The 42,720-nt window shown below is 41.5% G+C and carries 45 protein-coding genes; 24 read left to right on the top strand and 21 right to left on the bottom strand.

Annotated features, from left to right (window positions below; translation table 11 throughout):
• The 4 genes from H6F41_RS19390 to H6F41_RS13175 all read right to left on the bottom strand — a co-directional run.
• Nucleotides 1–195, bottom strand: a 195-nt coding sequence (locus H6F41_RS19390; RefSeq protein ID WP_206754052.1) for an IS1 family transposase, incomplete at its 3' end; no start/stop codon positions are given.
• 403 nt (nt 196–598) lie between these two features.
• Nucleotides 599–1,702, bottom strand: coding sequence for a glycosyltransferase (locus tag H6F41_RS13165; protein ID WP_190403934.1), 1,104 nt, complete (start codon nt 1,700–1,702; stop codon nt 599–601).
• Nucleotides 1,703–1,725: 23 nt separating this feature from the next.
• Complete coding sequence (locus H6F41_RS13170; protein ID WP_190403935.1) at nt 1,726–3,150, bottom strand: O-antigen ligase domain-containing protein; 1,425 nt, start codon at nt 3,148–3,150, stop codon at nt 1,726–1,728.
• Between the two features lie 42 nt (nt 3,151–3,192).
• On the bottom strand, nt 3,193–4,824 hold the full coding sequence (locus tag H6F41_RS13175) for a SagB/ThcOx family dehydrogenase (RefSeq protein WP_190403936.1): 1,632 nt from the start codon (nt 4,822–4,824) through the stop codon (nt 3,193–3,195).
• 206 nt (nt 4,825–5,030) lie between these two features.
• Here H6F41_RS13175 and rpmF point away from each other — a divergent pair, with 206 nt between their 5' ends.
• The gene (rpmF, locus tag H6F41_RS13180; protein WP_190403937.1) at nt 5,031–5,210 is read left to right on the top strand and encodes a 50S ribosomal protein L32; all 180 of its coding nucleotides are present in this window, start codon (nt 5,031–5,033) and stop codon (nt 5,208–5,210) included.
• A gap of 48 nt (nt 5,211–5,258) precedes the next feature.
• Here rpmF and H6F41_RS13185 read toward each other — a convergent pair whose 3' ends face one another.
• The gene (locus H6F41_RS13185; RefSeq protein WP_190403938.1) at nt 5,259–5,678 is read right to left on the bottom strand and encodes a bacteriohemerythrin; all 420 of its coding nucleotides are present in this window, start codon (nt 5,676–5,678) and stop codon (nt 5,259–5,261) included.
• Between the two features lie 128 nt (nt 5,679–5,806).
• Between H6F41_RS13185 and H6F41_RS13190 the strand changes: the two genes are divergently transcribed.
• The 8 genes from H6F41_RS13190 (at nt 5,807) to H6F41_RS13225 (ending at nt 16,583) form a co-directional block, all read left to right on the top strand.
• The gene (locus H6F41_RS13190) at nt 5,807–7,459 is read left to right on the top strand and encodes a dipeptide ABC transporter ATP-binding protein (protein ID WP_190403939.1); all 1,653 of its coding nucleotides are present in this window, start codon (nt 5,807–5,809) and stop codon (nt 7,457–7,459) included.
• Nucleotides 7,460–7,500: 41 nt separating this feature from the next.
• On the top strand, nt 7,501–8,844 hold the full coding sequence (locus H6F41_RS13195) for a pyridoxal phosphate-dependent decarboxylase family protein (protein WP_190403940.1): 1,344 nt from the start codon (nt 7,501–7,503) through the stop codon (nt 8,842–8,844).
• Nucleotides 8,845–9,045: 201 nt separating this feature from the next.
• Nucleotides 9,046–10,497: a DUF3375 domain-containing protein gene (locus H6F41_RS13200; RefSeq protein ID WP_190403941.1), complete on the top strand. Its 1,452-nt coding sequence runs from the start codon at nt 9,046–9,048 to the stop codon at nt 10,495–10,497.
• Nucleotides 10,498–10,510: 13 nt separating this feature from the next.
• A complete protein-coding gene (locus H6F41_RS13205; protein ID WP_190403942.1) occupies nt 10,511–11,077 on the top strand; it encodes a DUF4194 domain-containing protein in 567 nt (188 codons plus the stop codon).
• On the top strand, nt 11,067–14,420 hold the full coding sequence (locus tag H6F41_RS13210; protein ID WP_190403943.1) for an ATP-binding protein: 3,354 nt from the start codon (nt 11,067–11,069) through the stop codon (nt 14,418–14,420). Before H6F41_RS13205 ends, H6F41_RS13210 begins: the two co-directional genes overlap by 11 nt.
• A complete protein-coding gene (locus H6F41_RS13215) occupies nt 14,413–15,582 on the top strand; it encodes a DUF3322 domain-containing protein (protein WP_190403944.1) in 1,170 nt (389 codons plus the stop codon). Before H6F41_RS13210 ends, H6F41_RS13215 begins: the two co-directional genes overlap by 8 nt.
• 71 nt (nt 15,583–15,653) lie before the next feature.
• On the top strand, nt 15,654–16,106 hold the full coding sequence (gene nrdR / locus H6F41_RS13220) for a transcriptional regulator NrdR (protein WP_190403945.1): 453 nt from the start codon (nt 15,654–15,656) through the stop codon (nt 16,104–16,106).
• 168 nt (nt 16,107–16,274) lie between these two features.
• The gene (locus tag H6F41_RS13225; protein ID WP_040689531.1) at nt 16,275–16,583 is read left to right on the top strand and encodes a DUF3155 domain-containing protein; all 309 of its coding nucleotides are present in this window, start codon (nt 16,275–16,277) and stop codon (nt 16,581–16,583) included.
• A 377-nt stretch (nt 16,584–16,960) separates the two neighbouring features.
• Here the strand turns inward: H6F41_RS13225 and H6F41_RS13230 are convergent, their stop codons facing one another.
• Both H6F41_RS13230 and H6F41_RS13235 read right to left on the bottom strand, forming a co-directional pair.
• Entirely contained in the window at nt 16,961–17,155 is a 195-nt protein-coding gene (locus H6F41_RS13230; RefSeq protein WP_190403946.1) for a hypothetical protein, read from the bottom strand.
• A gap of 244 nt (nt 17,156–17,399) precedes the next feature.
• Nucleotides 17,400–17,822, bottom strand: a complete 423-nt coding sequence (locus H6F41_RS13235; RefSeq protein WP_190403971.1) for a tetratricopeptide repeat protein — start codon at nt 17,820–17,822, stop codon at nt 17,400–17,402.
• Between the two features lie 94 nt (nt 17,823–17,916).
• Between H6F41_RS13235 and H6F41_RS13240 the strand changes: the two genes are divergently transcribed.
• Nucleotides 17,917–18,702: a WecB/TagA/CpsF family glycosyltransferase gene (locus tag H6F41_RS13240; RefSeq protein ID WP_190403947.1), complete on the top strand. Its 786-nt coding sequence runs from the start codon at nt 17,917–17,919 to the stop codon at nt 18,700–18,702.
• Between the two features lie 39 nt (nt 18,703–18,741).
• Nucleotides 18,742–20,202 carry a sugar transferase gene (locus H6F41_RS13245; protein ID WP_190403948.1) on the top strand — a complete coding sequence of 487 codons (1,461 nt, stop codon included), beginning with the start codon at nt 18,742–18,744 and terminating at the stop codon, nt 20,200–20,202.
• A 50-nt stretch (nt 20,203–20,252) separates the two neighbouring features.
• On the opposite strand, the gene uvrB is transcribed toward H6F41_RS13245, so the two are convergent.
• The 5 genes from uvrB to H6F41_RS13270 all read right to left on the bottom strand — a co-directional run bounded on the left by uvrB (nt 20,253) and on the right by H6F41_RS13270 (nt 26,698).
• Entirely contained in the window at nt 20,253–22,253 is a 2,001-nt protein-coding gene (uvrB, locus tag H6F41_RS13250; protein WP_190403949.1) for an excinuclease ABC subunit UvrB, read from the bottom strand.
• Nucleotides 22,254–22,360: 107 nt separating this feature from the next.
• On the bottom strand, nt 22,361–23,989 hold the full coding sequence (locus tag H6F41_RS13255; RefSeq protein ID WP_190403950.1) for a DUF1565 domain-containing protein: 1,629 nt from the start codon (nt 23,987–23,989) through the stop codon (nt 22,361–22,363).
• 35 nt (nt 23,990–24,024) lie between these two features.
• Nucleotides 24,025–24,873, bottom strand: a complete 849-nt coding sequence (locus tag H6F41_RS13260) for a carbohydrate ABC transporter permease (RefSeq protein ID WP_190403951.1) — start codon at nt 24,871–24,873, stop codon at nt 24,025–24,027.
• 31 nt (nt 24,874–24,904) lie between these two features.
• Complete coding sequence (gene blaOXA, locus H6F41_RS13265) at nt 24,905–25,774, bottom strand: class D beta-lactamase (RefSeq protein WP_242023041.1); 870 nt, start codon at nt 25,772–25,774, stop codon at nt 24,905–24,907.
• Between the two features lie 21 nt (nt 25,775–25,795).
• Complete coding sequence (locus H6F41_RS13270; RefSeq protein WP_190403952.1) at nt 25,796–26,698, bottom strand: carbohydrate ABC transporter permease; 903 nt, start codon at nt 26,696–26,698, stop codon at nt 25,796–25,798.
• Nucleotides 26,699–26,856: 158 nt separating this feature from the next.
• Here H6F41_RS13270 and H6F41_RS13275 point away from each other — a divergent pair, with 158 nt between their 5' ends.
• The gene (locus H6F41_RS13275; protein ID WP_190403953.1) at nt 26,857–27,915 is read left to right on the top strand and encodes a pentapeptide repeat-containing protein; all 1,059 of its coding nucleotides are present in this window, start codon (nt 26,857–26,859) and stop codon (nt 27,913–27,915) included.
• A gap of 90 nt (nt 27,916–28,005) precedes the next feature.
• The gene (locus H6F41_RS13280) at nt 28,006–28,263 is read left to right on the top strand and encodes a hypothetical protein (protein WP_190403954.1); all 258 of its coding nucleotides are present in this window, start codon (nt 28,006–28,008) and stop codon (nt 28,261–28,263) included.
• 1 nt (nt 28,264) lies between these two features.
• On the opposite strand, the gene H6F41_RS13285 is transcribed toward H6F41_RS13280, so the two are convergent.
• The 7 genes from H6F41_RS13285 to H6F41_RS13315 all read right to left on the bottom strand — a co-directional run bounded on the left by H6F41_RS13285 (nt 28,265) and on the right by H6F41_RS13315 (nt 33,553).
• On the bottom strand, nt 28,265–29,212 hold the full coding sequence (locus tag H6F41_RS13285; RefSeq protein WP_190403955.1) for a class I SAM-dependent methyltransferase: 948 nt from the start codon (nt 29,210–29,212) through the stop codon (nt 28,265–28,267).
• A 35-nt stretch (nt 29,213–29,247) separates the two neighbouring features.
• Nucleotides 29,248–29,793 carry a WcaF family extracellular polysaccharide biosynthesis acetyltransferase gene (locus tag H6F41_RS13290; protein ID WP_190403956.1) on the bottom strand — a complete coding sequence of 182 codons (546 nt, stop codon included), beginning with the start codon at nt 29,791–29,793 and terminating at the stop codon, nt 29,248–29,250.
• A 34-nt stretch (nt 29,794–29,827) separates the two neighbouring features.
• The gene (locus H6F41_RS13295; RefSeq protein WP_190403957.1) at nt 29,828–30,223 is read right to left on the bottom strand and encodes a nucleotidyltransferase substrate binding protein; all 396 of its coding nucleotides are present in this window, start codon (nt 30,221–30,223) and stop codon (nt 29,828–29,830) included.
• Between the two features lie 86 nt (nt 30,224–30,309).
• Complete coding sequence (gene vapB / locus H6F41_RS13300) at nt 30,310–30,582, bottom strand: type II toxin-antitoxin system VapB family antitoxin (protein WP_190403958.1); 273 nt, start codon at nt 30,580–30,582, stop codon at nt 30,310–30,312.
• Nucleotides 30,583–30,599: 17 nt separating this feature from the next.
• Nucleotides 30,600–30,782 carry a hypothetical protein gene (locus H6F41_RS19025; protein WP_242023042.1) on the bottom strand — a complete coding sequence of 61 codons (183 nt, stop codon included), beginning with the start codon at nt 30,780–30,782 and terminating at the stop codon, nt 30,600–30,602.
• A 163-nt stretch (nt 30,783–30,945) separates the two neighbouring features.
• A complete protein-coding gene (locus H6F41_RS13310; RefSeq protein ID WP_190403959.1) occupies nt 30,946–31,173 on the bottom strand; it encodes a toxin-antitoxin system, antitoxin component, Xre family protein in 228 nt (75 codons plus the stop codon).
• Between the two features lie 235 nt (nt 31,174–31,408).
• Nucleotides 31,409–33,553, bottom strand: coding sequence for a DEAD/DEAH box helicase (locus H6F41_RS13315; RefSeq protein ID WP_322095919.1), 2,145 nt, complete (start codon nt 33,551–33,553; stop codon nt 31,409–31,411).
• 149 nt (nt 33,554–33,702) lie between these two features.
• On the opposite strand from H6F41_RS13315, the gene H6F41_RS13320 reads away from it, so the two are divergent.
• The 6 genes from H6F41_RS13320 to argJ all read left to right on the top strand — a co-directional run bounded on the left by H6F41_RS13320 (nt 33,703) and on the right by argJ (nt 36,988).
• The gene (locus tag H6F41_RS13320) at nt 33,703–33,834 is read left to right on the top strand and encodes a DUF3110 domain-containing protein (RefSeq protein ID WP_190403961.1); all 132 of its coding nucleotides are present in this window, start codon (nt 33,703–33,705) and stop codon (nt 33,832–33,834) included.
• A gap of 63 nt (nt 33,835–33,897) precedes the next feature.
• Entirely contained in the window at nt 33,898–34,173 is a 276-nt protein-coding gene (locus H6F41_RS13325; protein WP_190403962.1) for a hypothetical protein, read from the top strand.
• Nucleotides 34,166–34,582: a type II toxin-antitoxin system VapC family toxin gene (locus H6F41_RS13330; RefSeq protein ID WP_190403963.1), complete on the top strand. Its 417-nt coding sequence runs from the start codon at nt 34,166–34,168 to the stop codon at nt 34,580–34,582. The genes H6F41_RS13325 and H6F41_RS13330 overlap by 8 nt, the downstream gene beginning before the upstream one ends.
• A 255-nt stretch (nt 34,583–34,837) precedes the next feature.
• Entirely contained in the window at nt 34,838–35,215 is a 378-nt protein-coding gene (locus H6F41_RS13335) for a DUF3110 domain-containing protein (protein ID WP_190403964.1), read from the top strand.
• 25 nt (nt 35,216–35,240) lie between these two features.
• On the top strand, nt 35,241–35,717 hold the full coding sequence (locus tag H6F41_RS13340; RefSeq protein ID WP_190403965.1) for an acyl-CoA thioesterase: 477 nt from the start codon (nt 35,241–35,243) through the stop codon (nt 35,715–35,717).
• Nucleotides 35,718–35,776: 59 nt separating this feature from the next.
• Nucleotides 35,777–36,988 carry a bifunctional ornithine acetyltransferase/N-acetylglutamate synthase gene (gene argJ, locus H6F41_RS13345; RefSeq protein ID WP_190403966.1) on the top strand — a complete coding sequence of 404 codons (1,212 nt, stop codon included), beginning with the start codon at nt 35,777–35,779 and terminating at the stop codon, nt 36,986–36,988.
• Between the two features lie 132 nt (nt 36,989–37,120).
• Here the strand turns inward: argJ and H6F41_RS13350 are convergent, their stop codons facing one another.
• Nucleotides 37,121–38,143 (bottom strand): hypothetical protein, encoded by a 1,023-nt coding sequence (locus H6F41_RS13350; protein WP_190403967.1) that lies wholly within the window; start codon nt 38,141–38,143, stop codon nt 37,121–37,123.
• A 203-nt stretch (nt 38,144–38,346) separates the two neighbouring features.
• On the opposite strand from H6F41_RS13350, the gene H6F41_RS13355 reads away from it, so the two are divergent.
• The 5 genes from H6F41_RS13355 to H6F41_RS13375 all read left to right on the top strand — a co-directional run bounded on the left by H6F41_RS13355 (nt 38,347) and on the right by H6F41_RS13375 (nt 42,270).
• Nucleotides 38,347–38,973 (top strand): CDP-alcohol phosphatidyltransferase family protein, encoded by a 627-nt coding sequence (locus tag H6F41_RS13355; RefSeq protein WP_190403968.1) that lies wholly within the window; start codon nt 38,347–38,349, stop codon nt 38,971–38,973.
• Nucleotides 38,974–38,976: 3 nt separating this feature from the next.
• Entirely contained in the window at nt 38,977–39,951 is a 975-nt protein-coding gene (locus H6F41_RS13360; protein ID WP_199288772.1) for a phosphatidate cytidylyltransferase, read from the top strand.
• On the top strand, nt 39,948–40,577 hold the full coding sequence (locus tag H6F41_RS13365; RefSeq protein WP_190403969.1) for a lysophospholipid acyltransferase family protein: 630 nt from the start codon (nt 39,948–39,950) through the stop codon (nt 40,575–40,577). The genes H6F41_RS13360 and H6F41_RS13365 overlap by 4 nt, the downstream gene beginning before the upstream one ends.
• Nucleotides 40,555–41,493, top strand: a complete 939-nt coding sequence (locus H6F41_RS13370) for a class I SAM-dependent methyltransferase family protein (RefSeq protein ID WP_242023043.1) — start codon at nt 40,555–40,557, stop codon at nt 41,491–41,493. The genes H6F41_RS13365 and H6F41_RS13370 overlap by 23 nt, the downstream gene beginning before the upstream one ends.
• Nucleotides 41,494–41,835: 342 nt before the next feature.
• Nucleotides 41,836–42,270 (top strand): MHYT domain-containing protein, encoded by a 435-nt coding sequence (locus H6F41_RS13375; RefSeq protein WP_190403970.1) that lies wholly within the window; start codon nt 41,836–41,838, stop codon nt 42,268–42,270.
• A gap of 4 nt (nt 42,271–42,274) precedes the next feature.
• Here H6F41_RS13375 and H6F41_RS13380 read toward each other — a convergent pair.
• The coding region (locus H6F41_RS13380) for an IS630 family transposase (RefSeq protein ID WP_190401942.1) at nt 42,275–42,720 on the bottom strand (446 nt) is incomplete at its 5' end.

The raw sequence follows: 42,720 nt of genomic DNA on the forward strand, positions 1-42,720 counted from the left end.
GCCATTGACTGCCATTTCTGCTACTTGTTGTTTTACTTCTGGACGATACCCTTGATAGGTGTAATCAAGAATAAATGTCTTTCGCATACATTCCGTATTTAAGCAAATGTATCGTTTTTTACCTGTGACGCTTTGTCCGTGTCTGTGGATATCCACACCTCCGCATGTGGGACATTCCACTGCTTCAAATACCATCTTTTTTTCCTACTTATTCTTGCCCATGCTACTATATCTTCCAACAAATGTGACACATTACCGTTTACTTTCCCGCACAATACCAATATTGTCGAAAACAGTGTTATCAGAAACTTCTGTTGGGGTTTACTCAGTAGACTGGGTAGTATGATATTTATGCTATTCATTTTTGGTGCTGGTGTTCAATAACCGCACCTTATACGATGAATGGCTTTTTTTCTCTATTTCCTAATTCTGTCCGCACTATTGAAAAAGAGGATTTAACAATTATTTGCAAATCTGTAAATCGCTGAAAGCCAGTAGAATAGTCCCATAATCAGAATTGCTAGCTACTTGGCGGACTTTTGGAAAATTTCTCAAATACAAACTAAAGTAGAACAGTGGTTTTTTACAAGCTTTATCTTCACAATATCAGTTGCTCACACATAGAAACCACTCTTTTTCCCAAAAGATCATAATCAAAATTATCTGTTGCTACTTGCCTAGCTTTATCTGCAACTTCTAGTCTCTGCGGTTCTTGCAAAAGCAGCTGTAAATGCTTTGCAAGTCGTCTAGGATGCTCTGGATCTCTAACTCCTTGATATGGCAACAAACAGCCTAAATTCGGCAATACTTTTTTTGCTTCACCAACATCAGTGGCAATTACATATCGACCATGGGCGAGATAGAGGGGCAATTTTCCTGTTGTGCGAACCATTCCCACAATATCATTAGATTGAGTAGATATACAGACATCGATCGCACAAATATAAGTAGATAAATTTTCATAGGAAATACGACCTACAAATTTAATTCGATCGCTCACACCCAATTTTCTTGCGCGTTCCTCCAAAATAACTTTGCCGTTACCATCACCAATTAGTAAGGCAGCAATCGGCTCATCTTTAAGCATCACCATAGCCTCGACAATATCCCATCCGTAGCACATTTGATGGCGCTCTGACCATTCCATTGAGCCGACTAATCCAACAATTAAAAAATCTTTCAGCCCTAAACTTTGCTTAAATTCTCTAGGGTCAACTATTTTCGCTCGATTAACTTCTACACCGTCAGGAATAAACTCTACATGCTTAAATCCTTGATGAGATAGAAATTCTTGATGAAAGCTTCCCCTAACTACAAATCGATCTGCATTATGCAATGCAAGATTTTCAACGCCATTAATTAAGGCTAATTGACCCTTACTATAATTCCCACTTGACTTAGCTAATTCGTAGGCAACGTCTCCAGAGTCAATGACTAGTCTGCATCCTAGGATTTTTTTTGAAGCAAATCCTGACAACACACCTGTGTAAGCTACATCAATCACGTATATAATATGTGGACGGAAATTTAAAGCGTTTTGAATAAAAGAAAATATACCTTGCCACTTTCGCGTAGGTCGATAGCAAAAATGAATTTTCCACTGATCATCAAACCGATCTGCGAAAAGTTGAGCACGGATACCAGCAGCACTACTTTCAGAGCCATTAACTAAAAACAGTAATCGTCTAGGCGATGTAATCATATTCTTCTATGTTTGATTAATAGTTAAATGTTATCTGTTAAATTTTTAAGATTATTTTCCGTGATTTGATAGTATTTTTTGCCAGATAGGGCAAGACCGATAAACCCCCACAGTAACATTCCTTGTGAACCTCTCATTGTTGGGCCTGCTAGTAAGAAAAAAAGTGACTTAATAACTATTGCGTGAACAACTGGTAAAAAAATATCATCGTTTCTGGGCTTAAATGAAAAAATTGAAAATATACAACCTCCCATTCCCATAACATAGGGAACAGAACCAATCCATCCCAGTTCAATCATTAAAACTAGAAAAGCACTGTCTGTATCAAAACCTCCAATTCCTCTACCAACAACACTACTAATTGCATCATCAAATAAAATGGTAAAGGCTACTTGTCTTTCTCTAGCACTATTATCTTGCGATAGATTCGATAAGGTTTCTAACCTTGTTCCAATTGTCGTAGACAATGGCTGAATTGTACTCAGGGGAACGATTATTATCGATAATACTATGATTGTTGCAATCATTCCAAATTTTAGTTTCGTGGGCAAGGTTTTAAAGAGATAAATCACACCTAAAAACCAGCCAATCCATGCTGTTCTTACGATACTTAAGAGGAACGATAGAGTGCCAAATACTGCGGATGGTAAAACTAAAACACTACGGCAACTTAGTAGGATTATTAAAGCCGTTGCCATAAAATCACCAAATGGACCAGGTGAATTTAAGGTGCTCCATACACGAATACCTAAAGGTTCTGGTATACCAGAACTAGAAGTCATGCCTGAAGAAGTTAACCAAAAGCGATCCCATTCAGGAGCAACAAGAAACTGGTAAACGCCATATACGCCCATTACTAACGCTCCCCATAAAAATACCTGCATAAAATTGCGTCTATAGTCGGGATAACGATGCCAATTAGCACACAAATGATAACCAAATAGCAATGGACATATCCATTCTAGCAATCTAACTGAAGCAGCTAAAAAATCGCCTTGAATAATTCCTATTAAGTAGCCATAAAAAATACTTGCTAGGGATAAAATAAAGGGCAATGTCCCATTTTCTCTAACTTTAGGTAAGTTGAAATATAGTGTGTGCATACACACTATATTTGCCAAAAAAGGAGATAGTAGTATTGGGCTGGGGTCAGTAAAAGAACCTGCATTTAAATCAGCAACTCGCCTAACAAATGAGGCCAAGAAGAAAAGCCACCATACAAAACCTATATAGAATATGGGATGTCGGAAATATAGAAACCAGCTAACAACAAAAGAACCTAAAGGGAAAATAACTGTTAATCCCTTAGCACCAACTCCTCCAGTACTTAGTAAGACTAAAGTCACAAAAGAAAATATCACAATTACAAACCATGCTTCAGTAATCTGTGATGGTTGAAATCTCTTATTAGATGCTAGTAATTGTTGAATATCTTCTCTAGAATTCATGAATTGTTGCCATTTCTCTGTAGATTTAGTTAACTCACCACTTTAGCGCGATCGTCCTAAAGTGGTGATGTATAGAACTGCTTCATCGTTGGGAATGCCGAGAACTTCGTTGACGAGATCATCAAAGAAGCCTGCAATGCCACTTACGCCGACACCTAAGCCGATCGCAGCGAGGTTTAGTCTTTGTCCTAAATGACCTGCATCCATGTGTAAGTAACGATAGACGCGATCGCCATATTTTGCGATCGCATTTTTGAGGTCGGCGGTATGGAAAATTACGGCTCCTGCATCTCGCCCAAGCTCTTGACCGAGACAAAGATAATGTAGTTCTTCGCGAAAGTTTTTAAAGCGAATTTGGCGTAGTTCTTGGGATTTGGGCGCATAGTAGTAGCAACCTTCCTCTAAGTCATGTACTCCTGTCACGGCAACAAAGGTTTCGATCAAGCTAAGATCGAAATAATCGGGATTACCATCAATACCTTGATCGGCATAGTGTTGGGGTTGATAGGTAAAGTCGAGAATTGCTTTAAGTTCGGCAAGTTCTAATTTGTCTCCTGTATATTCACGGGTTGAGCGTCGTTGCAAGATTGTATTTTCTAGCATCTCTAGATCGTCACCCCAGTGAATACTTCCTGTTTTCGTGCTAACTCTTGTACAGAAAGGAAAGTTGTATTTATCTAAATCTTGGTTAGGTGTTAACTCGCTGCCTTGCTCAGAAATTTTTGATTCTTTCGGCTCCAGTAATGTTTGTTTGCTAGGTTCTAAGCCGATTTTTTTAGTGATTTGTGTTGATTGATGTAAATAACCCAATAGTTCACCATCGGGGAGTTTGGGGTAATTATTCACGATTTGGGATGGTAGAGCCGTCATCATTCCTCTAAAAAGATTAGGTGAATGACGCTGGAGCGGTTGTCTTGATTCTTGACCTCTGCCAATACTTTCTTCGTCCTGTAGGTCAAGAATTGGGACAACGGCGATTGTACCTTCAACTTGTTGGTCTAAAAATAGCAGTTCATTGATCGTTGCATCGGCAAAGCCACCAATCAATGAGGCTTGATAGTCCTCGATGGCACTGGCTAGCTCGATATTGCCTAGCAAATGTCCTGTATCCAAAAAGATGCGGCGATAGGCGCGATCTTGATAGCGCCATGCTGAACGGTGAAATACAGCCGTGATCGCGATCGCAAATCGGGTATTTTGCAAAGCTGGATGATTGAAACAAGCCTTTTGCAAGCCAGCCCAAACGTTATTATCTTGCCAAAAGTGAACCAAACTATGGGATCGGACTTGGTAGTTGTAGATCCCTGCGGATAGGAGCGGAGTTCCTGCGGAAATCAAATATATTTCGGCAGGGTATAAGCCGCCTGCTGAGGGAGCAGCCCGCAAATAAAATGCCTCACCTGTGACGGTGGGTACTCTTGCGGTTAAGCCATAACTACAAAATAGTAGCCGCGATAGTCTGCGCCAACGACTAGCTAATAGCCCATCACGATCTGACTGAATTTCTTCAGTTAGATAGGGTTTGAGATCATAGACAGTGCCGATTTTATAATCTTTATAGGGAGATGGTTGAGCGCTCCAGTCTAATCCCTGACTCTTACTTGCGAGGGTGGCAGGAGAATACTTAGTGCGTTCGTGATAATGTTCGGCGAAGGAAGATCGGTCTGCGGACATGGCTTTGCAAATAGGCGGCTAAACTAATGTTAAACCAATAAAAGCAGAGCAATTCATGAGTTAATTTGCTTTTATTGGTTTCGCAGAAATTTGCGATCGCAAGATTGGTGATTTCGCATATGATAGAAAGGTTGTCAAAAATTTTCTAGTTTGAAATTTATACCTCACGCTTAGAAAATCATCATATTTAACATAGAGATCACGTCATGGCAGTACCCAAGAAGCGCACTTCTAAATCTAAGCGAGATAGCCGCAAAGCAGTATGGAAGCGTAAAGCCGCAGTTCATGCTCAAAGAGCTATTTCGTTAGGTAAGTCCATCCTCTCAGGCAAAAATGATGGGTTTGTCTACCCAATGGCTGAAGAGGCTGAAGAAACAGAAGAGTAATCAAACAAAAAAGGCGAGCTAAGCTCGCCTTTTTTGTTTTTATTGATGTTACGCCTGTTTTGCCATGCTCTCTTTGATGCAAGCACCAATTTGAGTATCGATTTTTAAAATATGACTCACTAGCCATTCACAAAGCTCGTTGTAGATTTGCAGGGCAACTTCTTCACTAGCATCGCTCTGGCGGTATTGATCGTGAAGTTTGCCAAAGGTATCGATAAACTTGCGATGAGCCGCTTCATTGACTCCAGCCATTGGACAACTGTGCTTTGCGGCACAGGTCTCCTCATTACCAAAATGCCATTCTGCATAAAACTTAAGAAATACCAATAATTTCTTAATTGCATTTGTACCATTTCCCCTTTCGAGGGCTTCCCCAATCTCATTCGTAGCTGCAATCAGCTCTCTATGTTGACTGTCGATCATTGGTACACCTGTACTCAAAGCATCAGTCCATTCAAATCTCTGCATATGGTTTTTCCCATTCTTGGATTAATTATAGCTGTCGCCAATCTTTTTGCTTAACTCCGAAAGTATTCAACAACCATAGAAGCGTGATATTTTAGCTGGAAGCGCTTTAAATAACCAGTCTTAAAAACATGCTGCTTGAAGTAGAAAATTTAACAGTTCGTTACGGAAATGCAGTTCCCGCCGTCGATAATATTACTTTTCATTTACAAGCAGGTGAAGCACTCGGTTTAATCGGTGAGAGCGGCTGTGGCAAATCAACAATTGGGCGATCGCTAATTAAACTTTTGCCTCAATATGCTCATATCGAGGGGCAAATCTGCATTGATGGCGAAGCGATCGCCGAGAAAAAAGATGGTACATGGCGTGGTGAAAAAGTTGGTCTGATTTTCCAAGATCCAATGACAAGGCTTGATCCCTTGATGAGCATTGAAGACCATGGCTTAGAAGTATTAGCATCTCATTATCCCAAGCTTTCTAAACAATCAGCCAAGCAACGTCTCCATGATGCGCTGCAATCTGTCCGCATCGACCCATCACGCGCTAAACAGTATCCCCACGAGTTTAGCGGTGGAATGCGCCAGCGAGTGGCGATCGCACTGTCGTTATTGCTCAATCCTGTGCTGTTAATTGCCGATGAACCAACGACGAGCCTTGATGTCACTGTTGCCAGCGAAATCCTGAAAGAGCTAACAGCTTTACGTAAAATTCGTTCTATGGGTTTGCTACTAGTTACCCATGATTTGGGAATGGTGGCGGAATATTGCGATCGCATTGCGGTGATGTACAACGGTTTGATCGTGGAGACTGGTACAGTTGAACAAATTTTCCGTGAGCCTCAACATCCCTACACTCAGAGCTTACTCGCTTCGGTGCTACATTTTCATCCAGAGGCTTTAGCTCCTAGCCAAGGGCAATCTTCGCAATCATTACCTGACAAAATACCAGAACAAAAATCTGTGCATGACCGTCGCGTCATTCTCACTGTCAGCCACCTCAAAAAGCACTATGTAACAGGTGGAAATGTATTGACCCGCTTAGTAAATCCGACTAGCGGATTAGTTAAGGCCGTCGATGGTGTTGATCTAGAGATATTTGCAGGCGAAACCTTTGGCATTATTGGTGAGAGTGGCTCTGGCAAAAGTACGACAGGTCGTGCCATCCTGCAATTAATTAAGCCCGATCGCGGATCGGTGAGTTTTGAGGGAGTAGAACTAACCAAACTCAAAGATAAGCAAATGCGCCGACTGCGATCGCAAATGCAAATGATTTTTCAAGATCCCCGTGCTTGCTTCAGTCCGCAGATGACCGTATTTCGTAGCGTTGCTGATCCTCTATTAATCCATAAACTTGCTCCCAATCTCGAAGCAGCCCGTGAAAAAGTTGCAGCAATTCTGGAAAAAGTTGGGCTAAATTCGCAACTTGCCGAGCGTTACCCTTCTGATCTATCGGGTGGACAGTTGCAACGGGTGGCGATTGCCAGAGCCTTGATTACTAATCCTAAATTAGTGATCTGCGATGAACCAGTCAGTATGCTCGATGCCTCAATTCAGAGCCAAGTTTTGCAATTAATGGCAGATCTTAAGCAGGAATTTAAACTGACCTATATTTTCATTACCCATGATCTGGCGGTCGCCCAATTTTTTTGCGATCGCATTGCCGTTATGCGTAACGGGAAGATTCTGGAACAGGGCAGCACTGTTGATGTGTTGAGCAATCCTCAAGATGGATATACCAAAGCTTTAATTGCCTCAATTCCCCGAATTCCCTATGTCAATCGCTAAAGACAAATAATTTGCGCCAATATTAACTCAAAATCCTGACAATGCCCGACTTTTCCCTTGATTCGCACTTTCTTAATCCCGATCGCTCCAATCTTGAAGACATGCGAAAGTTGGGCTATGCCTTTGTCGATCTAATTGTGGATTCGGTCTTAGATACGCAGAATCAGCCCTTTGTACAGGACGAATCAGATTTTAATATTTGCATTCCTGAGTATGGTTCTGATCTAGCAGCGCTATTAACAGAAGTGCGATCGCAAATTTTGCCCCGTACCGTTAATTTCCAAAACCCGCGTTACATGGGACATATGGATAGTGTCCCCGCCGCGATTACCATCTGGGCGGATGCGCTCATTTCAGCAATCAATAACAATATGCTCAGCTATGAACTCGCGCCCATCTTTACAACCATGGAAGCCCAACTGATGCAATGGTTTGGCAATCTGTTTGGAATGGGAACTGATTGCTTCGGTACACTCACCGCAGGGGGTAGCCTTGCCAATATTTCAGGACTATTGTTAGCGAGGAACTGGAAACAGCCACAGAGTAAAGCTTTGGGTAAATCTAGCGACCTTGTTGCCTTTGTCTCCGATGCTGCCCATACTTCCTTTGAGAAGGCGATGAATGTAATTGGTGTGGGCAAAGAGAACTTAGTCCGTGTTCCCACTAATGATCGTGGCGAGATCATTTTAGAGGAATTAGAATCAGCAATTCAGAAATCAATCAGGGTAGGAAAACAGCCTTTTTTTGTGGCTGCGATCGCAGGTACAACGGTGACAGGAGCAATTGATCCAATTCAAGCTGTGGGTGAAATTGCAAAACGTTATCATTGCTGGTTCCATATCGATGCAGCCTATGGTGGCGCAGGTGTGTTTACACCAAAATTACAACCCCTATTTCAAGGCTGTGACCTTGCCGACTCCATGACCTTCAATCCTCAAAAATGGTTATGGGTGGCGCGAACCTGTGCCATGTTGATTGTCAAAGATAAGCAACACCTCGTTGATGGCTTTGATGGTGAGCTTCCCTACATGGACGATCAAGCTCTGAACTTTGGCAATCTCAATTTGCAGGGTACAAGACGCACCGATAGCCTCAAATTGTGGATGGCATTAAAATCGATGGGGATTTCAGGTTGTCGCTACTTAGTAGAGCGGTCTCTTGAGCTATCAAATAATCTGCGGCAATGGGTAGAAGATTCTACCGACCTAGAGCTTATTTGTGAGCCAACTCTCAATATTATCTGTCTCAAATCTAACAATCCGAGCCTCAGTAGCGTCGAATTGCGCCAGCAATGGATCGACGAAGGTAAATTATGGCTGTCATTGCCACTTTGGAAAGGCGATCGCATTCTTAAAGCCGTAGTTTTGCATCCTTATGCGGGTTAGTTAAGATGTGTCTTGGAAAGTTATCATAGCTAATCATATTGATTTCGGTCAAAAATAGGTTTTATGAAATATAATCGCTAAATTTGGGTAAATATTGGTTGTTTTTAATGTTTATCTTGTAAAATATCAAAAATCTAACATTACTATTAATATCGGGAGATTCTGCTTGTGCATCCTAACTTGGTTGCAGTGAGAAAAAATATGGAGTACGCGGAAATCAAACGAGAACTGGAAACTTCTCCCACTCTCAGACTATTACGTAAAGGCAATGCTGCCTTAATCTTAAGCTTTTTACATAGGCAGTTTAAGCAAGTTCAACGGGTTTCTCTTTCGCAAATAGACTTGGAATCAAGGCTAAGCGACTATTTAGAATATCTGCAAGATCTAGAGCCAAATACCTATCTACAAAAGCCAAAAGATTATCTCAATGAATGGTGTGATGATCGACTTTTGCGAAAAACCTTTGATAGTAATAGCGATGAGCCAGTATTTACGCTTACTCCTGAAACTGAAAAGGCGATCGCTTGGTTAGAGGATCTGCAACAAAAAGATGAGTTTGTGGGGACTGAATCTCGCTTTCTGCAAATTTTTGCGCTGCTAAAGGAGACTCAAGAACGTAGTACAACGGATATTGAGGTAAGAATTACTCAGTTAGAAAATGAACGCGATCGCCTTCAGCAAGAGATTGATCAAATTCGAGAAACTGGTACGGTTGAACGCTATACCCAGACTCAATTGCAAGAAAGATTTCTGTTTGCCAACCAAGTAGCACGACAACTAATTGCTGATTTTAAAGATGTTGAGCAAAATTTTCGGAAGTTGGCTCGAACGGTTCAAGAAGCGCAACTTCAGCAGGATACTCGCAAAGGGGCGGTGATCAGTCGAGTTTTAGATGCCGATCAAGAGTTAAAAGACTCACCGCAAGGGCGTAGTTTTTATGCTTTTTGGAACTTCCTGATGTCAACAGATAAGCGTCAGGAACTAAAATCTATGATTCAAAATGTTTATCAACTAGATGAATTAAAACCATTAACCCAAGAGAATCTGCTACTTTTTCGCATTGAAAGAAGCTTACTAGATGCTGGTGAATATGTTGTGCAGTCTAACCACCGATTGACCGAAAAATTGCGTCAAATGCTGGATGAGCGCAACATGAGAGAAAATCGGCGAGTTGCGGAGTTGATCAACGATGTCCAACGTCTTGCTTTACAGGTGATTAAGCATGAACCAAGACAGATAGATTTTTGGGTTCTAGAAGGCGAACCGATGACACATCTTGTAATGACTCGTCCTTTACATTCACTGGAAGAATCAGAAATACCGACGTTTTCACTGGATTTAACAAACTTAGAAGATATTGCACTAGATGAGGAAATCACCGAACTTTGTCAACAGTTTTATTTAGATGAAGATATATTGGCTCAACGAATTGCTCAAACCCTAGAACATTCATCAACTATCTCTTTAACTGACTTAATTCAACTCTACCCAGTTACGCAAGGATTACCTGAGATTGTGGCTTATGTGGCGATCGCCGCGCAATCCGAACAGCACTCGATAAATCTTAGTACCATTGAATTACTCACAATTGATAGCTTAGAAGATGAAAAGCCAATTTCTCTGACCGTGCCACAGATTATTTTCCGACGATAATTTCTCTAAATCTATGCAGCCTACAGCACCTTTAGCCTATGCCCCTGTTGTGATCAAACTCCTCCAAGGAGTGATCTACAGTGATGACCCACATTGGGAGCGTTTACAAAGTTACCTGACTCCCATTAAGGAATATTTTAGTAAGATTGGCTTGCAAGTCCAAAACTATGACACGGAAGGATTTGCGTATTTAGAGCAGCCAGATCCTGATCCCGAAGATCATAGTGAACCGTTACCTCGACTGACAGTTCGTCGTCCATTGAGCTTTAAAGTTACAGTTTTCTGCGTGTTATTGCGAGAGCAATTACGATTATTTGATGCCAGTGACGCAACTGGGCGACTTATAGTGAGTATTGAAAAATTGCGAGATCTGCTACAGCCATTTCTACCAGAGAGAAATAATGAGGACAAATTTCGACAGGAAGTGAAGAACCTCACCAACCAGATGCTAGAACTTGGCTTTCTGAAGCGCTTATCTGGTCAGGATGAAAATTATGAAATCCGTCCTATCATTAAAGCCAAAATTGATGCGGAAATGCTTGAACTCTTAAAGAAAAAATTAGAAAACTATGCAAACTAGCTTAATTGAACAATTTGACAATACTTCGATTCCGACCGCAGGATTTCGCTTGCAAAGATTTGAAGTTTTGAATTGGGGGACATTTGACCAACGCCCTTGGGTAATCGATTTGAAAGGGGAAATTGGATTACTAACTGGTGCTAATGGTTCAGGAAAATCGACTTTAGTCGATGGGTTGTTAACGTTGTTAGTTCCCAATCGAAAGCGCAACTATAATCAAGCTTCTAGCTCAACAGGCAAGAAAGAACGGGAAGAGAAAAGCTATGTGCAGGGAGCCTATGGTCGTACTCGTTCTGAAGATTCTTATGGATCAAAGCCTAAAATATTACGCGATAAAGGCACAATCTCAGTTTTGTTGGCATACTTTAGCGATCGCGCAAGCAAGCAAGATGTAACCTTGGCAGAAGTTTTATGGATGGAAAATACTTCAGTACGCAAATTTTTTGTGATTGCCGATGCAGAATTAGCGATCGCCACGCATTTCTCGCAATCCAAAAATATTGCTGACCTAAAGAAATATTTAAAGGCAAACAATATTGAGATATTTGATGAATTTAGTAAATACAGTCAACAATTTCGCAAACGCTTTGGGTTTCAATCGGAAAAAGCCTTAGATTTATTTAATCAAACTGTCAGTATCAAGGAGATTGGTGGCTTAAATGATTTTGTGCGTAACCATATGCTCGAAAAAACTGATGTGCAAACTAAAATCCGTGAGTTGCAAGAAAGCTATGAAAATCTGACAGTTTCTCATACTGCAATTCAAAAAGCTCGAAAACAACTGGATGCTCTACAACCCATCACAGACGAAGCAGAAAAATACACAAAATTTAAAAATGAGGTTGCCAACTTACAGAAACTCCTATCTATTGCACCAGCATTTTTTGCTGCCAAGAAATTTAATCTATTAACACAAGAGCTACAGGCGATCGCCCAAAAATTGACGCAATTACAAGCCCAACGCAATCAAAGCGACCTTCGTTTAGCAAATTTACGTCAAGACGAGAAAACCCTAGATTTTACGATCAAACAAGATACGGTGGGGCAGCGTTTGCAAGAATTGACGAGAGAAATTGAGCTAAGTCAGCAAGAGGTAAATAGAAGAAAGAAAAAATCTGAAGAATACAATCGACTTACTCAAAAGTTAAACTTCCCTGAGTACAGCGATTTTGATACCTTCCATTCTTCTAGAACTCAAGGAGAGGCTCTTAAACAAGAAATTGATGCAGTTTTACAAACCTTAGAAGCACAACGAGATGAACAAAAGCTGTTACAGGCTGATCTGCAAAAGCACAAAAATGAACTAGAGAAAGAGCTACAATCTTTACGCAGTCGCAAGAGCCAAATTCCTACTAATAGTCTGGATATCCGCGATCGCCTTGCCCATGCCTTAAACCTAGACAGTGATAATCTTCCCTTTATTGGTGAATTATTACAAGTTAGACCAGAAGCGCAAGAATGGGAAGGTGCGATCGAGAGACTACTACGCAACTTTGGTTTATGTGTATTGGTTGATGATGCCAATTACCAAAAAGTTAATACCTACGTCAATCGCACCAATTTACGGGGACGGCTGATTTATTACCGTGTTACTTCCATTGTTGCTAATCCCATGCAAAGAGCTTTCGATCCACAGCAGATTCCCCATAAATTAGAAATTAAGCAGGAGAATAAGATATTTGCTCAATGGTTGCGAGATCAGCTAGGCAAGCAGTTTAACTATGTTTGCTGTGATACGGAAGAACAGTTTCAGCATGAGACTCGTGCGATTACTCAGAATGGGTTAATTAAACATGGCGGGGAAAAACACGAGAAAAATGATCGTTTTGCTATAGGTGATCGCGGTCAATATATTTTAGGTTGGAGTAATATCAGTAAAATCAACGCTCTAGAAGCTGAATTACAGCAAATCAATCAAAAAATTGCTCAAATTAACAAACAAGTCCAGTTGCTAGAGACTCAGCGCAAGCAAAAGCAAGAACAAGTATCTCGATTACAAGATTTTATGAGGTTTGTTGATTTCGCTGAAGTTGACTGGCGATCGGTCGAGGCTGAACGACTTAATCTCCAGAAACAAAAACAGGAGTTAGAGGCAAGCTCTGATCAACTTAAACGGCTAGAAGCTCAACTTAAAACTACTCAAAAGGAAATCCTTCAAGTAGAACAGGAAAAAGAGCAATTAATTCGAGAAATTCAGACGTTAGAAAATAGGCAAGATGTCTATAAAAAAGATCAATCTCAGTGTGAAATGAAATCACAGTCAGTTTTATCTTCAGAACTTGAAGCATTTGAGAAGTATCTGGCAAAAAGACTTAGAGAATATTCGATGATACTCGAAACAATCTCTAAAGATGAAAACAGCTTAAAAGATGAGTTTCAGCAAAAACTACGTCAACAGGAGCAACGAGTAAGTGAATCCAGCAATAGAATTGAAAAGTCGATGGCTAATTTTGTCAAAGATTTTCCCGAGACAACTTCAGAAATGGGAGCAACTCTCGATTTTTTGGGCGAATATCAGAAGCTCAAAGCTCAAATTGAACAAGATGACTTGCCACAACATGAACAACGCTTTAAGCAATTAATGAATGAGAAAGTCATTATTTCTATTTCCATGTTTAAAAGCGCTCTAGAGAAACAGGAAGAAGAAATTGAACAGGCTATCGATGAACTGAATAAATCGCTGCAAACAATTAATTACACAGACTCTACCTATATTAAGCTGTGCTGTGATACAAGTCGTAGCCGTGAGATTCGAGACTTTAAAGAAGACTTAAAAATTTGCTTAGGTAATGTTGCCCGTCAAACTGCTGAAGATAATGAAGAACGTTTTCAGAATATTCAAACGCGACTAATTGAACGGTTCAAGGCTGAAGATCGATGGACGAGTTTAGTTACAGATGTCCGTAACTGGCTAGAATTTTCGGTAAGCGAACGTTACATCTCAGACAACGCCGAAAAAGAACATCATACTGACTCTTCAGGGAAATCTGGTGGACAGAAAGTCAAGCTTGCTTATACTATTTTGGCATCAGCGATCGCCTATCAATTTGGACTCAATCAAAGTACAGGCAAGTCAAGATCTTTTAGGTTTGTGGTTATTGATGAAGCCTTTAGCAAATCAGACGATAGTAACGCTCGATATGCAATGCAACTATTTAAAAATCTAGATCTCCAACTTTTAGTAGTTACACCAAAAGATAAAATAAACGTGATTGAGTCTTATATTTCCACAATTCATTTTGTAGATAATAAGTCTGAAGGGAATTATTCGCGCATATTACCAATCACCATCGAAGAATACCAAGAAAAACGTCAACTTGCACTAACTTCCAAGCATGATTAATCCTACTGAAATTAAAGATAAAGCCCATAAGTCCTACTCATCTTTTTTAGTTTCTCTAGTTACAGGAGAAAAATTTTTTCCCATAGACTTTTCTGTAGGTAAGCGACCAAAGGATTTTCTGGAATTACGAAAATCAGTTAATGAATTAATAGATAAATCAAAACAATCCTTGAGATATGGCTATACCATTGAACTAGAAACTACAAAAACTCAGCAATATGGAGAGCAATCATTACCTAAAAGAGTTTTTGTCGAAACAGAGCAAGACTACTTAAAGCTTATCAACAAGCAAAAAGAAGTTACAAAGTTTAAGCAAGACATAGCATTAATTCGAGCAAGAGTACCTGAATTAGAGCAATGGCTTCGTCGTAATCCTCTAAAAATAGTCGAGCATAGCGATCGCTGGAACGAATTACTCAAGGTTTGTGAATACTTTCAAAATAACCCAAAGCCCAATCTCTATATTCGAGAACTTCCTATTCAAGTTCACACAAAATTTATTGAGCAAAATAAAGGGATAACTGGTAACCTTCTGGAAGCAATTCTACCAATTGATCAGCTTGTATCAGTAGAAAATGGAAATGAGCATAAATTTGAGAAGAGGTTCTCTTTAAAGTACAAAGAACCTCAAATTAGAATTAGACTCTTAGATCCCATTTTAAAGGAAAAATATAAATTTCCATCCTCCGATATTAGTATTCCCCTCTCGGAATTCAGTCAAATTAATCTAATAAATCATCCTTGCTTTATTACCGAAAACTCAATGAATTTTCTGACTCTACCTTATTTAAAAAATAGCTTTGCAATTTGGGGTGGTGGATACGCAGTTCAAAATCTAAAATCTGTTGTTTGGCTGTCAAACTGCCCTATTTTTTATTGGGGTGATTTAGACGATCATGGTTTTAGAATACTCTCTCAACTGCGTTCTTACTTCCCGCAAACAATTTCCACCATGATGGATACAAAAACATTTGAAGCCTTCCAAGAATTTGCTGTTTCGATACTAGTCACTAGTCTTGATAATTTGCCTCATCTAACCCCTGAAGAAAAAGCTACATATAATCATCTGGCAATGTACCAAAAACGTCTAGAACAAGAGCGTATTACTCAAACTTACGCCAATCAGATACTAGAGAATTGCCTTCAACATATTGCGAGATAATTGACCATCATAATTTACAGTTGTATATAGCGCCAAGCGCCGCACTATACACAAAGTTTTTGAGATATGTCATGCTCTGCCCGTTTTGTCAGCATACCGATAGCCGTGTTTTAGAATCTCGTTCGGCAGAGGCAGGCTGTAGTATCCGACGCAGACGAGAATGTCTCAATTGTCAGCGTCGATTTACCACCTACGAACGCATCGAATTTGTGCCGATTACGGTTTTAAAGCGCGATGGGGCTAGTGAATCCTTTGATCGCTCTAAACTATTACGCGGCATGATTCGCGCTTGCGAAAAAACTGGCGTATCCCAAGCCGCATTAGAATCCATCATTGACGAAATCGAAGCACAACTACAGGTACGCGATCGCCATCAAGTTAGCAGTGTCGAAATCGGGGAAATGGTGCTGCAATATTTGCAAAATGTTAGTGAAGTTGCCTATGTCAGATTCGCTTCCGTTTATCGTCAGTTTAAGGGGGTAAGAGATTTTGCTGAAGCTTTAAACCACTTTGCCGCAAATTAAGCATGATTTTCGGTTGAAAGCCTAAAACTGTATCAAATTAAGGTGCAAAAAAACAAAAGTGACAAAAATTTGTAAAGAAAAGTTGAAATTTCTTATTTACCCTAGCTATAATGACAATGTTTTTGTAATCCCGATCGCATTTCAGGGTCTAAATTAGGAGGTATTGATTTGGCAAGGAGACGTAAGCGGAAAAGTAGACGTCGCCAAGAAGGGCGCAAAATCCTAGAACATATTCCTCAATTTAGTATCGATAGCGGCGAAGACAAGCCTGTGACGGCTGCACGTAAGTACATTCACACACATGGCATTCTTCCTCCAGCACTGTTGCTTGTAAGACGTAACGAGCATACAACAGATCGATACTTCTGGGCAGAAAAGGGACTGTTCGGAGCACAGTATGTTGAAGAAAATCACTTCTTGTTCCCCAGTTTGAAACCACCCGAAGAAAGAGAAGTTGCACTTGCAGGCTGTAGATAAGTTTTTATTGACTTTCTAAAACCACTGAGAGCTTGATCTTTTTGCTTTTTATATTTTTATGATTTTTTAGCAGTTTACATGTGATTACAAATATTTCCTTATACCCAAAGCAGTATTTAATCTGAGATTGAGAATAAGAAATATTTGTGGTCATGTAAGCTGCCTACGATGCTCATAGGGTCTAAATATGGGGATTTACTGAGACATCAATATAATAATATTGCTGGAAGCAGCTAATAACAAAAAGGAGCAAACAATGTTTGCTCCTTTTTATTTGAAATTCAGTTTATTAAGTCTATTTAAGTTAATGGTTGCTAAATTTTTAGTACCAAGCATACAAAAAACTCCCAGAAATCAAATACCTAAGCATCAATAGCTTAGCTACTTTTTTGTTTCCAGCCTCTAGGCAACTTGAGGTCATCGGGATCGACATAATGACAGGCATAATCATCTAAGCAAATCAATGCCCAGCCGTTACCATCGATATTAACCAATTTGTAGGAGGCTTCCAAAACAAAGAATCCTTTATGGTTGCGGGTGTCAGGCTTGACTTTAACGTTTTCTAAGATCATTTTATTAACTTCCTTTTAATTAAAAGAATGTGGAGGTGCAACAATTAAAAAATTGTCAGCTTCGTTTATTTATATTTAGGTAGCCTAACACCCTTGTCAGAAATCCTTTGTTAAGTTTTAATGACAAAACGACCGCATATATGAAGTTGTATGATTTTAGATAAAGTTATTTGTATTAATACATCAAATACGATTAACAAATATTGATTTATATAAAAGTTGCGTTCTTTTATTCGTTTAAAATTTAGTTTAGTAGCCAGTCCCTAACCTTTTCAAGGGCTTTCCAGTCTGGACGGCGGCGTAGACCTTCTTCAAAATTCTCAACAATCTCTGGCTTAATGTCTTTGAGAATCATTAGCCAGTTTTGAGCGGCTTCAACTTGTTCGCGCACACCTTTTTGCGATAGCTCTAGCATGGCGATCGCCAGATTAATTCGACCTTGGGGATCTTCGGGGGCAATTTTAACTGCTTTTTGGGCTGCCTTGACCGCAAGTTTGGCATTGTTATCGAGTAAATATAACCAAGATAAGCAAATCCAACCACTAGCAACTTTGGGCTGGCGCTCACATACTTTTTCAAACACAGGAATTAAGGTCGCCGCAGATTCACCTTGTTTGTAGCGTTCTAAACCTTGAGTGAATAAATCTTCCGCAATTTCTGTATTCATCGAGCGAATCAAAACTCCAAAGCCGTATTTTTGCCTTAGTGATATTAGCATATTGGTGCAAAGATATTGCAGTCAACATTTAGAATTGGTGATCATGGAGCGTATATCAATTGTGAATGTTGGGGTTGATGCCACTAGCTATACAGATACTTGCGATCGCATTGTTAGTCTTGTCAGGCAACATCAAGCTGCTTACATCGTGGCGGCAAACGTGCATGTGGTAATGACAGCCTATTGGAATCGACGTTACTGTCAAGTATTAGCTAATGCCGAAATTGTCACCCCCGACGGAATGCCGTTAGTTTGGGGGTTGCGATCGCTAGGTATGAAACAGCAACAGAGGGTTTATGGCCCAGATTTAATGCTGGCGTGGTGCGATCGGGCAGTAACCGAGAATTTACCCATTTATCTTTTTGGGGCAACAACGGAGACACTCAATCGATTAGAGCAAAATTTAAAATTACGATTTCCTAATTTAGCGATCGCAGGTAAACATGCGCCTCCCTATTTCCAAATTGATGCCCCTGATTTTGAACAACAATTAGCCACAGATATAAACCTTATTGCAAAATCAGAGGCAAAAGTTATCTTGGTTGCCCTTGGCTGCCCCAAGCAAGAATTTTGGATGAGCTCTGCCCAACCTAAATTAACTGCCGTGATGATTGGTGTCGGTGCTGCCTTCGACTTTCTTAGCGGACAGGTAGCTCAAGCGCCAAGGTGGATGATGGCAATGGGTTTGGAATGGTTATATCGATTGACTCAAGAGCCAATGCGTCTATGGCAGCGCTATTTGATTAATAATCCTTATTTTGTAATTTTGTTTGGCATACAGCACTTGCGAAGAATTATGGGCAAGCTAGTCGATAGCTTTAAGAAGTAAATTTGTGATCCAGAATCAGATTGAGAGTAGAAGAGGAATATGCGCGTGAGTAGCGATCGCAAACCAACCAGCAACAAAAAGCATCCTAAAAAACACGATATCCGCGCAGGGCGGCAGATCAAACCTTGGGATCTGGGTGATTTTAATTGGTTGCGATCGCTGTTACTAATAGCTGCCGATATTTTGGGATTAGGGATCGCATGGAAGTCTTCCCTAAATCTTAACCGCGGGTTTTCTCCATTGCCACCAGAGCTGGATTGGGGAGAATTTGCAGGATTAACAGGGCTGTTTTGGGCGTTTGCGGGGGTATTGGTGATTGGGTTTGCCTCTCAAAATTTTTACCGTGGAGAGTCACAATGGCGCAACTATGTTAAGCAGGCGCAGATTATTAGTGGCGTTTATTTATCATCTTTAGTAGTTTGCTATTTTTACAATCCGATGGTAGACCCGCCGCGATCGCTATTTTTTCCAGTCTGGATTGGTAGCGTAATCGTAATTATTGGAATGCGGTTGCTCTTGACTTTGCTGCTAGACCAGTTCCCGATCGCCAGAATTCATACACCCGTATTTATCATCGCCACCAGCGATCGTCTGCCATATTTGGCAAATATTATCGAAAAAAGGACAGGTTATAAAGTTGTCGGGGTACTGACTTCATCCCTTGCCAATACATCCCATTCAATCCAATCGATTATTAACTCTGGGGCAAAGGAAGTAATTGCCGAAGGCTTACCCGAAACCCAACTAGCCTCACAGTTATATTGGCAACTTCGCAATGTCGGGATTGGACTGCGACTAGTTCCCTCTAGCTTGATGTTGCTGCATCGTCGAGGAACTCCAGAGATTTTTGCCTCCATGCCGATGATTCGGATTGAGTCATCGTTACTGGGAAATTGGGAATATATATTCAAGCGCTGTCTGGATCTGGTGGCGGCATGGATTGGCTTAATAGTGCTATCACCCCTATTTGTGGCAATTGCGATCGCAATAAAAACTAGTTCTAGGGGCAGCGTCTTTTATACCCAAGATCGGATTGGATTACATGGTCAGTCCTTTCGGATGTGGAAATTTCGCAGTATGTTCATGGATGCCGATCGTCGTCAATCGGAGCTAGAACATCTCAACAAAAGCACTGATGGCGTGATGTTTAAAATTGAACGAGATCCACGCATTATCCCGATCGGGCATTTTTTGCGCTGTACTAGTCTCGACGAATTACCTCAATTATTTAATGTGTTGCTGGGGCAGATGAGTCTGGTTGGACCGCGTCCATTACCCGTAAGAGATGTAGCGAAATTCACCGACTGGCATCACACCCGCCATCTAGTCATGCCCGGAATTACAGGTTTATGGCAAATTTCAGGACGCTCGGATCTCGACACCATTGATGATGTGGCAAAGCTAGATTTGTTTTATATCGATCGCTGGTCACTTAACTTCGATTTGGAAATTTTGATTGAGACGGTGCGACTGGTGCTATTTGGGAAAGGTGCTTACTAAAATCTAGAAGTGGCAATTCATAAATTGCCACTTCTAATCGCGCCATATAATTACTTGCCTAGCAAACGATCACGTAGAGACCTGATTTTGTCGCGGTAGGCTGCGGCTTGCTCAAATTCTTGTTTTTTCGCCGCATCCTTCATTTGAGCTTCCAGTTGTTCGATCAGATTAGGAATATCATCGAGAGATATTTCCTTAGCGTGATTAACGGCATATTCAAGCTGACGCTCATTGAGACGACGGGATACCGATAGGAAATCTAAAATTGCATTACCTTCAATCGATTTCACAATTGAGCGGGGTTGAATCTGATTGTCTAGGTTGTATTTTGTCTGAATCCGACGACGACGCTCCGTTTCCGAAATCGCCTTTTCCATACTGTTAGTCATGCGATCGGCATACATAATCACCTGTCCATCAACATTGCGGGCTGCCCGTCCAATCGTCTGAATGAGCGATCGCTCGGCCCGTAAAAATCCTTCTTTATCAGCATCAAGAATTGCCACTAATGAGACTTCAGGCAAATCCAGACCTTCGCGCAATAGGTTAACCCCAATCAAAATATCAAATGTACCTCGGCGTAAATCTTGGAGAATTTCAATGCGTTCAATTGATTTGATGTCTGAATGGAGATAACGAACCGCGAGATTTCGTTCTTGAAAGTAAGTAGTTAAATCCTCAGCCATTTTTTTGGTGAGCGTAGTGATTAATACCCTTTCCTTGCGTTTGATGCGTTCTTGGATTTCGTGATAGAGATCATCCACTTGTCCTTCCGTGGGACGCACCGATATTTCGGGATCAGTCACACCCGTTGGCCTAATGATTTGTTCCACTACCTGCTCGGAAACTTCCATTTCCCAATCGCCTGGGGTTGCAGACACAAAAATACATTGTTTGACCATACCCCAAAATTCATCAGCCTTGAGAGGTCGGTTATCAGCCGCACTGGGTAAGCGAAAACCATGATCGATGAGCGTCATTTTGCGAGCGCGATCGCCATTGTACATACCGCGAATTTGGGGGATGGACACATGGGATTCATCGACAATCAGCAGCCAATCATCTTTGGGAAAATAATCCACTAAACATGCTGGAGATTCGCCCGCTTGACGACCTGCGAGATGCCGAGAATAGTTTTCTACGCCATTACAAAAGCCAACTTCTTGAAGTAATTCCAAATCATATTTAGTGCGTTGCTCTAAGCGTTGTGCTTCTAGAAGTTTTCCTGCATTGGTTAATTCTTCTAAACGAGCATCTAGTTCTTCTTTGATTTCTGCACAGGCTATTTCTAGACGATCAGTGGGGGTAACAAAGTGTCTCGCAGGATAGATATTTAAAGATTCTAAACTTTGTAAAATTTCACCAGTTACAGGATCAACGTAGCGAATTGCTTCGATTTCATCGCCAAAAAATTCAATCCGAATTGTGCGATCTTCATAGGCAGGCCCAATTTCTAAAATGTCACCTTTGACGCGAAACTTGCCGCGCCCCATTTCCACATCATTGCGCTCGTACTGAACATTGGTTAGCGATCGCAAAAGTTCTCTTTGGTCATATTCGATACCGACACCCAAGGGAATAGAGGCTTTGAGATATTCTTCAGGAATCCCTAAACCATAGATACAGCTTACGGAAGCTACTACGATCACATCTTTGCGTTCAAATAGCGATCGCGTTGCGGAGTGCCGCAACATATCAATTTCATCATTAATTGAAGCCGTTTTTTCGATATAGGTATCGGTGACGGGAATATAGGCTTCAGGCTGATAGTAGTCGTAATAACTGATGAAATATTCAACGGCATTATTGGGAAAAAACTCGCGCAGTTCATTGCAAAGCTGTGCCGCTAAGGTTTTGTTATGGGCAAGTACCAAGGTTGGCTTTTGATATTTTGCGATCGCATTGGCAACGGTCATAGTTTTTCCTGTACCTGTTGCCCCCAAAAGAGTTTGGTAGCGCATTCCCTTTTGCAGCCCTGATAGCAATTGCTCAATCGCTTTAGGCTGATCGGCGGTGGGTTGCCAAGGAGTACGGATATCGAACAGTGCCATAGGATCTAGTGATGATGAGGTAATCAGTCCCTAAACATCATACCAAAAACAAAAATTGAACAGGCGGCACAAGCGCCACCTGTTCTGTGCTGTCCCACGTATGCATGTTAAGGATTAATTGACTCAATTCTGGCGGATAGCCCTTGCTGTGCGAGACGAGATACTTGTACTTCGGCGACACTGCGATCGCTATAGGCTCCTGTTTGCACGACCAAATATCCATTTAAACGTGATGGAAAGGAATTCGGGACAATTCTCTTCACTTGGTCAACGGCATTGGGCGATGCGACGGGTACAACTACACGATAACGAGGTGGCGCTTGGGGAGCTAAATTGGTGTTAGCGAGTGGAGCGATTTGAATCGGTTGATTGACGGGCTCACCACTGGGAGGCGTTCTGAGGATTGGCGGCAGATTAGTAGTAATTTCACGATTGATGGGAATAGCGTTGTTACGAGTATTTGGATTAATGCGAATGATTACTGAAGTAACAGGCTCATACCAGAAAGGACTACTTGCCTGAACTGATGGTGCAGTGGCGTTGGAACTAAAATTAGAGCTAATACTACTACTAGGATTTAAGGGGGTGGCGGTGACTAATGCTGGTGGAGTCGCAAGATTAGGCGCAATATTCATAGTTTGGCTAGTAGAAGTCCTTTGTTGGAGCTGTTGATTGATATTTGCAAAACGGTCGCTATTAGCGATGATTCCTGACAATTGCAAATTACCTTTCATCTTTTTACTATCCACTTGATTGCCAATCACAGCAACCGCATTACGGCTGACATTTTGTAAATCAAATGTGCCATTCCCTTGAAAATTATTATTACCATAATCATTGGGCGTACCCAAATCTGGCAATGCCAGATCGGAAATTGTCAAACCATAGGCTCGATTATTGACAATGGCATTTCCTCGCAAAATCGGTCGGGCGTTGGCTTGAATGAGGATGCCATTCTGATTTTGGGTGAAGGTATTTTCCGTGATTTGGGGCTTGGCATCTTGACGAATACTCATGCCAAAAATAGTCTGTTGAAATAGATTGCCGCGCACAATTGGCGTTGATTCGCCTTCAATTGCTAAGCCACTTGTACCATTACGAAAGAACTGATTGGCGGACAAAATTGCCGTTGATTTCCCCGTAATTAATGCGCCATCCTGTTTATTACCGAGCAGAATATTATTGGCGATCGCAGGGCTAGCATTTTCAATCCAGAGTCCGTAACCTCTGGGATTGGGATTCGTGACGGTTACGCCCCGTAGTTCTGAGCGATCGCTGAGGACGATGGCGACATTTTGCGTAGATCGTAGGTTACTAAATAAAGTCCCCCCACCTAAGATCGTAATATCTCTACCTTTATTGGCTTCATTGCCGCGCAGGATGATATCTGGACGCAACCGAATCGGAAACTTTTCCCCTGTGCTATAGATTCCATTTGCTAATTGAATTACCGTGGGCTGACCAGCTTTCGCTCGACTGATGGCATAGGTAATCGTTTTAAAGGGAGCAAGATTAGTGCCTGCATCGGGTCGATCGCTGCCTGTTTGCGAACTGACATAGAGAATTTTTATTTCGGTATTCTGAGATGTATTCTGGGCAATAATCTTTGCATTAGGGGATGTTTGGGCAAAGGCTGGCATTGAGATCGCAATACTAGGAAATAGCATGACCACAGGAAGCAAGTAGGCAACTTTAGTAAAGATAGAACTTGTCAATAGTTTGTAGTTTAGTTTCATGGATTTCTGCATAGATTTCATAATATCGGCAAACCTTAGCCCTTAACGCCAACACTAGCATCCGTGGGAATAATATAGCGTTGTAAAAACACAAACACGATAAAAACAGGCAAAATCGAGATAGTGGAACCTGCGGCAATCAATCGCCAATCTTCGGAAAAGGCGCTCGCTAAGCTGGCAATGCCTCGTGGCAATGTATATAGCTCAGGCTTATCGACGATGACTAGGGGCCAGAGGAAATCGCCCCACATTGCCACAAATGTAAATACGGCTAGGGTGATCAGGGCAGGACGAGCCGCAGGAATCATCACATGCCACCAAATCCCTAAACTAGAACATCCATCCATTCGCGCTGCTTCTTCCATATCTTTGGGGACACTTTGAAAGGCTTGACGTAATAGAAAGATCCCAAATGCGGAGATTACATAGGGAAAAATTAGCCCTGCATAGGTGTTTTTGAGATTGAGTTGGACTGCCAAAATATAGAGAGGAATCATCGTGATTTGAAAAGGAATCATCGTTGTTCCTACAATCGCCCAAAAGATCGGGTCTCGTCCTTTAAAGTTCATGCGGGCAAGTGGAAAGGCAGCAAGGGAACAGAATAGTAAATTGAGAATGACGGTAATTCCAGAGACAAAGAAACTATTCCATAGATAAAGATCAAAGCGGGAATTTTGCCAAACCTTGAGGAAGTTATCCAAGGTCGGTTGGGCGGGCCATAGCTGCGGGACAGATTGAAAAATGTTTTCGGTGGAGGACTTAAAAGCGGTGCTAACTAACCAGAGTAGGGGAAACACGGTTAAGCTTGCGATCGCAATTAACAGAACAAATTGAGGAACATTATTCCAAATATTTATTGATGACTTTTTTGTTTTTATTTTCATGGGTTAGGATCGATAGGATTGACAGACTTCGCTATGGCTGAATAAGTTGCAAGTCTGTAAAAATCTCATACAAAATCTTTTTGCGAATTGTAATCATGTCGAAATTTGGATCTTGATTCCCAATGTTTAAGGCATAAAAATAAACATCATCGCCTTTTTCGAGGTAGCCAACATACCATCCCAGATTCTGAACTCCATCAACATTACTACCCCAACCAGTCTTGCCTCTGAGTGTGTAATTATTCTTGCGCTCAATGAGCATAATCTCTTTGACGGTCTGGATCACCACAGGAGAGAAAGGCAAATCCTCTTGATAGAGTCTGACGAGAAACTTAATTTGTTCCTCGGCGGAGATGCGTAACTTACCGTTGAGCCAAAAAGTATCAATCTGCTCGGCAATATCTTGATTGCCATAGCCCACCGCTTGGATATACTTCGCCATTTTCTCTTTGCCGATGCGACGAGCTAGGTCTTGGTAAAACCAAACCACCGATCTCGTAAAGGCAGTTCGCATGGTTTGATCTTGGTTCCAAGTTGTAAATCTGGGACTGAATTTGGATTGATCCCAAGCAATCACGGTGTCGGCATCTGCGATCGCATTTGTTTCTAGGGCAACCAATGAGTTAAAGATTTTAAAGGTCGAAGCAGGAATAAATCTTTGTTGGCATCGTTGGGAGTTATAGCGAATATAGCGATCGCGTTTTAGGTCATAAAGAACAAAACAACCCTCAGACTGGTTTTCCCGTAAGTTTTGTTCAAGGTTACGCGCAAATTGCGATCGGAATTGAGTTTGAGTTGGAGGAGGAGTTGTAGGGCGAGTTGGGGCTAAAACTATTGTTATGGGTATCGTGAAAGGAGTTCCCAAGGTAAAACCCATGAAGGCAAATAACAACGTAAACATAAATATGATCCACGTAGAGAGTTAAGGATTTTTCGCAGGGTTGATAAATTTGAAAGTCAGGACTGAAAGCATAAAAATAATCAGGAATAAAAACACTCCAATCGCCGAAGCATAGCCCATTTCTAAACTCGTAAAGCCTTTGTCGTAGAGGTAATAAACAACGGTTTTCGTGCTGTTGGCGGGGCCACCCTGAGACATGATATAGACTTCTTCAAATACCTTCATCGCCGAAATCGAAGAAATCACTGCCACCAAAATAATATAAGGACGCATCAAGGGAATTGTAATATCCCAATGCTTTTGCCAACCATCAGAGCCATCGATTGCTGCCGCCTCATACAGATCGGCGGGAATCGCCTGTAAACCTGCTAGATAAATCACCATGTAGTAACCAACACCACGCCAAATCACCACGGAAATGATTGCAAAGATGGCGGTCTTCGGATCGGTTAGCCAAGGGATCGTGACCGACTGAAAGGAAATTAGCGATAGAAAATAATTCAAAATGCCATTTTGGGCATAGACCCATTTCCAAGCAATCCCTGCGACGACGACGGAGACAATCACAGGGAAATAGTAAATCGCTCGAAAAAATTTAATGCTGCGTAATTTTTGATTAACTAATATTGCTAACCCCAGTGGCAAAATCACTAAGCTCGGCACGGCAAAAACTAGATAAATGATGGTATTGCCAAGGGTTTTCCAAAAGGTGCGATCGCGCCAGAGGGTTTGATAGTTTTGCCAGCCCGTAAAACTAGCTTCACCCACAAAGTCATAGCTAGTGAAGCTGAGATAAATCGCCTGCAATACTGGCAAAAATGAAGTTAAACAGAGAAATGCGATCGCAGGTAGTAGGAATAAATATGGAGTCCAAACAAATTTTTTACCTAGTTTCGACCGTTTTCGCTTTAGATCAGACTGCATATAAAGTTCTCAAGGATTAACAACAACTAGGCACAATCAAAAATATTGCCCCTTATACTAACAAAATGATTGCCCTAAGTAGCTAGGTGAGTAATCCTCTCGGCAATCACTTCACGCTAATATTGGCTATCTCACTTTTTAAATGGTTGTCAGCCCAGATGGATGCAGCACAGACCTCTCAAGATATTTTGCGTCGCTATGCTCAAGGCGATCGCGATTTTAGTGGTACTAACCTCAGTGGGATCAACCTCAGTGGGGCAAATCTTAGTAATACCGATTGGCTGGATGTCAATCTGACTAGAGCCTATCTCAATAGTGCAGTGTTGGCATTTGCCTGTCTGACCCGTGCGAATATGCGGGGGGCTTTGATGCTTGGAGCAAATCTCTGCGGAGCAAACCTCAATCAAGCCAGTATGAGCAATGTCAATCTTTCTAATGCTGATTTACATGGGGCGAGTCTGCAAGGGACAACCCTGTTTGGCGCAAATTTGAGCCTTGCCAATTTAATGGATGCCAACCTGATTGATGCTGATATGCGAACCGCTAACTTGAATGGGGCAATCTTAATTGGGGCTTGCCTCAAAGGGGCAAATCTCCGACAGGAGCGAGCCATTGGTGAGCAAAATGAAATTGACCCCACCAAGAAAAAACGCAACAATGCCAATCTCAGTGGTGCAGATCTATCTGGCGCTGACCTACGGGGCGCAAATCTAACGGGTGCAGATCTGCACAAGGCTAATCTCAGTGGGGCAAATCTGCAAGAAGCTACGCTCCATAGCGCCAGTTTGCAAGAAGCAATTCTCCATGGCGCAAACTTGCAAGGGATATTTCTCACAGAAGCGGATTTGACTGGTGCGACTCTATCGAATTCAGTTTTAGATAATGCCAAATTGGAACGGGCGATTTTACTTGATGCGGACTTTAATGGCGTTACCCTAAAAGGCGCGATTATGGCAGATGTCAAAGCAAGCCGTGTGCAGATGCAGGGAGCGGATTTGACTGATGTCAAGCTTTCCCGTGCCGATCTTAGTCGTGCCAATCTCAATGGCGCAATTATGGTACGCACCAATCTGATTGAAGCTTATTTAGCACGCACAAATCTAGCAAACACTGATCTCACCGATGCCATTCTCAATCGTGCGGAGTTAAGTAGTGCCAATTTGGTTGGGGCAATTTTGACTGGGGCAACGATGCCCGATGGCAAGGTACATAAGTAAATCACCCCGTCCGCTTGCGGACGGGGTGATTTACTTGAATTATCTATGTAGCTCTACTAGATCTCTGCTGCTAATACAGGCAATCCGATCTTGTTCTGGAATAAACAAATACACATCTTTGTTGGCAACACTGACACAGTAACCAACCCAGCCCATGCTGATGTGGCGAAATTTTTTGTTGTTGACGTAGGGATTATTGATATTCACGGCGATCGCAATTCTTGCTCAGTTTTGAACTACTTAAATTTTAAATTTATCCGTTGCGATCGCAATTTTGATGTGACAAAAATACAAATTTCTCTATTGTATTTCTCTATATTGAGTGGCGGCGCTTTGCACCGCCGCTAGACTATTTGGCTTTAGCAATCACAGTGCGATGTCGAGGTGTATTTGCAGTAATGCTAGGAGTTTCAAAACCTGCGGCAACTAACTCTGCGGCTAAATCAAAGGAAAAGTATTGATCGAGATAGGGTTCGGTACTTTTGAGCAGGGTCAAAATGTAAGGCGGCATTTTGCGATAGATATCGGAATGGGGATTCATGTCCATGAGGGTAAAGTAACCATTGGGGCGCAAGACTCGACGTATTTCTCGCAAGATTTGACGCGATGCCTCTTGGGGCAATTCATGGAAAATCAGGAAGCAAGATACAAAATCAAAGGACTGATCGGGTAATCCTGTGTTTTCGGCAGTCTCATGTACCCATTGAATTTGATCGTTCTTGGTTAATTCAGGATATTTAATGCGAGTGTTGTAATTTGCGATCGCAAGGAAATGCGGTGATAAATCTAAGCCTGTAATCTTTGCCTGTGGATAGGTCTTGTGCAGAGCAAAGGTACTCATGCCCACACTGCAACCAATATCGAGAATATCTTGAGGTTGCGGAACTTGATCTTTAATAATATCGAGATAGCTTTGGCGTAAACGCGCATCCCCTGTGATCGATGGCTGATCATCTTTCCAGATGCGCGAGTGGACAGCGTAGGCAGCAGATTCGACTTCGGTAGCTGGCAACCAGCCAAGATTGCCTTCTTCGTAGGCATGGAAAGGCTTGAGGTAATATTCGGGATATTTTAAATTAGGATTTTGGACTTGAGCTAATTCCGCATCAAGGTCAAGTTTTTGTAAGTCCGTCGCAATTTGTCGCCACTGTACGCCCATGGACTCGGCGCGTTCGATCATCATGTTGCGGGCGCGGCTTTTAGCAATGTTAAAGAGGGGCTTAATGGAAAGGATGCCATTGACTAAACGGGATGCTAGTCCCATTTTGGGGCTAGGGTTGGAAGTTGCAACAGTCATTTTAAATTTTAAATTTGAATAGCAGGATTAATCAGTCACTCTCTGATTTTACGTGACTTAATTGCGATCGCAGGATTGCCACTGTAAATCGTCATCGGCTCTAGCGATTGTGTCGCCACACTGCCCAAACCTAAAATGGCTCCCTGCCCAACTCTCACCCCTGCGGCAACGGTTGCTCGCGCCGCGATCCAGCTCCCTGTTTCTAGATAGATCGGTGCAGTTTTGAGGGCAAAATTGCGATCGCACCAGTCGTGATTACCTGTACAGAGATACACGCCTTGGGAAATACAACAATGGCTCTCAATCGTGATCCAATCGAGATTATCTAGCCAAGCATCTTCACCAATCCACACAAAATCTTTAATAATTAATCGCCAAGGAAATTTAACCCGCACTCCTGTTTTAATGCGAACGCCCTGACCAATTTCTGCACCAAACCAGCGCAAAATATTAACTTTTAGTCCTGAAAAGGGGATTAAATAACTCCGCACTAATGGCGCACCAACAAAGTACCAAAGTAACTGTTTAAAGATATTTGCGCCTGTGGTGTAGGAGCCTGTTGTGTAGCGATCAAGATACAAAGTTATTACTCCTCAACTTTTAGTCCAAACTGATTCATAGGGATTCCATCTTTTCTTTTAGTTCGATAAATAATTGAAAGTAGACATCGTGAATATCTTTATTGATTTGTTGGGCTACTTCGAGATTATAGGTATGTACTGAAGCGATTCTACTTTTGATCATCTTCATCCAGTTGTCGCCATCGGTAATTAATCCACGTTGAAAGGCTAACCTTAAGGCATCTCGACTGCCTTGGATGCTAACTTCTCCTTGTTCTTCGTAGTAGTCTTTAATCACTTTCCATGCGAGTTCGTAGGTGTACTCGAAGGCTTTAATTATTCCTTGTTCTTCTAGTTCACTTAATTCACCTTTTTCAATAAATTTTGTAAGTTGTACGAGTGCTTTTTGATAGTTATCAAAGCGTTGTTTCCAGCGAATGTCATTTTGCATAAAAAATTTCTGCTAGTAGATACAATATTTACAACAATATCAGCAATATATTTATAGACATTGCAGATCTAGAAGTACATGCGTATTTACATATACTCCTCAAATTCTTCCATTGGCGCATTAAAATCTTCTGACATCGAAATCTTTCCTTGCCAGATGCCAAAACCATCACGTTTTTTAGGTTGTTTTACTTCTGAACCTTCTGTATGATTTGCTTCAAGAGATTGAGTAACAGTAATATTACTTTGCTTCGCATAATTGCTCTTGAGAAATTCAATATAATGAAATACTTCAATCTGTAAAGAATGAGGTAGTTGCTTCAATCTTTCTTCAATATTTTGAAAAGTTATTTGCATCATGGTTATTTTCCTTGTTTTTAGAGAGGTTTAGAATTTTTTGTAACTATAATTTGTTGCAGCAGGTTCTTTAATGATTGAATATCTTTTGCTTCTAATTTACCAAGTTTTTTAATTACAAGACTTTTTTCAAGGGTTGTAATGATGGGCTTAACTGCTGAAAGCTTAATTAAACCTGCTTCTGCCCATTGATGTATGAGCATTTCCCCAAATTCCACTTGAGTATTAATTTGGCTAGTAACTGCAATTAAAAGTATGTCTAGCTTTTCTCAGTTGTAAGGATTTGAGCTAATAACGATTGTTGGGCGTTTTTTGGTTGTGGTTTGGTCGGTAAATGGAAATGGGACTAAAAGCACATCACCAAAGCTATAGGTTGTCATAGGCGGAATCTTCGGGGTTGTCCCATATTTTGGCAAAGCTAGCTTCTGAGAGTTTAGTGGATGTGGTTACTAGGGCTTGTGAAGAGTTTGGGCGTTGATAGAGAAGGTCGATAAAGTTTTCCAATTCGACAATTTTATCGAATGGAAGCTTGCGGATTTTTTCTAGTATTCTTTGTTCGGATTTCGCATCGGATTGAATTGTGTTTGCTTGCATAGTTATGTACCTAAACTACGATGTCACTATATCGAACTTAAACAATGGTCATTGCTCAATACTGAGGTTGGAATCATCAACTTTTTCTACTCAATCAAAGGGGATTAGCAAGTTTACAGAAAGAGTCGGGATATAGGTAATAAAAAATACTCAAGTGCTTAATCTAGGGTTTATAGGTTAGACCAAACATAGAAAGAAAGTGTTACCTGTCTGATACTTTCTTTCTATGCTTCTTTTACATTAGCTTTTTGAGGTTAGCCATAATTGTACTGGTGTTTTTGCTAGACCCGAAGTCAACATCAAAACTAGCCGCAATTGTGTGTAAAGTCTCAAAACAATTAGCTTTTCGCCAGATTTGTTCCATAAAATTGAGATACACTTTTTTTGAGTAAAACTCGTATTTTGAGTATTTATAATCCTTACGCCATCCGATTAAACTGTCGATCCCTTCCTTAGTGTCAAGGTTGCAATTTGAGGGGATAGGGATCAACTCGCCTTGACACTTAATGTAAGGGTTAGCTGCAAAGCTAGCGCGGATAGTTGTTAAAATCGCGGTCTTGATGGCTGGTGGCAGTTGCTCTAGCGTCAAAGGATTTGTATCAATAAATTCAGAAGGATCATGTGATCTTACAAAGTTAACAGCACGGCGCAGATTGGCATATTTCCGCACGATGTCGTTATCATCAAGAACTCGCTGCAACTTGTCAAGTGCATCATTAAATGGTTTACCCGATCGCTCATAAGCTTGATAGTCATTGGCAAATTTCAAAGCATCTTCGGTCTTCGAGAAATCATAGTCTGATGTTTGAGGTTGTTTTAGCGGCTCTGGGATTGTGAAATCAGCAACAAAATTACATTCTCGAAATAGATTTTCTTGCCCCGCAAGCTTTAGAGAATTATTTTTGCTTACTACAAAGTGAGAAATAGACAGAGGATTGGGTACATTTGATAGCAGATCGTAGCAAGAAAGGTTTAAGAAATTCTCGATATTATCTTTTACAGTCTGCAAAACATCAAGAATATCAGAATTATCAGTCGAGAGTTCTGTTAATTGATCATCAATCTCAGAGAGCAATTTAGATACTTTTTCACTTTCAATCGGCATATTCACATCCTCTAATACAATAAGGTCTTCATCAGTTTCTTCAGGCTTTGTTCTAGCGAGTGGTTCGGGATCTTTTGAGCTAGAACTTGAAATTTGTGGATTATCACTACTTGGCGTAGTATCAGTAATTGGTGGAGGATTGGCATTAGTAGAATTAACTGTTGCTTCTAAAGTCCATTCTCTATGATTTCTGGGAGAGCCAAATTTTTCATACAATCCAACGTTATCAAGCACAATGCAATAGTCCTTACCTTCAGGTTTACGCATACATCTACCAACCTGTTGTAAATACATTGATAGGGACTTGGTGGGACGGGCAAGTTGTACTACCTCACAATCAGGCACATCAAATCCTTCAGAAACAATATTAACGTTACTTAAAATTTGGATTTCTCCATTTTTAAATTTGTTGATAATTTCCTTTCTACTACGCGGAGTCGTTTTAGCATCAAGATGAGCAGCCACGAACCCTTCATCTTGATAACGTTTTGTAATGTCCTTGCTGTGAACTCTATCTACAGCAAACACGATCATCTTTCTTCCTTGTGCATGATTGATATAGCTTTTAATTAAATTAGCCATTACAACATCATCGCGCATCTCTTTACTCAACTGACTAGGAGCATAGTCACCTTCAACTATACTGACCCCACTAAGATCTACCTTAGAAAAAGTTTTTGATTTACCTAAGTATCTGATTGGGGCTAAATAGCCATCTTGTATAAATTCTGCGACTGACTTAGAAGTGATCAAGGTATCAAATGAATCTGTAAACCCTTCCCCACTCAGTCGAATAGGACTAGCTGTTACCCCAAGTATTCTCGCATCTGGATATTCACTTAATAACTTGACATAACTTGCTGCTACTACATGATGCGCCTCATCAATGATAATCAACGAGGGATTAAGACTTGGATAATCTCGCTTACTCAGAGTTTGGATAGACGCAACTTGCACAGGTAGATTTAAATTTACAGGATTATCGCCCATAATCATTCCAGCTTCAATCTGAAAATCTACCCGCAACCTATATATATTTTGTTCAATCAACTCTTGACGGTGAGCAAGGATCAATACAGTAGAGTTTTTCTCTAATTCCTGTTTAACAATTTGATTGAATACAACGGTCTTTCCTGTCCCCGTTGGCATCTGAAACATGACGCGCCTAAATTCAGGATTTTCCCAAGCCTCATAGATTTCCCGAATCCCCTTCTCTTGATAATCCCTAATCTCAATTTTATGGAAATTGTAGAAATCTTCAGCCATAGATGCCATGTAAATTATCCGAGAAATGTTATATGAATATTTTACAAGAAATTTAGCTAACTCGATTTGTTACCCTCCTTGACATCCTCTCTCAATCGAAATCTGGGATTGCGTATGTTATAAAATATTAAGGCTTTTCCTATGGTCAAGTTTCAGATATGCAAGTTTGGGTATTGCCGTTTAACGCTAACACCGATAACGAAAGTATTTATACGCTAGAAGTTCATACAACTGATTGGGACAGCGATCGTGATCGCAATTTTTTAGAGCAAAATGTGAGTATCCTTTGAACTGTAATCTAAAATGACAATAAATGTAATCTAAAAAGATAACAACTAGCTCTAACAAAATATATGGCTAAAACTTTCACAATTACCCTTCCCGACAATCTGGAACAAGCCGTAACAGATCGGGCAGAACAATTAAATCAGTCGCCTGAAGTGATCTTGTTGCAAGCCTTAACAAAGCAGTTGATAAATACGCCTCACAATAATCACATTGCAATCACCGAAACAGATCCTCTAATCCAACTAATTGGCTCTCTTGACATTGATATTCCTGATCTTGCGGAAAATCACGATCGCTACATTGCTCAAGATTTACTTCAGGAACTCAATACAGATGCCTAATTTGTTCGTTGATACTTCAGGATGGGCTAGTCTGTTCATTCATTCTCAAACATACTATCCACAGGCAGAAAAATACTTTCGTTTAGCCATTCAAAATCAGCAGAAGATATACACGACTAATTATGTAATCGCTGAATTGGTAGCCCTGTTGAATAGCCCTCTGCGAGTTTCTAGAGAGAAAGTTTTTGAGATTGTGGATGCGATTAAAACCGTTTCTTATGTCGAAGTTATTCATGTTGACAAAGAGATAGATACTTTAGCATGGAAATTATGCAAAAGTAGATTGGATAAAGCTTGGTCATTAGTCGATTGCTCGTCGTTTATAGTCATGCAAAAGCTGGATATTCAAGAAGCTTTAACGACAGATCAACACTTCGAGCAAGCAGGATTTATTCGTTTACTCAAATAGGTATATAGCAATATAAATCCTTGCTGGATAAACTTTGTAGCTATTTATCAATTCTTTAGCGACTAATACCGCGATCGCAGCGATCGATTCTCAAGTAATAATCTTAAAATTTATATTTTGCCCCTTCGCCGCTACAACTGAGATAATTATAACAATTTACAGATTATTCTCATGGTTATTTGAACCTCACCATCGAAATCTGGGATTGGCAATGTTATACAATATTAAAGCTTTTCCTATGGTCGAGTTTCAGATATGCAAGTTTGGGTATTGCTGTTTAACGCTAACACCGATAACGAAGGTATTTATACGCTAGAAATTGAAGGCGAAAATATTATTGTTGCCTTTGAACAAGAGGATGATGCCATTCGTTATGCAGGTTTACTAGAAGCACAGGATTTTCTGTCGCCAACAGTGGAGCGCATTGACAGTAAAGATTTAGAGGAATTCTGTGAAGAAGCAAATTACGAATTAAACATCGTGCCAACCGATGCTTTGCTAGTTCCTCCTGAAAGAAATGTTGATAAAACTGATTGGGACAGCGATCGCAATTTCCCAGAACCAGAGGATGAAATTGAGGTAGAAGATCCCGTAATTGCAATGATGCGTCGTCGTCTAGAGAATTTACTGTAGCGATCAAGCAATGTAGGTATAAATTATGACGGCTGAACTAACTTCTAATGCTTTAACCAACGCGATCACTAAATTTGAGCCTACTCCTGAAACTGAAGGCTGGTTTAACTATGCAGTGCATGTCTATCCGCACCATACCGACTATTCGGGCGTAGTTTGGCATGGCTCTTATATCAATTGGATGGAAGAAGCAAGGGTAGAATGCTTGCGAACCGTGGGCATGAGCTTTGAGGAGCTAGTCTCGGCAGGAGTAGATCTGCCCGTGGTGGAAATGTCATTGCGCTATCATCGCTCGGCACGGATGGGGGATAACTTACTGGTGATGACAAAACTAGTCACCGATAAAGTGCGTCTCAACTGGGAATATCAAATCCGGACAGAAACAGATCTATGTGTAACAGCATTGGTCACCCTCGTACCTGTAGATTTTGAAAAACGTAAGCTTTTGCGATCGCTACCAAGTTCATTAGAAGGTGCGATCGCAAAACTAACAGGAATTTAAAAATTTTGTCGCGCCAAGCGCGACAAAATTAATAGTAAAAGAGGAAATCAACTAAAATCATGGCAAATTGGCAAGTAATTGCAGGCGGCGTGACCGCAGCAAAGGGCTATAAAGCCGCAGGGATTGCAGCAGGACTCAAACCATCGGGCGCACCTGACCTAACCTTAATCGCATCGGATGTTCCTGCCATCGCCGCAGGCGTATTTACCAAGTCTTGTGTCAGAGCCGCCTGTGTAGATTTCAACCGTGAAGTCTTAGCATCAGCAACTAAGGTCAGCGCCATCCTCTGCAATGCGGGGCAAGCCAATGCCAGTACAGGAGCAGAGGGTTGGCAAAATGCCGTGACCTGTGCAGAACTAGTCCAACAAGCTCTCAATAGCGACGATGGAGTTTTAGTTGCTTCTACGGGTGTCATTGGGAAACAATTACTAATGGACAAGATGCGTGCAGGAATTGCCAAAATTGTCCCGATGATTTCGCCCGATGGTGGAGAAGATGCTTCGCGAGCGATCATGACCACAGATACTGTGCCAAAAAGTATCGCCTTAGAAACTGTAATTGATGGCAAGCCCGTGCGGATTGGTGGGATCTGTAAAGGCTCAGGGATGATTCACCCCAACATGGCAACCATGCTGGGGTTTGTCACCTGTGATGCGGGTGTAGAACCTAAGCTCTGGCAAAAGATGCTCTCTAGCTCCATTGATGCGAGCTTTAACCAAGTTACCGTCGATGGTGACACTAGCACTAACGATATGGTTTTAGCCCTCTGCAACGGTCAGTCGGGTGTAACGATTGATGATGAAAGTTCAGAAGCGGCGCAAAACTTACAAGTGATGCTCCAAGAAGTTTGTATGAGCTTAGCCAAGGCAATTGCCCGTGATGGTGAGGGGGCAACCTGCATGATCGAGGTAAATGTTACAGGTGCATCTAGCGTAGAAGCGGCGCGTCAAATTGCCAAAACCATTGTCGGTTCATCCCTTGTCAAGTCCGCAGTCTTTGGCAATGATCCTAACTGGGGTAGAATTGCTGCCGCCGCAGGTCGCTCGGGTGTTGATTTTAATCAAGATGTATTAAATATTCAACTCGGTGATTTTGTGATGATGCAGGATGGCACTCCGCAGGAATACGATCGCAATGCTGCTAGTGAATATCTTAAAAATGACACGGTAATTATCAATGTTGGTGTGGGCGATGGGGTTGGCTGTGGCACAGCATGGGGCTGTGACCTCAGCTACGATTACGTCAAAATTAACGCTGAATACACGACATAAAACCCAAGAATCAGGCGGCGCGGAGCGCCGCCTGATTCTTGGGTTTTGAACTAACTCTCGCTTTGCTTAGGACATAAAAAGCAATAAATGAGTTGCGCCGCAACTCATTTATTTGGATCTGGTACAGTCAAACTATAGGCTTCGCATATCAATTTTTAGAAAACGATCGACAGCTTGATACATCCAGTAAAGGGGCATTTTCGGATCGGAGCTGGTTTTCTGAAAGCCTAAGGCTAGACATAATTCCGCATAACTGGGATGAATAATTAAAGTGTACATATCCCATAGGTTGGGGAAATCCTGCTGTATTCTAATCATCGTGTGTTGAGAATCAATCAAGAGATCCAGTTGCGATGCTTGGCGATATTGGCTATCAATCACCCAACTGCGTACAAAAATAGAGCGACAGGTTTCATCTCCTGCTAAAGCCATTTGAAAGGGATCAATATCGGTAACTTGACTCAGATGCAGTCCACGACTGGGCGGCTCAAAAAATTTGATTTCCGATTCGCGTTTGGTGGGATAGAACGCATAAAAACCTACAGGATTTTGATTGTCACTGCGCCGCAGTACCCGCAAGCCTTTGGCATATTGACTCGCCCAATCGCGGAGAATATTGGCAATGCGATAGGTGACCGCATCATTATTGCGATTCAGCCAGTTGTAATTGCTAGCTAATAAATTTGCGATCGGAATAGCATCACTACGTGGGTCAAATCCATCGATCGCAAATTTTACCTCTGTCTCTGTGCTATTTCCCTTCAGTAGATCTGGCATGGCATGAAATTTGATTTGGGTGCAATTACCGTCAAACTGTTTTTGGATTAGACCCAAATCAACGAGCTTATTCAACATCATCCCTGCCGAGCGATCGCCACCACGATCTTTGTCACTATAAAATATGTCCGATGCTTCAAGGCAGCTACATTCCACCCATCCTTGGGGGAAAGATAATTCTGTGAGGGGAGCTTTGGGCATTGCCTTACGCGCTTGACAGTCTTTTAAAAATAAATAGATGGCTAAACGTACAAAGCAATCGGCTCTACGCCTTGTCATGCCAATCCGTTGCAGCAGTATTTCCACATAGCGTTGCTGAATCGATTTTGGCAGCCATTGCTCAATGGCTTCAGGGCGAAATGTTGATAGTCCAGACATAAGCTTACCTATTTATTTCAAATAGGGGCTTCAGCTCCTATTTGAAATAAATATAACAAGATTTTTCAAAAAACTTCGATCCACTTCGATCTACTTTGACTCACTTCTTATTCTTTCAAGGCGATCGCAGCCTCATCGTTCTAGTCATTCTCATTACATTGGTACAAGCTGCATGATTAGTCCATGAGTTCTTGGAGCAGCTAATGGTTTCCATCTATCAATGCAAATCAACCTTTCAAAACTATCTCCGCCCCCTAGTCAACCGATTGGCCGCATGGCAAATTTCCCCTAACCAAGTTACGGTGTCGGCAATTTTGCTCTCAGGGGCAACGGGACTAGCATTAGTGCAAAGTACCCAACTTGCGATCGCAATTTTTCCCTCCACTCAAGCAGTTTTACTATCTGTACCCGTAGTTTTATTAATCCGCATGGCTCTCAATGCTATTGATGGAATGCTTGCCCGTGAACATGGCAAGACTACTAAATTTGGCTGCATTCTCAATGAGTTAGGTGATGTTCTCTCCGATATTGCACTCTACCTACCCTTTAGTTTGATTGCAGGAGTTTCTGCGCCATTGATTGTCGGCATTGTGATCTTAGCGATCGCCTCAGAAATGGTCGGAGTCTTGGGTTATGAGATTGCTCATAAGCGACATTACGAAGGTCCAATGGGCAAAAGCGATCGCGCCTTTGTGTTTGGCATCGTTGGCTTGATTTTAGGTTTAGGCATTGCGCCAACTCAATGGCTCACGATCCTGTTGAGCGCAGTAATTCTACTTCAGGTTTGGACAATGATCAATCGCATTCAATCAATGCTACAGGAGGCCTAAATCATGGAAATTATGGAAAGCATGATGGGAATAGATGTAGCAATGCCAGTTTTATATACGCTGGCAGGGATTTTTGGACTACTAGCGATCGCCTCAATTACTACTCTTGGTTTAGCCATCAGTAAACCTGAAACCGACTATAGCGAACTGAAAGACCGCATCAAATCTTGGTGGATCATGGTTAGTATTTTCAGTCTTGCCATCTTACTAAAACAGCCTGTTTCCATCGCCTTTTTTATGATGCTCAGCTTCATCGCTTTGCGTGAATACTTTTCCCTCATTCCTACCCGTTTTAGCGATCGCCGCGTTTTAATCTGGGCATATCTCGCCATTATTCTGCAATATTTCTGGATTTACATTGGCTGGTATGGGATGTTTCTCATCTTTATTCCCATCTATATGTTTCTCTTCCTGCCTATGCGAATGTTGCTCAATGGCGAAACAGAGGGTTTTTTAAATGCGATCGGTACACTCCATTGGGGACTAATGCTGAATGTTTACACAATTAGCCATCTCTCCTACCTCACGATCCTGCCAGTGAGTGGTAATCCCATCGCAGGCGGTACAGGTTTATTAGTCTATCTATTACTGCTAACGGAGATTAATGATATCGCGCAATATATCTTCGGTAAGCTATTCGGTCGTCACAAAATTATTCCTAAGGTTAGCCCTAAGAAAACCGTAGAAGGTCTGCTTGGCGGAGTTGTGACAACCACAGGACTAGCGATCGTCCTAGCACCTTGGCTGACTCCCTTTGATTTACTCCATTCTGCTTGTTTAGGACTATTGCTCAGCCTGACGGGATTTGTTGGTGATGTGAATATTTCCGCGCTGAAACGGGATTTGGGCATCAAAGATAGTGGCAATCTCCTCCCCGGCCATGGCGGCATTTTGGATCGCATTGATAGCCTTACCTACACTGCACCTTTATTTTTCCACTTCACCGTTTACTTCTACTATCGAGGTCAATGGCTATGAGACAAATTTTCAATATTATGCTGTTTCTCACAGCGAAAATCATTGTTCTGATTTTAGGACTACGCATTCGTCATCGTGAAAGATTACCCACATCAGGGCCAGCAATTATCGTGGCGAATCACAATAGCCACCTCGACACCATCGTTCTCTTTTCTCTCTTTCCTCTCTCGATGATACAAAAGCTTCGTCCTGTAGCAAATGAGCAGTATTTTCTCCAACAAAATCGTTTTTTAGCATGGTTTGCTCGTCATGTTTTGCGAGTTATCCCTGTCTCTAGTGATGCGAGTAACTGCCGTGATTTTTTTAAAAGCTGCGCCACTGCTTTAGCAAAAAGACAAATCTTAATTATTTATCCTGAAGGAACTAGAGGTACACCTGAGCATATGAGTGAATTTAAGATGGGAATTGCCCACCTTGCTAAACAATATCCAGAAATTCCCATCATTCCTATTTTCCTCCATGGTTTGGGCAAAGCTTTACCCAAAGGTGATTTCTTGATAGTCCCTTTACTCTGCTGGATTTGCATTGGTGAAGCAATGTATTGGAACGGTCAGAAGCAATCTTTTCTCCAACAACTAGTAGAACGGATGCAGACTCTAGCCGATGAAAGGCTTCTCTCTGCGTGAATATCAGTTATTTGTCTTTACTCCTATTTATTTTTCAGAGGTCAATATGTTACTCAAAAAAGCATCTCCTAGCTACGAACAACTTCTCCGCCCATTACCAGTCTGGAACCCTAAAGCTTGGTACTACGGATTGATGAATCTTTCTCTCAAAACTATTGGCAAACTATCGCAAGGCATTCAAATTGGTTTTCGGTATGGCTTTGATTCGGGTGTGATGTTGGAATATGTGTATAAAAATCAGCCCAGTGGCATTACTCCTTTGGGAATGCTGATTGATTGGATTTATCTAAATTCTCAAGGATGGCGTGGCATCCTTGAGCGATCGCAGTTAATGAAATCGACAATCCGCCAAGTTCTTCAGTCCTATCATCAGCGCAATATGACCTGCCACTTACTGGATGTTGCCTGTGGTGGTGGACGCTATGATCTAGAGGTATTGCAAGAGTTTCCATCGGATGCGATCGCGGCGACCTTGCGAGATTATAAATTGGAGAATGTCACTAAATCACAACAGCTAGCGAGTCAATTTGGTGTTAAGGCGCAGATTGAACAGGCAGATGCTTTTAATGATGTAGATTTAGATCTGGTACAGCCTAGACCCAATGTAATTATTGTTTCGGGACTGCATGAGATTCTCCCCAATGACCAGTTGATTAGACATCACTTTCAACAACTCTATCGGATTCTCGACAATGCAGGAACGCTGATTTTTACCATCCAGCCCCAGCATCCTCAGCTAGAGATGATTGCGCGTACTTTGCCTGCCCATACGGGACTGCCTTGGGTGATGCGGGTTCGCTCTTGGGAACTGATTCGTCAATGGGCAGAAGAAGCTGGATTTCAGGATTTTCATATTCAAATGGAGCCTAATGGCATTTTTGGAGTTGTGACTGCTCAGAAAGTCATGGCTATGTAACTAACTGATGTGGGGGCACCTAACGTCCCCATATATAATATTATTGAGTAAGTAGTTCAGCATAGTTAACAAACAAAATCAGAATTGATGCCGTCCGTATAGCGAATGGTAATAAGTCTCTAAGTTTGCAGTTCAATAATACTGAGTTACTTAAATGATGGAAAGAATCTATTTAAGAATTGCCTAAACCCCCCGTAGGTCGCTTTGTAACGGGGGGAGAATTTAATTCTCTTAACAAAGGCAATTGAGGGGGATCTCTTGCAGCTTTTGACCGTAGAAAGTGATTCTTAAATGGTTTCTAGGTAGTTCAGCATAAATAAAACTCAGCGTGAGTAGCAGAAAATGTTTGGTAACTATTCAAGTGACTATTTATATTTCATTAACCAAATACCTGAAAATATTAGCCTCTATGAGGGGGAATATAATTTTGGTTTAGTGTTGCTATCGATCGCGATCGCAATTTTTACTGCTTACATGGCATTTTTGATGGGGCAGTTTGCCGAACCCATCACCAGTAAGAAATTGCGATCGCTATTACTTTCCCTCAGTGGTTTGGCGATGGGTGTAGGTATTTGGTCAATGCACTTCATTGGGATGTTGGGCTTTAAGCTGCCCTGCGGCATTAGCTATAACCCTTGGCTGACAGTTTTCTCAATGCTTCCCGCCGTTGCTGCTAGCATCTATGCCATGCATTTTATTAGCCGCCCCCAGCCCAGCTTCAAGATTCTGCTAGGGGGCGGCACATTATTTGGTTTAGGCATTGGCACAATGCATTAAGTAGCTAAGCAAAATTAATTACATAAGTTGAACCAAAGTCTCGAAGAACTTTTTCAACATAAGAGACTAAACTTTCCCAAGATTCATATGCATTGAGTTCAATCCACTCATACTTCATGAAACGCCACAAAATTTCAATCAAGTTCAACTGGGGACTATAAGGGGGTAACTGGAAAATCTCAACTTGCTGGTTCTTCCACTGCTCTAATTTCTCTTGAATCATTTGACTGGTATGAATAGAGGCTTTATCCATAACAATCACTGTTGGCTTGGTAGATTGACGAGCAAAGTCATCGATACAAGCGAGAATGACTGCACTGGTGATACTGCGTTCAAAAACATAAGCAGATAAGTCATTGTTTCGATTCATCAAACCCACGACATTTAACCTCTTACTGCGTTGACTGGGTAAGCTTAAACCCGTCCCTTTCTCTTGCCAAGCATAGGGAA

The sequence above is a fragment of the Pseudanabaena mucicola FACHB-723 genome (assembly GCF_014696385.1).
Classification (GTDB): Bacteria; Cyanobacteriota; Cyanobacteriia; order Pseudanabaenales; family Pseudanabaenaceae; genus Pseudanabaena.

Bases quoted from the DNA above. Each gene is read 5' to 3' on its own strand.
- H6F41_RS13230 (WP_190403946.1), bottom strand. From the start codon at position 17,155: ATGATCTTAGAAAACGTTAAAGTCAAGCCTGACACCCGCAACCATAAA.
- H6F41_RS13325 (WP_190403962.1), top strand. From the start codon at position 33,898: ATGGCTAAAACTTTCACAATTACCCTTCCCGACAATCTGGAACAAGCC.
- H6F41_RS13335 (WP_190403964.1), top strand. From the start codon at position 34,838: ATGCAAGTTTGGGTATTGCTGTTTAACGCTAACACCGATAACGAAGGT.
- H6F41_RS13215 (WP_190403944.1), top strand. From the start codon at position 14,413: ATGATTAATCCTACTGAAATTAAAGATAAAGCCCATAAGTCCTACTCA.
- nrdR (WP_190403945.1), top strand. From the start codon at position 15,654: ATGCTCTGCCCGTTTTGTCAGCATACCGATAGCCGTGTTTTAGAATCT.
- H6F41_RS13275 (WP_190403953.1), top strand. From the start codon at position 26,857: ATGGATGCAGCACAGACCTCTCAAGATATTTTGCGTCGCTATGCTCAA.
- H6F41_RS13190 (WP_190403939.1), top strand. From the start codon at position 5,807: ATGCTGCTTGAAGTAGAAAATTTAACAGTTCGTTACGGAAATGCAGTT.
- H6F41_RS13165 (WP_190403934.1), bottom strand. From the start codon at position 1,702: ATGATTACATCGCCTAGACGATTACTGTTTTTAGTTAATGGCTCTGAA.
- H6F41_RS13320 (WP_190403961.1), top strand. From the start codon at position 33,703: ATGCAAGTTTGGGTATTGCCGTTTAACGCTAACACCGATAACGAAAGT.
- H6F41_RS13375 (WP_190403970.1), top strand. From the start codon at position 41,836: ATGTTTGGTAACTATTCAAGTGACTATTTATATTTCATTAACCAAATA.
- H6F41_RS13185 (WP_190403938.1), bottom strand. From the start codon at position 5,678: ATGCAGAGATTTGAATGGACTGATGCTTTGAGTACAGGTGTACCAATG.
- H6F41_RS13350 (WP_190403967.1), bottom strand. From the start codon at position 38,143: ATGTCTGGACTATCAACATTTCGCCCTGAAGCCATTGAGCAATGGCTG.
- blaOXA (WP_242023041.1), bottom strand. From the start codon at position 25,774: ATGTTTACGTTGTTATTTGCCTTCATGGGTTTTACCTTGGGAACTCCT.
- vapB (WP_190403958.1), bottom strand. From the start codon at position 30,582: ATGATGCAAATAACTTTTCAAAATATTGAAGAAAGATTGAAGCAACTA.
- H6F41_RS13285 (WP_190403955.1), bottom strand. From the start codon at position 29,212: ATGACTGTTGCAACTTCCAACCCTAGCCCCAAAATGGGACTAGCATCC.
- H6F41_RS13235 (WP_190403971.1), bottom strand. From the start codon at position 17,822: ATGAATACAGAAATTGCGGAAGATTTATTCACTCAAGGTTTAGAACGC.
- H6F41_RS13310 (WP_190403959.1), bottom strand. From the start codon at position 31,173: ATGCAAGCAAACACAATTCAATCCGATGCGAAATCCGAACAAAGAATA.
- rpmF (WP_190403937.1), top strand. From the start codon at position 5,031: ATGGCAGTACCCAAGAAGCGCACTTCTAAATCTAAGCGAGATAGCCGC.
- H6F41_RS13330 (WP_190403963.1), top strand. From the start codon at position 34,166: ATGCCTAATTTGTTCGTTGATACTTCAGGATGGGCTAGTCTGTTCATT.
- H6F41_RS13200 (WP_190403941.1), top strand. From the start codon at position 9,046: ATGGAGTACGCGGAAATCAAACGAGAACTGGAAACTTCTCCCACTCTC.
- H6F41_RS19025 (WP_242023042.1), bottom strand. From the start codon at position 30,782: ATGCTCATACATCAATGGGCAGAAGCAGGTTTAATTAAGCTTTCAGCA.
- H6F41_RS13175 (WP_190403936.1), bottom strand. From the start codon at position 4,824: ATGTCCGCAGACCGATCTTCCTTCGCCGAACATTATCACGAACGCACT.
- uvrB (WP_190403949.1), bottom strand. From the start codon at position 22,253: ATGGCACTGTTCGATATCCGTACTCCTTGGCAACCCACCGCCGATCAG.
- H6F41_RS13365 (WP_190403969.1), top strand. From the start codon at position 39,948: ATGAGACAAATTTTCAATATTATGCTGTTTCTCACAGCGAAAATCATT.
- H6F41_RS13270 (WP_190403952.1), bottom strand. From the start codon at position 26,698: ATGCAGTCTGATCTAAAGCGAAAACGGTCGAAACTAGGTAAAAAATTT.
- H6F41_RS13245 (WP_190403948.1), top strand. From the start codon at position 18,742: ATGCGCGTGAGTAGCGATCGCAAACCAACCAGCAACAAAAAGCATCCT.
- H6F41_RS13240 (WP_190403947.1), top strand. From the start codon at position 17,917: ATGGAGCGTATATCAATTGTGAATGTTGGGGTTGATGCCACTAGCTAT.
- H6F41_RS13260 (WP_190403951.1), bottom strand. From the start codon at position 24,873: ATGAAAATAAAAACAAAAAAGTCATCAATAAATATTTGGAATAATGTT.
- H6F41_RS13295 (WP_190403957.1), bottom strand. From the start codon at position 30,223: ATGCAAAATGACATTCGCTGGAAACAACGCTTTGATAACTATCAAAAA.
- H6F41_RS13370 (WP_242023043.1), top strand. From the start codon at position 40,555: ATGAAAGGCTTCTCTCTGCGTGAATATCAGTTATTTGTCTTTACTCCT.
- argJ (WP_190403966.1), top strand. From the start codon at position 35,777: ATGGCAAATTGGCAAGTAATTGCAGGCGGCGTGACCGCAGCAAAGGGC.
- H6F41_RS13205 (WP_190403942.1), top strand. From the start codon at position 10,511: ATGCAGCCTACAGCACCTTTAGCCTATGCCCCTGTTGTGATCAAACTC.
- H6F41_RS13315 (WP_322095919.1), bottom strand. From the start codon at position 33,553: ATGGCATCTATGGCTGAAGATTTCTACAATTTCCATAAAATTGAGATT.
- H6F41_RS13195 (WP_190403940.1), top strand. From the start codon at position 7,501: ATGCCCGACTTTTCCCTTGATTCGCACTTTCTTAATCCCGATCGCTCC.
- H6F41_RS13210 (WP_190403943.1), top strand. From the start codon at position 11,067: ATGCAAACTAGCTTAATTGAACAATTTGACAATACTTCGATTCCGACC.
- H6F41_RS13340 (WP_190403965.1), top strand. From the start codon at position 35,241: ATGACGGCTGAACTAACTTCTAATGCTTTAACCAACGCGATCACTAAA.
- H6F41_RS13170 (WP_190403935.1), bottom strand. From the start codon at position 3,150: ATGAATTCTAGAGAAGATATTCAACAATTACTAGCATCTAATAAGAGA.
- H6F41_RS13255 (WP_190403950.1), bottom strand. From the start codon at position 23,989: ATGAAACTAAACTACAAACTATTGACAAGTTCTATCTTTACTAAAGTT.
- H6F41_RS13360 (WP_199288772.1), top strand. From the start codon at position 38,977: ATGGAAATTATGGAAAGCATGATGGGAATAGATGTAGCAATGCCAGTT.
- H6F41_RS13355 (WP_190403968.1), top strand. From the start codon at position 38,347: ATGGTTTCCATCTATCAATGCAAATCAACCTTTCAAAACTATCTCCGC.